Below are 57,671 nucleotides of genomic sequence, written 5' to 3'. Positions count from 1 at the left end.
CTCGGCGTAAGCATCACAGACGCTTTCCGCCTGGCTGGCGAGAATACCTGAAAGCCCCAGCAGACCGCCCTCAACGGGCAGTACGCTGATTAACGGGGCCAGTTCGCGTAATGGGCCTGCCAGGATGTTAGCGACGACCACGTCGGCTTTCATGGCTTCTGGCTGGTCTTGCGGCAGGTACAGCTCCAGCCGGTCAGACACGCCGTTGCGTTCGGCATTATCGCGGCTGGCCTGAATAGCTTGCGGATCGATATCAATACCCATCGCCTTTGCCGCTCCCAGCTTCAGCGCGGCAATCGCCAGAATGCCTGAACCGCAGCCAAAGTCGATCACGGTTTTACCGTTGAGATCGAGCCCGTCCAGCCATTGCAGACATAAAGAGGTGGTGGGGTGCGTACCCGTACCGAACGCCAGTCCCGGGTCGAGCATCACGTTGACGGCATTCTCGTCCGGAATGTCACGCCAGCTGGGACAAATCCACAGACGCTCGCCAAAACGCATCGGATGGAAATTATCCATCCATTCGCGTTCCCAGTCTTTATCTTCCAGTTGTTCGATTTTATGGGCAAATCCGGCACCCAGCAGCGGATGTTGCTCCAGAATCGCGACAACGTCTTTCATGTCGGTTTCGGCGTCGAACAGACCGATCACATCGGTATCGCCCCACAGACGGGTTTCGCCCGGCAACGGCTCAAAAACCGGCGTATCGTGCGTATCCTGAAAGGTAATGGAAACGGCACCCGCTTCCATCAGCGCATCACTCAGCTCTTCAGCATTCGCGCCGGTGGTATTCAGTTTCAATTGGATCCATGGCATGGCAAAACTCTTTATTTATCAGTAGACAATACGGTGGCTTGCGAAGCGGAAGAGCCGAATCGGTTTCCGATCAGAAAAGCCAATAAACTTAACAGTAACGCGGGCACAATCGGATGAAAGCCCAGGTACTGAATATTAAATGTGGCAAGCAGGGCATATAGCACGCCGCCCACGATCATGGCGCTTAACGCGCCTGCCGCGTTTGCCCGCTCCCAGTAAAGGCCCAGTACCAGCGGCCATAAGAACACCGCTTCCAGGCCGCCAAACGCCAGCAGGTTGAGCCAAATGATCATCTCTGGCGGTTTCCATGCTGCCAGCAGCAACAGCGCGCCTAGCAGTAATGTAATCGCTGCCGACATACGCTTCAGCCGGATCTCATTTTGCATCTGATCGGGGCGCAGGTTGAGATAGAGATCTTTAATGATCGTCGCGGAACTTTGCAGCAGTTGGGCGTTAATTGTTGACATGATCGCCGCCATTGGCGCAGCAAGGAAGATCCCGGCGGCAAACGGCGGCAAAACTTTCACCATTAGCGTTGGGATCACCAGATCCGGCACCGTCAGATCCGGAAGCACCGCGCGACCCAGCGCGCCGGCAAGGTGCATCCCGAACATTAAAATCGCCACGACAATCGTACCGATAATAATGCCCCGGTGTACCGCTTTACTGTCTTTATAGGAGATGCAGCGCACCGCCGTATGCGGCAGGCCAATCACGCCAAAACAGACCAGTACCCAAAAAGAGGTCATAAAGGCGGGAGAAAGTATGTCATCGGCGCCCTGTGGCGTTACCAGTTTGGGGTCGAGAGCGTGCAGCGTGTCAACGGCCTGACTTAGACCGCCCGCCGCATGGACCACGCCCACCAGCAGCACTATCGTGCCGACCAGCATCACCAGGCCCTGTAGCGTATCGTTAAGTACGCTGGCGCGAAAGCCGCCGAACGCCGTATAGAGTGCGATACTGACGCCAAATATTAGCAGGCCGGTTTCGTAGGGAATCCCCGCCGCGGTCTCCAGCAGTCGCGCGCCGCCGATAAATTGTACGGTCATTGCGCCAATAAACGCGACCAATAAACTCAGGCTTGCCAACCACACCAGCAGGCGGCTTTGGTAACGAGCGAATAGCATATCGTTAAGCGTGACGGCATTATAGCGACGCGCCAGGATAGCGAATTTTTTACCCAGAATACCCAGTGAAAGCCAGACGGCGGGAAGCTGGATCATCGCCAGCAAGACCCAGCCCAGACCGTATTTATAAGCCGCGCCGGGACCGCCGATAAATGAACTGGCGCTAATATAGGTGGCGGTAAGCGTCATCGCGAGCACGATCCCGCCCATCGAACGGCTGCCAAGAAAATATTCGTTTAAAAAGGTGCCGGCGGTACGCTTGCGCATAGCGTAAATCGAGACCCCGAAGACCACGACCAGATAGGCTACCAGCGGTAGAATGACCTCAAGCTGCATCGTCATCCTCCAGCGAAATATCGCGATAAATGAATTTCACCATCGCCCAGCACAGCAAAATAAAGACCAGCGGCGTCAATAAGCAGGCCATCTCGAACCAGTGCGGCAGACCGGTAATTCCCGGCGAGTCTCCAGGTAAGTAAGCAGCCACTAACCATGCCGCCAGATAGCAAAGGGTCAGCCACAGCGCCCAGCGCGCCTCTTTATGGGCCTGAACAAAACGAGCGTCCATTTTTTGTCCCTTATGGGTAAAGAAAGCGGGAATTGTACATGATGGGGCATCGCTATCCCCAGAAATAAAAAAGGCCGGATTCACCGGCCTTTTGAGATTAACGTGCGATTACTTTTCCTGAAGACCGAGTTTTTTCTCCAGATAGTGGATGTTGGTTCCACCGTGCTGGAAGTGCTCGTCATTCATGATGCGGGTCTGCAGATCGATATTGGTTTTGATACCATCGATAATCAGTTCCTGCAGGGCATTTTTCATACGGGCAATTGCCACGTCGCGGTTTTCACCGTAGCAGATGAGTTTGCCGATCATGGAATCATAGTACGGCGGTACCGTGTAGCCCGCGTAGATATGGGATTCCCAGCGAACGCCAAAGCCGCCAGGCGCATGGAAGCGCGTGATTTTGCCAGGGCTTGGCAGGAAGGTGTTCGGATCTTCAGCATTGATACGGCATTCTACCGCATGGCCTCGAACGACAACTTCGTCCTGTGTGATCGACAGCGGCTGACCCGCCGCGATGCGCAACTGCTCTTTGATCAAATCGACGCCGGTAATCATTTCAGTCACCGGGTGTTCAACCTGAATACGGGTGTTCATTTCGATGAAATAGAACTCGCCGTTTTCGAACAGGAATTCGAACGTCCCTGCGCCGCGATAGCCGATGTCTACGCACGCTTTCGCGCAGCGTTCGCCGATATAGCGACGCAGTTCCGGCGTAATGCCTGGCGCCGGGGCCTCTTCAACCACTTTCTGGTGGCGACGCTGCATGGAACAGTCGCGTTCCGCCAGATAGATAGCGTTGCCCTGGCCGTCCGCCAGCACCTGAATTTCGATGTGGCGTGGATTTTCCAGGTATTTTTCCATGTATACCATGTCGTTGCTGAAAGCCGCTTTCGCTTCCGCTTTGGTCATGGAGATGGACTGCGCCAGTTCAGCATCGCTACGAACCACGCGCATACCGCGGCCGCCGCCGCCGCCGGACGCTTTGATGATCACCGGATAGCCAATACGTTTGGCATGAGCGCGGTTCGCATTCATATCGTCGCCCAGCGGGCCGTCAGATCCTGGTACGGTCGGCACGCCCGCTTTTTTCATCGCGGTAATCGCGGACACTTTATCGCCCATCAGGCGGATGGTGTCCGCTTTCGGGCCGATAAAGATAAAGCCGGAGCGTTCAACCTGCTCGGCAAAATTGGCGTTCTCAGAAAGGAAGCCGTAACCCGGGTGGATTGCCACCGCGCCGGTGATTTCAGCGGCGCTAATGATAGCCGGGATGTTCAGATAACTTTTTACGGACGGTGCCGGGCCAATACAGACCGTCTCATCCGCCAGCAATACGTGTTTTAAATCGCGATCCGCGCTTGAGTGCACAGCGACGGTCTTGATGCCGAGTTCTTTACAGGCTCGAAGAATACGTAGTGCGATCTCGCCGCGGTTGGCGATGACAATTTTATCCAACATGTTCGCCTCGTTACTCGATGACGACCAGTGGCTCGTCAAATTCTACCGGTTGACCACTTTCGACCAGAATCGCTTTCACAGTACCTGCTTTGTCAGCTTCGATCTGGTTCATCATTTTCATGGCTTCAACGATGCACAGGGTATCGCCCACGTTCACTTTCTGGCCCACTTCGATGAACGCTTTCGCGTCCGGGCTTGGGGTGCGGTAGAAAGTACCAACCATTGGGGAGCGTACGATGTGACCACTGATTTCCGCTGCGGCAGGCGCTTCCATTGCTGGAGTAGCCGCTGGCGCGACAGCGTTAGACAGAGCGGGTTGCTGCATCATCGGCGCCGCATAAGCCTGCTGCATCACCGGAAAACCGGCGTTTGCCGTTGTGCGGCTGATGCGAACAGATTCTTCGCCTTCAGAAATTTCCAGTTCGGAGATACCTGATTCTTCAACCAGCTCGATCAGTTTTTTAATCTTACGAATATCCATGAGTGGGTTCCGTACTCTTTGTTTAGTGTGATTGTGACAGGCGTTTTAGCGCCGTCTGTAAAGCATGTGAATGACTGCCGCGGGTAAAATACCGCGCATCTTTGATTTGCCTGTTATGCCGTAGCACCCGAAGGTGAAATTCATGATTTGCCAGTCATTGTGTGGCTATCTTCTGCCATTTTCGGGCAAAAAACAAAATATACCTTCATTGCACGATTGTCACCCTTTCTGCGAACGAAAATCGCCGTTGGGCAATGTAAAGTCGCACATTATAACTATTTCGTCGCAATTGGCAGCTAAATACTGGTCTTATCAGGGAAGATAATCAACCCGAAACATAAAAAGGACATTACCTGTTTTGCGTTTTGCAATCGACCGCACAGTTCACCAAACTAGCGCCACCACTGGCGAAACTTCCGGTAACGCAACGCTAAAAGGGCTAACGCTAATGCCGCGTAGATGACCGGTTGCGGTGATAAAATCTTTACCGACCACAGGTAATGTATGGGAGCCAGGATCGCGACAAGATAGACGACGTTATGCAGTGTTTGCCAGCGTTTGCCCAATTTACGCTGCGCAAATTGCGTTGAGGTCAACGTCAGCGCCAATAACACCAGCCAGCTAATGATCCCAAGCGTCAAATAAGGGCGTGAAATCAACTCGCTTCCTAACAACGCCAGGTTATGTATCCCCAGTTCCAGTAAGGCATAGCTGGTTAAATGCAGCGTAGCCCAAACGAAACACCATAATCCTAACAGGCGGCGTGTGCGTATCAATAATGGCTGTTTAGCGTAGCGCGCCAGCGGTGAAACCAGCAAGGTGGCGAGCAAAAATTTAAGCGCGGTTCTGCCGGTAAAGTGTTGGATATCCTTTACCGGGTCTGCGCTGAGTCCACCGTGATTTATCGCCCAAAAGAGCCACAGAAGCGGCAAAAAACCGGCAAGATGCAGACAAACTTTTAGCCAGGTTATCTGTTTTGCTGTCAGACGCACTTAAAAATTCTCCCGCAAATTGAGACCGCGATACAGCGAAGCGACTTCATTGGCGTAGCCGTTAAACAGCAGCGTCGGCTGCCTTTGCACATCAAGGATACCGCCTGAACCAATAAAGCGTTCGGTAGCCTGAGACCAGCGTGGATGATCCACATGCGGGTTCACATTGGCATAAAAACCATATTCGTTGGGAGCCGACAAATTCCAGGTGGTTGGCGGACGTTCGCGGGTGAGTTTAATGCTGACAATAGATTTAATACCTTTAAAACCATACTTCCATGGAACGATGAGTCGAATAGGCGCGCCGTTTTGCGGGGGTAACGCCTTACCATAGACGCCAACGGTCATCAGAGTCAGCGGATGCATGGCTTCGTCCAGACGTAGCCCTTCGACATAAGGGTATTTCAGTCCGCCGCCAATAAAGCGATCTTTCTGTCCTGGCATATCATCCGGCGCGTATAGCGTTTCGAATGCCACATATTTAGCGTGGCTGGTGGGCTGTGCCTGCGCGAGTAGCTTATATAAAGGGAAACCAATCCACGGCACGACCATGGACCACGCTTCGACGCAGCGCATTCGATAGATACGCTCTTCTAATGGGAAACGATGTGTTAAATCGTCGTAATCCAGCGTAAATGGCTTCGCGACTTCCCCGCTGATTTTCAACGTCCACGGTTCGGTTTTCAGACTTCCGGCATTGGCCGCCGGGTCGGCTTTATCAAGGCCAAACTCATAGAAATTGTTGTAGCCCGTCACCTTATCTTCCGGCGTTAACGCTAAATCGCTTCGCCAGGCGGCAGGCTGACTAAACTCAAGCGGTTTACCGGCAGGCGCTTTCGGACGATCGTTGCCTTTAAACCAACTGAAGAGATCGGCCTGCGCCGTTGAGGGGAAGGATAAGGCGGCCGCGCTGATGCCTAATGCTTTTAGCACCTGTCGGCGCTGCATAAAAAAAGCCGATTCCGCAGTCACATCGGCTTCTGTTAATGGACGTATCTTTTTCATCACAGACTCCCGGTCTACCCACCACAACATGGCGTGTAGTGAATATGACAGGGAGTGTGTCAATGTGTAAAAATAAATAGTTAATTAAGTGTAAATTTTTTTATACGTGACGTTATTTTATCTTCACCAGCGTACGGCCCTGAACCTGATTATTGATGATGGCATCGGCGAACTTCGGCGCATCCGCCAGCGTAATCTCTGTGGCGGCCTGAGCATAGAACGATTCTGGCAGATCCTTAACCAAACGCGCCCAGGCTTCTGCGCGACGTGCCGGTGGGGTCATCACCGAGTCCACCCCTTGCAAACGCACATTACGCAGAATGAATGGCATAACGGTGGTCGGCAGCGCGAAGCCGCCCGCCAGGCCGCAGGCGGCCACGCAACCGCCATAGTTCATCTGTGCCAGGACTTTCGCCAGCACTTTATCGCCAACGGTATCAATTGCACCGGCCCACAGCTGTTTTTCCAACGGGCGAGATTCAGCAAACTCATCGCGGCTGAGAATACGGTTAGCTCCCAGGCTCTTAAGATAGCCGTGGGTGCTTTCACGTCCTGATACTGCTGCAACCTGATAGCCCAGCTTATGCAGTAATGCAACGGCAGTGCTGCCCACGCCGCCGCTGGCGCCGGTGACGACAATCTCACCGTCTTGCGGGCGAATACCTGCATCTTCAAGCGCCATGACGCACAGCATGGCGGTAAAACCGGCTGTGCCGATGATCATGGCGTTACGGCTGCTCAGTCCCGCAGGCAGCGCGACCAGCCAGTCGCCTTTAACGCGTGCGCGTTCGGCCAGGCCGCCCCAGTGGTTTTCGCCCACGCCCCAGCCAGTCAGTAGTACTTCCTGGCCTGCATGAAAGCGAGGATCTTCGCTTGCGTGAACGGTGCCGGCGAAATCAATACCAGGAATCATCGGAAAATGACGGATAATTTTCCCTTTTCCGGTGATAGCCAGAGCATCTTTATAATTCAGGCTGGACCAGTGGACATCCACCGTCACATCACCTGCCGGCAGTTGACTCTCTTCGAGATGTTGCACGGATGCGAGGGTTTTACCGTCCTGCTGTTCTAAGATCAACGCCTGCATAACCTGTCCTCACTTTACATGGTAGATTGGAAAAATAGCTACGAAGACTATACTCGCTAATTAAAACGTGGTGCCGATGCAACGCAATAAATTGCCAGATAGATCCATTTTGGTAGTATGCCTGCTTCATTGCGCGCCGTGGCGAATTCCGCCTTCAGATTCGCTTTTTCATACTGTTTATAACCGTCGGAGTTAACTCAAGGATGCGATTAACGACGAAGTTCTCAGCTTTTATCACGCTGCTCACGGGGTTAACGATCTTCGTGACGCTGATAGGTTGCTCGCTAAGCTTTTATAACGCCGTACAGTATAAGTATGTCAGCCGTGTGCAGGCGACGGCGACAGCCATTGATACGCACCTGGTGACCCATGATATTGTCTCGCTGACGCCGCAAATCGACGAACTTATGATCGCTTCCGATATTGTGCGTGTCGATCTGCTGCAGGGGGAGCGCAGCGTCTACAGCCATTCTCGCGCCAGAGGTTATCGGCCAGCCGGCACCAGCGACATGTATCGCGAGCTGGTCGTACCGCTGATAAAACATCCAGGAATGTCGCTACGTCTGGTTTATCAGGACCCGATGGGCAACTATTTTCACTCACTGATCACCACGGCGCCGCTGACGCTGGCGATCGGTTTTATCGTTCTGATTTTGTTTTTATCGGTGCGCTGGCTGCAGCGGCAGCTTTCCGGGCAAGAGCTTCTGGAAATTCGCTCAACGCGTATTCTGAACGGCGAACGCGGGGCGAATGTCCGCGGTTCTGTTTACGAATGGCCGGCGCGCACCAGTAGCGCGCTTGATGTATTGCTTTCCGAAATTCAGTTTGCTCACGAACAGCGTAGTCGCCTGGACACTCTCATTCGTTCCTACGCCGCGCAGGACACCAAAACCGGACTCGGTAACCGTCTGTTCTTTGATAACCAGCTGGCGACGCTGCTGGAAGATCAGGAAAAAGTGGGAGTGCATGGCGTGGTGATGATGATCCGCTTGCCAGATTTCAATCTTCTGCGCGACAGCTTGGGAGGCAATCAGGCGGAAGAGCAGATGTTTATGCTTATCAATCTGCTATCGACATTTATTATGCGTTACCCAGGCTCGCTGCTGGCGCGTTATCACCGCAGCGACTTTGCCGTGCTGCTACCACATCGAACGCTGAAAGAAGCGGAAAGTATTGCCGGACAGCTTTTAAAAGCTGTCGATGCGCTACCGGCTAACAAAATGCTCGATCGTGACGATATGGTACATATCGGCATTTGCGCCTGGCGCAGCGGACAGTCCACCGAGCAGGTGATGGAACATGCTGAAGCCGCGGCGCGGAACGCCGCCCTGCAGGGGGGAAATAGCTGGGCTATCTACGACGACACTCTGCCGGAAAAAGGGCGCGGCAATGTGCGCTGGCGCACATTGATTGAGCAGATGCTGAACCGGGGCGGACCGCGACTTTATCAAAAACCGGCGGTCACGCGAGAAGGTCGTGTGCATCATCGGGAATTGATGTGTCGCATCTATGACGGTAAAGAAGAGGTGAGCTCGGCGGAGTATATGCCGATGGTGTTGCAATTTGGTTTATCGGAAGAGTATGACAGATTACAAATTAGCCGCCTGATTACGTTGCTGGGCTACTGGCCGGATGAAAATCTGGCAATGCAGTTGACGGTTGAGTCGCTGATTCGTCCGCGTTTTCAGCGCTGGTTGCGCGATACGTTAATGCAGTGTGAAAAATCACAGCGAAATCGCATAATTATTGAACTTGCGGAGGCAGATGTTTGTCAACACATCAGCCGGTTACAACCCATCCTTCGCTTAGTCAATGCGCTTGGCGTTCGGGTGGCGGTGACACAGGCGGGTTTGACGCTGGTTAGCACGAGCTGGATTAAAGCGCTCAATGTGGAATTACTCAAGCTGCATCCGAGTCTGGTCAGAAACATTGAGAAGCGAACGGAAAACCAGCTTCTGGTTCAAAGTCTGGTAGAGGCCTGCGCGGGTACGCCTACGCAGGTTTACGCGACGGGCGTCCGTTCGCGCGGCGAGTGGCAGACGCTGACAAAACGCGGCGTGGCTGGCGGGCAGGGTGATTTTTTTGCCTCCTCCCAACTACTTGACACAAACGTGAAAAAATATTCGCAAAGATACTCGGTTTAACCTGCCGTTTAATTTGTTTTCACGTAGAATAACGCGCGCTGCGCCTCATGGGGGTGTGCTTGTCTGCTCGCCAGATTGTTGCAGCAAATATGCAGGTGAATGACCTTTGACAGGTTGCAAACGAAGGCGAGGATTGCTGCTGATTTTTTCAGCCCTGAGGGACTCAGGCCGAGATTTGTAACAAAGGAAACGAACTGCACTAATTTTCACCGTAGCAGATGATTTTTGCGCCTTGTCGCTGCTGCGTGTGGTTGGTAAAGTAAGCGGATTTTGTTTTCCGCCCCAGCTTTCAGGATTATCCCTTAGTATGTTGAAAAAATTTCGTGGCATGTTTTCCAATGACCTGTCCATTGACCTGGGTACCGCGAATACCCTCATTTATGTAAAAGGACAAGGCATCGTATTGAATGAGCCTTCCGTTGTGGCCATTCGTCAGGATCGTGCCGGTTCGCCGAAAAGCGTGGCTGCAGTCGGTCATGATGCAAAGCAGATGCTGGGCCGTACGCCGGGCAATATCGCTGCGATCCGTCCGATGAAAGACGGCGTTATCGCTGACTTCTTTGTGACCGAAAAAATGCTCCAGCACTTTATTAAACAAGTGCACAGCAACAGCTTCATGCGCCCAAGCCCGCGCGTACTGGTATGCGTGCCGGTCGGCGCGACTCAGGTAGAACGTCGCGCGATTCGTGAATCCGCTCAGGGCGCAGGCGCCCGTGAAGTCTTTTTGATCGAAGAGCCGATGGCGGCCGCGATCGGCGCAGGTCTGCCAGTTTCTGAAGCAACCGGTTCAATGGTTGTGGATATCGGTGGTGGTACCACTGAAGTTGCCGTGATCTCCCTGAACGGCGTGGTTTACTCTTCTTCTGTCCGTATTGGTGGTGACCGCTTCGACGAAGCCATCATTAATTACGTTCGTCGTAACTACGGTTCTCTGATTGGTGAAGCCACCGCAGAACGTATTAAACACGAAATCGGTTCCGCTTATCCGGGCGACGAAGTCCGTGAGATCGAAGTGCGTGGCCGTAACCTGGCGGAAGGCGTTCCACGCGGCTTTACTCTGAACTCAAACGAGATTCTGGAAGCGTTGCAGGAACCGTTGACCGGTATCGTCAGCGCGGTAATGGTGGCGCTGGAACAGTGTCCGCCGGAGCTGGCGTCAGACATCTCCGAGCGTGGTATGGTGCTCACCGGCGGCGGCGCGCTGCTGCGTAACCTTGACCGTCTGTTAATGGAAGAGACGGGTATTCCTGTCGTGGTTGCTGAAGATCCGCTGACCTGTGTGGCGCGCGGCGGCGGCAAGGCGCTGGAAATGATCGATATGCACGGCGGCGACCTGTTCAGCGAAGAGTAGTTGGATACAGGCAGGATTATCCCTGGATTGTCCTGCCTCTCCGACGCGAGAATACGCATAGCCTATGAAGCCAATTTTTAGCCGTGGCCCGTCGCTACAGATTCGCCTTATTCTGGCGGTGCTGGTGGCGCTCGGCGTTATCATTGCCGACAGCCGCCTGGGGACGTTCAGTCAAATCCGAACGTACATGGACACTGCCGTCAGTCCTTTCTATTTTATTTCAAACGGCCCTCGTGAACTGCTCGACAGCGTGTCGCAAACGCTGGCTTCTCGCGACCAGCTTGAGCTGGAAAACCGGGCGCTGCGCCAGGAATTACTGCTAAAAAACAGCGACCTGCTGATGCTGGGGCAGTACAAACAGGAGAACGCGCGGTTGCGCGAGCTGCTGGGGTCGCCGCTGCGTCAGGACGAGCAGAAAATGGTAACGCAGGTTATTTCAACGGTTAACGATCCTTACAGCGATCAGGTCGTTATCGATAAAGGCAGCGTTAATGGCGTATATGAAGGTCAACCGGTCATTAGCGACAAAGGCGTCGTAGGGCAGGTTGTCGCCGTGGCGAAACTGACCAGCCGCGTGTTGCTGATTTGCGATGCGACTCATGCGCTGCCGATTCAGGTACTGCGCAATGACATCCGCGTGATTGCCGCCGGTAACGGCTGTACTGACGATCTTCAGCTTGAACATCTGCCCGCCAATACCGATATTCGCGTCGGCGATGTGCTGGTAACGTCCGGACTTGGTGGGCGTTTCCCGGAAGGGTATCCGGTGGCGGTGGTCTCCTCCGTCAAGCTGGACACTCAGCGCGCCTATACCGTCATTCAGGCACGTCCAACCGCGGGTTTGCAGCGTTTACGCTATCTGCTGCTGTTGTGGGGAGCCGATCGTAACGGCGCCAATCCGATGACGCCGGAAGAGGTTCACCGCGTTGCCAATGAGCGCCTGATGCAGATGATGCCGCAGGTGTTGCCTTCTCCGGATGCGATGGGGCCGCCGGCGCCAGTGCCGGACCCGGCGACGGGGATTACTCAGCCATCTGCGGGCCAGACGGCGCCGGTATCAACGCAACCATCGCCTTCGGGCGCGACCACGCCGCCTGCGCGTGCGCCGGGAGGGTAATGGTGGCGAGTTATCGTAGCCAGGGGCGCTGGGTTATCTGGCTCTCGTTTCTTATTGCGCTGTTGCTGCAAATCATGCCCTGGCCGGACGACATCATTGTTTTCCGGCCAAACTGGGTTTTGCTCATCTTACTGTACTGGATTCTGGCCCTGCCGCACCGCGTAAATGTGGGGACGGGATTTGTGATGGGTGCCATACTTGATCTCATCAGCGGTTCCACACTTGGCGTGCGCGCTCTGTCGATGAGTATTGTCGCCTATCTGGTCGCTCTGAAATTCCAGCTCTTCCGTAACCTGGCGCTCTGGCAGCAGGCGCTGGTGGTAATGTTGCTTTCACTGGCCGTGGACATTATTGTTTTCTGGGCTGAGTTTTTAGTGATCAACGTCTCTTTCAGACCGGAAGTGTTCTGGAGTAGTGTAGTCAATGGCGTGCTGTGGCCCTGGCTCTTTTTGCTGATGCGTAAAGTACGCCAGCAGTTTGCTGTGCAATAAAGGTCGATATGACAACTTTGTATCTTGCTTCCGGTTCCCCGCGTCGCCAGGAATTATTGACTCAACTTGGATTTTCATTCGAGCAGGTCGTGCCTGGTATTGAAGAGCAACGGCGTGCTCAGGAAAGCGCGCAGCAGTATGTTGTTCGGCTGGCGCGCGAAAAGGCGCAGGCTGGCGTTGCGCTGGTTCCCCGTGATCTGCCGGTGTTGGGCGCGGATACGATAGTCGTGTTAAACGGCGAGGTGCTGGAAAAGCCGCGCGACGCCGCTCATGCCGCAGAAATGCTGCGTTTGCTTTCCGGAAATACGCATCAGGTGATGACTGCTGTTGCGCTTGCGGACTCGCAGCAGACGCTGGATTGTCTGGTGGTAACGGAGGTGACTTTCCGCACGCTTTCTGCGCAGGATATTACTGGCTATGTCGCCAGCGGCGAGCCTTTAGATAAAGCAGGTGCATACGGTATTCAGGGGCGGGGTGGCTGTTTTGTCAGGAAGATAAATGGCAGCTATCACGCCGTGGTCGGCTTACCGCTGGTTGAAACGTATGAGTTGTTGAGTCATTTTAACGCACTGCGTGATAAAAGGGATAAACATGACGGCTGAATTGTTGGTAAACGTAACGCCATCGGAAACGCGCGTGGCGTACATTGATGGCGGTATTCTTCAGGAAATCCATATTGAGCGCGAAGCGCGACGCGGAATCGTAGGCAATATCTACAAAGGTCGTGTAAGTCGTGTACTTCCAGGTATGCAGGCGGCTTTTGTAGATATTGGGCTGGATAAAGCCGCATTTCTTCACGCTTCCGATATTATGCCGCATACCGAATGCGTGGCGGGCGACGAGCAAAAACAGTTTACGGTGCGCGATATCTCCGAACTGGTGCGTCAGGGACAGGATCTGATGGTGCAGGTAGTGAAAGATCCGCTCGGCACGAAAGGCGCGCGTTTGACCACGGACATCACGTTGCCCTCCCGTTACCTTGTTTTTATGCCCGGCGCGTCACACGTTGGCGTTTCCCAGCGCATCGAAAGCGAAAGTGAACGCGAGCGCCTGAAAAAGGTGGTGGCGGAATACTGCGACGAACAGGGCGGGTTTATTATCCGTACCGCGGCGGAAGGCGTGTGTGAAGAGGATCTCGCGTCTGATGCCGCCTATCTCAAGCGCGTCTGGACGAAAGTCATGGAGCGCAAAAAGCGTCCGCAAACGCGCTACCAGATGTATGGCGAACTGGCGCTGGCGCAGCGCGTGCTGCGCGATTTCGCCGATGCGCAGTTGGACCGAATTCGCGTCGACTCACGTCTGACCTATGAGTCGCTGCTGGAGTTTACCGCAGAATACATCCCGGAAATGACCAGTAAACTGGAGCATTACAGTGGCCATCAGCCGATCTTCGATCTTTATGACGTGGAAAATGAAATCCAGCGCGCGCTGGAGCGCAAGGTTGAACTCAAGTCCGGCGGTTATCTGATTATCGACCAAACCGAAGCGATGACGACGGTAGATATCAATACCGGTGCGTTTGTTGGACACCGTAATCTCGACGACACCATTTTTAATACCAATATTGAAGCGACTCAGGCTATTGCCCGTCAGCTACGCCTGCGTAATCTGGGCGGCATTATCATTATCGATTTTATCGACATGAATAATGAAGATCATCGCCGCCGGGTGCTGCATTCGCTGGAACAGGCGTTAAGTAAGGATCGCGTGAAAACCAGTATTAACGGTTTTTCGCCGCTGGGACTGGTGGAAATGACCCGTAAACGGACTCGTGAAAGCGTGGAACATGTGCTTTGTAACGAGTGTCCAACCTGTCATGGCCGCGGGACGGTAAAAACGGTGGAAACCGTCTGCTATGAGATCATGCGTGAAATTGTACGTGTTCATCACGCTTATGACTCCGATCGCTTCCTGGTTTATGCTTCTCCTGCGGTGGCGGAAGCGCTGAAAGGCGAAGAATCACACGCGCTGGCGGAAGTCGAAATCTTTGTCGGCAAACAGGTTAAAGTTCAGGTCGAACCGCTTTATAACCAGGAGCAGTTTGACGTCGTAATGATGTAAAAGACCGCGACCCGTACGAGCATTTGCAGGCCGGATAAGGCGTTCACGCCGCCGTCCGGCAAAGCAAGGGTGTGAGTCGTATTTTTTGGCAGACAAGGAGAGACGCGTGAGGCGATTGCCGGGGATTTTATTGCTCACTGGAGCCGCGCTCATCGTCATTGCAGCGCTGCTGGTTAGCGGGCTGCGCCTGGCGTTGCCTCATCTTGACGCCTGGCGTCCAGCTATCCTGAATAAAATTGAGTCTGTGACCGGCGTGCCGGTGGCCGCCAGCCAACTCTCCGCAAGCTGGCAAAATTTTGGCCCTACGCTGGAAGCGCATAATATTCATGCCGCCCTGAAAGATGGCGGCGAACTGTCGATAAAACGCGTTACGCTGGCGCTGGACGTCTGGCAAAGCCTGTTGCATATGCGCTGGCAGTTTCGCGACCTGACCTTCTGGCAACTCAATTTCCGCACCAATACGCCTCTTCAAAGCAGCGACGGCGAAGGCATCGAAACCAGCCGTTTAAGCGATCTTTTCCTGCGGCAGTTCGATCATTTCGATCTGCGCGATAGCCAAATCAGTTTTCTGACGCTTTCCGGACAACGCGCGGAGCTGGCGATCCCACAGCTTACCTGGCTAAACGGCAAAGAGCGGCACCGCGCCGAAGGCGAGGTCAGCCTCTCCAGCCTGACCGGGCAGCACGGCGTGATGCAGGTGCGGATGGATTTACGCGATGACGACGGTTTGCTGAATAACGGCAGAGTCTGGTTACAGGCCGACGATATTGACGTCAAGCCGTGGCTGGGCAAATGGATGCAGGATAATGTGGCGCTCCAGACGGCGCGTTTCAGTCTGGAAGGCTGGATGACGCTCAGTAAAGGCGAAATCGCCGGAGGAGACGTCTGGCTGAAACAGGGCGGCGCAAGCTGGCTGGGCGATAACACGACGCACACGCTGTCTGTCGATAACCTGACGGCGCAGATTAGCCGCGAGCAGCCGGGCTGGCAGTTTTATATTCCGGACACACGGATTACGCTTGATGGTAAACCCTGGCCGAGCGGAGCCTTAACCGTGGCCTGGCTCCCGCAGCAGGACGTCGGCGGCGAGAATCACACACGTAGCGATGAACTACGCATTCGCGCCAGTAATCTTGAACTGGCGGGGCTGGAAGCATTACGTCCGCTGGCGGCTAAACTGTCGCCTGTGCTGGGCGAAATATGGCAGGCTACGCAGCCGAGCGGAAAGATCGCCACACTGGCGCTGGATATTCCGCTACAGGCGACCGAAAAAACGCGTTTTCAGGCATCGTGGGAAAATCTTGCCTGGAAACAGTGGAAGCTGTTGCCCGGCGCGGAACATTTTTCCGGTACGCTGGCGGGAAGCGTAGAAGACGGGCAGATGAAGGTTGCGATGCAGCAGGCTAAAATGCCCTATGAAACCGTTTTTCGCGCGCCGCTGGAAATTGAAAACGGCGTCGCGACGCTTAGCTGGTTGAAGAATGAGAACGGCTTTCAGCTTGATGGCCGCGACATTGACGTCAAAGCAAAGGCGGTACATGCGCGCGGCGGGTTCCGCTATCTGCAACCGACGGGCGACGAACCGTGGCTGGGCATTCTGGCCGGAATCAGTACCGACGATGGATCTCAGGCGTGGCGCTATTTTCCGGAAAACCTGATGGGCAAAGCGCTGGTCGATTACCTTAGCGGCGCGATTCAGGGCGGCGAGGCGGATAACGCCACGTTGGTTTACGGTGGTAACCCGCACCTCTTTCCCTATAAGCATAACGAAGGTCAGTTTGAAGTGCTGGTGCCGCTACGCAATGCGACGTTTGCCTTTCAACCCGACTGGCCGGCGCTAAAAAATCTCAATATTGAACTGGATTTCCTGAACGACGGCCTGTGGATGCGTTCGGATAGCGTCGATTTGGGCGGGGTGAAGGCCAGCAAACTCGCGGCGGCGATTCCGGATTATTCCAAAGAGAAACTGCTCATTGATGCCGATATTAACGGGCCGGGAAAAGCCGTTGGGCCTTATTTCGACGAGACGCCACTAAAAGACTCGCTTGGCTCGACGCTGACGGAGCTCCAGTTAGATGGCGATGTGAATGCTCGCTTACATCTTGATATTCCGCTGGATGGTGAACAGGTTACCGCCGAGGGCGATGTCTCGTTGCGTAATAACAGTCTGTTTATTAAGCCGCTAAACAGCACGCTCAAAAATCTGAACGGTAAATTCAGCTTTGTGAATGGCGCGCTAAAAAGCGGGCCGCTGACGGCAAACTGGTTTAATCAGCCGCTTAACCTGGATTTCAGTACGACGGAAGGGGCAAAAGCCTATCAGGTCGCCGTCAACCTGAACGGTAACTGGCAGCCAACGCGTATGGGCGTCTTACCGCCGCAACTGAATGACGCCCTGAGCGGCAGCGTGACGTGGAAGGGTAAAGTCGGCATCGATCTTCCGTATCACGCTGACACCACTTATCACATCGAGCTGAACGGCGATCTGAGAAATGTGAGCAGTCACTTACCTTCTCCGCTAAATAAACCCGCAGGCGAAGCCATTCCGGTGAACATTCAGGCTGACGGCAACCTGAAAAGTTTTGCGCTAACGGGGAGCGCAGGGAGTAAAAATCACTTTAACAGCCGCTGGTTATTAAATCAGAAGCTGACGTTGGATCGGGCTATCTGGACGACGGACAGCCGGACGATTCCGCCATTACCTGCTCAACAAGGCGTTGAACTCAATCTGCCGGCGCTGGATGGTGCGCAATGGCTGGCGTTATTCCAGAAAGGCGCGGCGGATAACGTGAGCAGTTCGGCCGAGTTTCCTCAACGCGTCACGTTGCGTACTCCCGCGCTATCGCTGGGCGGCCAGCAGTGGAACAATTTGAGCGTCGTTTCAGCCCCCTCGCTGAACGGAACAAAAATTGAAGCGCAGGGGCGTGAGGTGAACGCCACGCTGCTCATGCGCAACCATGCGCCGTGGCTGGCGAACATTAAGTACCTGTACTACAACCCTGGCGTCGCAAAAACGCACGCCTCGTCACCAACGCCGACATCGCCGTTGGCTCCGGCGAACACGATTAGCTTCCGCGGCTGGCCGGACTTACAGCTTCGCTGCGAAGAGTGCTGGCTGTGGGGGCAAAAATATGGGCGTATTGATGGCGATTTCGCCATCAAAGGCAATACGCTGACTCTGGCGAATGGCCTGATCGATACCGGATTCGCCCGTTTGAAAGCGAACGGCGAGTGGGTGAATGCGCCGGGTAATGAACGAACCTCGCTGAAAGGTAGTCTGCATGGTAGTAACCTCGACACGGCTGCCGGGTTCTTCGGTATCTCGACGCCAATCCAGAACGCGTCTTTTAACGTAGATTACGATCTGCACTGGCGAAACCCGCCCTGGCAACCTGAGGAAGCCACGCTCAACGGGATTTTACGTACGCGTCTGGGTAAAGGCGAGTTTACTGATCTCAGTAGCGGTCATGCCGGACAGCTACTGCGGCTGCTCAGTTTTGATGCGTTGCTGCGTAAGCTGCGGTTTGACTTCAGAGATACCTTTAGCGAAGGTTTCTATTTCGACTCTATTCATAGTACCGCGTGGATTAAAGATGGCGTCCTGCATACTGACGATACGCTGGTGGATGGGCTGGAAGCGGATATTGCAATGAAAGGTTCTGTTGATCTGGTGCGTCGTCGTCTTGATATGGAGGCAGTCGTCGCGCCGGAAATTTCCGCCACAGTGGGCGTCGCCGCCGCGTTTGCCGTTAACCCGATTGTCGGCGCGGCGGTATTTGCCGCCAGTAAAGTGTTGGGGCCGCTATGGAGCAAGGTCTCCATTCTGCGTTATCGCATTACCGGTCCGGTCGATGCGCCGCAGATCAACGAAGTTCTGCGCCAACCGATAAAAGAAAGCCAGCAATGATTTGACGGGGGCGAGGAATTGCCCCACTCTCAGTAAATAGTCATGCCGGACGGCGCTGCGTTTATCCGGTTTGTACAATCTAACAACGTAGTCCGGATAAGGCGTGAACCGCCATCCGGCAGAAATCAACGAGTAGCAAAAACGATGAGTCTGAACCTGGTAAGTGAACAATTGCTAGCGGCGAATGGCCTGAACCATCAGGATCTGTTCGCTATTTTGGGCCAACTGGCCGAACGCCGTCTTGATTATGGCGACCTCTATTTTCAGTCGAGCTATCACGAATCCTGGGTTTTAGAAGACCGCATCATTAAAGATGGTTCATATAATATCGACCAGGGCGTTGGCGTTCGCGCCATTAGCGGCGAAAAAACCGGTTTTGCTTATGCTGACCAGATAAGCCTCCTGGCGCTGGAGCAGAGTGCGCAGGCAGCGCGAACCATTGTACGCGAGAACGGCGAAGGCAAGGTAAAAACGCTCGCCGCCGTAGCGCATCAGCCGCTCTACACCACCCTTGATCCGCTGCAAAGTATGAGCCGCGAAGAGAAGCTGGATATCCTCAGACGCGTTGACAAAGCGGCGCGAGAAGCCGATAAACGCGTGCAGGAAGTGAACGCCAGCCTGACTGGCGTATATGAATTAATCCTCGTGGCGGCGACCGACGGGACGCTGGCGGCGGATGTCCGTCCACTGGTGCGGTTGTCCGTTAGCGTGCAGGTGGAAGAAGACGGTAAACGCGAGCGCGGCGCCAGCGGCGGCGGCGGTCGCTTTGGTTATGAATATTTTCTTGCCGATCTCGACGGCGAGGTTCGCGCCGACGCGTGGGCGAAAGAAGCGGTACGCATGGCGCTGGTTAATCTCTCCGCGGTCGCTGCGCCAGCGGGGACGTTACCGGTGGTTCTGGGCGCCGGGTGGCCGGGCGTATTGCTGCACGAAGCGGTCGGTCACGGGCTGGAAGGTGATTTTAACCGTCGTGGGACGTCTGTGTTTAGCGGTCAGATCGGCGAGCAGGTTGCCTCCGCGCTTTGCACCGTAGTGGATGACGGCACAATGATGAACCGTCGCGGCTCCGTTGCTATCGATGATGAAGGTACGCCAGGCCAGTACAACGTATTGATTGAAAATGGCGTGCTGAAAGGATACATGCAGGACAAGCTGAACGCGCGCCTGATGGGCGCTGCGCCGACCGGTAACGGGCGTCGCGAATCTTATGCGCATCTGCCGATGCCGCGTATGACGAATACCTATATGTTGGCGGGGCAGTCAACGCCGCAGGAAATTATCGAATCCGTTGAATACGGCATCTATGCGCCTAACTTTGGCGGCGGTCAGGTGGACATCACCTCCGGCAAGTTTGTGTTCTCTACCTCGGAAGCGTATCTGATTGAAAACGGCAAAGTCACGACGCCGGTGAAGGGCGCGACGTTGGTTGGATCAGGCATTGAAACGATGCAACAGATCTCCATGGTCGGCAACGACCTTAAGCTGGATAACGGGGTGGGGGTCTGCGGTAAAGAGGGTCAAAGTCTGCCGGTAGGCGTAGGCCAGCCGACGCTGAAAGTCGATAACCTGACGGTTGGCGGCACCGCATAACTGTCCGCCTTATCAGGCCTGTGGTGTGTGTCGCCCAGGCCTGATAAGCGCAGCGCCACCAGGCAATGTCTGCGTCGGGTGGCATCTGGCCTACAATCGTCTTCAGCAATTACCCGGTGTTTTTATTTTTCTTTCCCTCGCCCGTGCATCCCCTGAAACAGGTGTGCGACATCGACAAAATAGTCAGTTAACGCGTTAATCACTACCTGCACTTTAAGCGGCAGCTTATCCTTTTCGGTGTACAGCGCGTACACCGGACGGGGATCGGACTGATAGCGAGGCAGCAGGATCTCCAGATCGCCACGATTGATCTCATCGATCACCCACATCAGCGGCACATAGGCGATTCCGGTTCCGGCGGTCAGCCAGCGTACCAGCGTCATCGGATCGTTAGTGACGAACCGCCCCTGTGGAATCAGTCGGGTAGAAATTCCTTCCGGCGCGATAAGTTCAAACTCATTATCCGGGCGCACGCTATATTCCAGCCAGGAATGGCTACTGAGATCGGCGGGTTTTTCCGGGACGCCGTACTGAGCGAGGTAGGGCTTGGCGGCGCACACAACCATCGGCATCGCGCCGAGTCGACGGGAAAACAGGCTGGAGTCTTGCAGCGCGCCTACGCGGATCACCACGTCCAGCCCGTCGGCAATTAAATCCGGAGCCGGAATTCCTGTCACCAGATTGACCGCCAGACCGGGATATTCTTTTAATAATTTTGCGGTAAGCCCAGCCAGCACATTTTGCGCCATGGTTGAAGAACAGCCGATACGCAATGTACCGATAGGCGTGTTATTAAAAGCGTAAAGCTGCTCGTGAACATCCTGCACTTCATGCAGCATACGACGACAGCCCTGATAATAGATTTTTCCAGCTTCGGTGAGCCCAATGCTGCGTGTGCTGCGGTTGAGCAATTTAACCTGAAGCTCATCTTCCAGTTTCGCCACAGTCTGGCTGATGGACGATACGCTCATTTGCAGCTGTCTGGCTGCGGCGGTAAAAGAGCCAAACTCGACAACTTTGGCGAATACCGACATTCGTTTTAATCGTTCCATTATTCACTCTGGCTTAAAAGTGATTTAGATCACATAATATAGATAACAGCATAACAATTACGTTAATATACTATTATTCGAATAAGAGCTATGTCGCTCTCGCCTGGCGTCTCTTGCCCTTCTCTGCGGCGATGTAGCTTAACAATCTATCGCCTGCTCTCTCTCTCAGAAATCAAGGTCAACATGAGTCTGTTTCCCGTTATCGTGGTGTTTGGTCTTTCCTTCCCACCGATATTTTTCGAATTGCTTTTGTCACTGGCTATTTTTTGGCTGGTGCGTCGGATGCTAGTGCCGACGGGCATCTATGATTTTGTCTGGCATCCGGCTCTGTTCAATACTGCGCTGTATTGTTGTCTGTTTTATTTAATATCGCGCCTGTTCGTTTGAGGTTGAAGTGAAAACACTAACAAGAAAACTCTCCCGTACGGCCATTACCCTCGTACTGGTTATTCTGGCCTTTATCGCCATTTTCCGCGCCTGGGTGTATTACACCGAATCTCCCTGGACGCGCGACGCGCGTTTTAGCGCCGATGTCGTCGCTATTGCCCCGGATGTCGCGGGCCTGATTACCCATGTAAACGTGCATGATAACCAACTGGTGAAAAAGGATCAGGTCCTGTTTACCATCGATCAGCCACGCTATCAAAAAGCGCTGGCGGAAGCGGAAGCTGATGTAGCCTATTATCAGGTACTGGCGAAGGAAAAACGCCAGGAAGCCGGTCGCCGTAATCGCCTCGGCGTACAGGCGATGTCCAGGGAAGAGATCGATCAGGCGAACAATGTCTTGCAGACGGTACTGCATCAACTGGCTAAAGCCCAGGCGACGCGCGATCTGGCTAAACTCGATCTGGAGCGCACCGTCATTCGCGCGCCTGCCGATGGCTGGGTGACTAACCTCAATGTTTATGCCGGTGAATTTATTACCCGCGGTTCCACAGCCGTCGCCCTGGTGAAAAAGAACTCTTTTTACGTGCAGGCCTATATGGAAGAGACCAAGCTGGAAGGCGTGCGTCCGGGATATCGTGCCGAAATCACGCCGCTCGGCAGCAACCGGGTATTAAAAGGGACCGTCGATAGCGTGGCGGCAGGGGTAACGAATGCCAGCAGTACCAGCGATGCGAAAGGGATGGCGACGATAGACTCTAACCTCGAATGGGTGCGTCTGGCCCAGCGTGTTCCGGTGCGCATCCGGCTTGACGAGCAGCAGGGGAATTTGTGGCCTGCCGGTACGACGGCAACCGTCGTGATCACCGGTAAGCAGGATCGTGACGCAAGCCAGGACTCCTTCTTCCGTAAACTGGCGCACCGGCTGCGCGAATTCGGTTAATCGTCATGGGCATTTTCTCCATTGCCAACCAGCACATTCGCTTTGCGGTAAAGCTGGCGTGCGCCATTGTGCTGGCATTATTTATCGGCTTCCATTTTCAACTGGAGACGCCGCGTTGGGCGGTGCTGACCGCCGCGATCGTGGCGGCAGGCCCGGCATTTGCCGCCGGCGGAGAACCCTATTCCGGCGCTATCCGTTATCGCGGAATGTTGCGTATTATCGGGACGTTTATTGGCTGTATCGCCGCGCTTATCATCATTATCGCTATGATCCGCGCGCCGCTATTGATGATTCTGGTGTGCTGTGTCTGGGCCGGTTTTTGTACCTGGATCTCCTCTTTAGTACGGATCGAAAACTCTTATGCGTGGGGACTGTCAGGTTATACTGCGCTGATCATTGTGATTACCATTCAGACGGAGCCGCTGCTCACGCCGCAATTTGCGCTTGAGCGTTGTAGCGAAATCGTCATCGGCATTGGCTGCGCTATTTTAGCAGATCTGCTTTTTTCGCCGCGATCGATAAAGCAGGAGGTTGATCGCGAACTGGACAGTTTACTGGTAGCGCAATATCAGCTAATGCAACTTTGTATTAAGCATGGCGACAGCGAAGAAGTCGACAACGCCTGGGGCGATCTGGTGCGACGCACGGCGGCGCTGGAGGGGATGCGAAGTAATCTGAATATGGAATCTTCGCGCTGGGTACGCGCTAACCGCCGCCTGAAAGCGTTGAATACGCTTTCGCTCACGCTGATTACGCAATCCTGTGAAACTTATCTTATTCAAAACACGCGGCCGGAACTGATTACCGATACATTCCGGGAACTGTTCGAGACGCCGGTTGAAACGGTACAGGACGTCCACAGGCAGTTAAAACGGATGCGGCGTGTTATTGTCTGGACCGGCGAGCGCGAAACGCCCGTCACGCTTTATAGCTGGGTAGGCGCTGCGACGCGCTATCTGCTGCTTAAACGCGGCGTGATCAGCAACACCAAAATCAGCGCGACGGAAGAAGAGATCCTGCAAGGCGAACCCGTGGTTAAAGTGGAATCCGCTGAACGCCACCATGCGATGGTGAACTTCTGGCGCACCACGCTTTCCTGCATTCTGGGGACATTATTCTGGCTATGGACCGGCTGGACATCGGGTAATGGCGCGATGGTGATGATTGCCGTGGTGACCTCGCTGGCGATGCGTTTACCCAATCCGCGCATGGTCTGCATTGATTTTATTTATGGCACTCTGGCGGCGTTGCCGCTGGGATTGCTCTATTTCCTGGTGATTATTCCCAATACGCAGCAAAGTATGCTGTTGTTATGTTTGAGCCTGGCGGTATTGGGGTTCTTTATCGGCATTGAGGTCCAGAAACGGCGTCTGGGGTCGATGGGGGCGCTGGCCAGTACGATTAACATTATTGTGTTGGATAATCCGATGACGTTCCATTTCAGCCAGTTCCTCGACAGCGCGTTGGGGCAAATTGTCGGCTGTATGCTGGCGTTTATCGTCATCCTGCTGGTGCGTGATAAATCCAAAGATCGAACCGGTCGCGTGCTGCTTAATCAGTTTGTTTCCGCTGCGGTCTCGGCAATGACGACCAACGTGGTACGTCGTAAAGAAAACCGTCTGCCTGCGTTATATCAGCAACTCTTTTTGCTGATGAATAAATTCCCTGGCGATTTGCCGAAGTTTCGCCTGGCGCTAACGATGATCATTGCTCATCAACGTCTGCGCGACGCGCCGATACCGGTTAATGAAGATCTGTCAGTGTTCCACCGCCAGCTTCGTCGTACCGCAGACCATGTTATTTCCGCCGGAAGCGATGATAAACGGCGACGCTACTTTGGTCAGTTGCTGGATGAGCTGGATATCTATCAGGAGAAATTACGTATCTGGGAGGCGCCGCCGCAGGTGACGGAACCGGTTAAACGCCTGACGGGCATGTTACATAAATACCAGAACGCGCTTACCGATAGCTAACCCACAAGAACCGATGCCAAAAGCGTCGGTTTTTTTATGACTATACTTATTTGAGATACAAAAACAGCGCAAGAGTGCTCCGGGGCTAAAAGCGTTTCTGGAAGTGAAACCTCTGCATAATGATGCTTAGTAGTAAAACAGACAATTGTCTGTCGGGGATGGTGGCTGGCTATGAATGTCTATACTTTTGATTTTAATGATATTAAAAACCAAAGCGATTTTTATCGCGAGTTTACGCAGACGTTTGGTCTTGCCAGTGAGAAAGTAAGCGATCTTGATACATTATGGGATGCGGTAATGAGCGATATCTTACCCCTACCGCTAGAGATTGAGTTCGTTCACCTGCCTGATAAACTGCGCAGGCGCTACGGGGCGCTGATTTTACTCTTTGATGAAGCGGAAGAAGAGCTGGAGGGGCGGCTACGATTTAATGTCCGGCATTGAAAAAGTATAAAAAAGCCCCCGACAGGCGGGGGCAAGTCGTCGGGTTAGACGACGAGGGTTTACTTATACAACTCGGCGGTGGCGTGCCAGTTATCACCTTCTTTTAATTCGATGATGCGATAGCTATTAGCGCCTGCTTTTTCAGCTTTAGCGACGATCTCCTGGCGCATATCCATTGGCGTACTGCCAATCTGCGAGACGGAAATGGTGCCCATCGGTTGCAGATTCTGCGCCTGTTCCGTGTTGACCTGGTGTACTGCGGCATTTGCGCCGAAAGAGAGCAGAGTGGCCAGGCCGAGTGATGCGATAATGTATTTCGTTTTCATGGTCTTTTATTCCTTTATAGGGTCAACCTCGCGGATTAATGGGCTTTTCTTATGCGATATCTCCGCGAAGTAACGACACGTTATATGCGATGGCAGGTGAATTTTATTTGTACAGTTCGGCAGTGGCGTGCCAGTTGCTGCCGCTACGCGCTTCGGTAATGTGGTAGGCCGTAGCGCCTTGTTCATCCGCTTTTTTGCTCAGCATGGCGTTCATATCCATAGGCGATGAGCCGATAGCGCTGACTGAAACCGATCCGATTGCTTCACGATTTTGCGCTTGCTCTGCGCTGATAGGTTCTGCGGCGAAAGCGCCAAAAGAGAGAACGGACAGAATACTTAATGTTGCAACAGTGGTTTTGATTTTCATGATTTTTACCTCGTCGAATTCCTTTACTGGGGTCTTTGTTTCGTGACCCTCATCACAAAATTAAGTATACACTAATCACGCGATTAATTAATACCACGCTAATTGTTTCTGCTTTTTAAAAATATTAAAAATTTTATTTTTTATAACGTTATGGAATTAAAATTGCTGTTTTTCGCCGCTGTCGTTTGAAAAATAAAAGAAAATCAATTGGTTAAAAAATTTGACATTTTGTGCGTTTTTTTGATTTGTCATTCATTTGGTGAATGTTTAAGGGCATGATTTGCCAAATGATAGCCGTACAGGAAAGCGGCGAGGGGAGGGGACAAAAAGGTGCCTCCGCCGTACGACGACGGAGGAAGTGGGACTAAAGCTCTTGTTCAAAAAGTTCCAGAATGGCTTCGTACAGATCTCTTACGGAAAAGCCGCTGGCAGGCGTAGTGAAGATAGTATCGTCGCCGGCAATCGTGCCGAGAATACCTTCTGCTTTCCCCAGTGAATCCAGCAGGCGCGCAATGAGTTGTGCCGCGCCGGGGCTGGTATGAATCACCACGACAGCGTCGTTATAGTCGATATCCAGCACCAGATTTTTCAACGGGCTGGATGTTGTTGGGACGCCCAGTTCAGCCGGAAGACAGTACACCATTTCCATTTTTGCGTTACGTGTACGCACTGCGCCGAACTTAGTCAACATGCGCGAGACCTTGGACTGATTGATATTTTCAAAGCCCTGATCCTGCAACGCGAGGACGATTTCGCCCTGTGAGCTGAATTTTTCTTCTTTGAGGAGCGCTTTAAACGCTCTTACTAGTTCTTCTTGTTTAGCCGAGCTTCGCATAAGTCACCCGTAATATGGCAGTAGAAACAACATTATTGTGCATACAGATGAATTTTTATGCAAACAGTCTGCCTTGTTTAAGGCTGAAATAATGTTATGAAAGAGCGGAATTTTATCAAATTTCGTTATCAAGAAACATGCCTGTGTCACGCCTCGCAAATAAGATTAAAAGTAAATTAATTGTTATCAAAATGATGTTGTTTTGAGAGGATAGTAGGGTATATTGTCACCACCTGTAGGAACGTTGCTCTCTGGTTGCAGTCGATCCGGATTACGCAAATTAAATGCATAAAAGCCAAAATTGCGCGACTCCGCATTCTTGATGAGTGAGGATTGTAATCATTGAATTTGTGAATTAAGGTCGCCGCCGCGGAGCAATAGACACTTAGTTAATCATATAATAAGGAGTTTAGGATGAAAGTCGCAGTCCTCGGCGCTGCTGGTGGTATCGGTCAGGCGCTGGCATTACTTTTAAAAAACCAACTGCCTTCAGGTTCAGAACTCTCCCTGTACGACATCGCTCCAGTGACTCCCGGTGTGGCCGTTGATTTGAGCCACATCCCCACCGCTGTAAAAATCAAAGGTTTCTCCGGTGAAGACGCAACCCCGGCGCTTGAAGGCGCTGACGTAGTACTGATTTCTGCGGGTGTGGCGCGTAAGCCGGGTATGGACCGTTCCGACCTGTTTAACGTTAACGCCGGCATCGTGAAAAACCTGGTGCAGCAGATCGCTAAAACCTGCCCGAAAGCGTGCGTGGGCATTATCACCAACCCGGTGAACACCACCGTTGCGATTGCGGCGGAAGTGCTGAAAAAAGCAGGCGTATACGACAAAAACAAACTGTTTGGCGTTACCACGCTGGATATCATCCGCTCTAATACCTTTGTTGCAGAGCTGAAAGGTAAGCTGCCAACGGAAGTTGAAGTTCCGGTGATTGGCGGACACTCCGGCGTGACGATTCTGCCGCTGCTGTCGCAGATTCCAGGCGTAAGTTTTACCGAACAAGAAGCGGCCGAGCTGACTAAACGTATTCAGAACGCCGGTACTGAAGTCGTCGAGGCGAAAGCCGGCGGCGGATCGGCAACCCTCTCTATGGGTCAGGCTGCCGCTCGTTTCGGTCTTTCACTGGTTCGCGCTCTGCAGGGCGAAAAAGGCGTGGTGGAATGCGCCTATGTGGAAGGCGACGGTCAGTATGCCCGTTTCTTCTCTCAGCCGCTGCTGCTGGGTAAAAACGGTGTAGAAGAGCGTAAATCCATCGGCACACTGAGCGCTTTCGAGCAACATTCGCTGGACGCTATGCTGGATACGCTGAAAAAAGATATTCAGTTGGGTGAAGATTTTATTAATAAATAAGCTGTTCCTGCCCGATGCCGGGGCTTTTGCTCCGGCTTCTTTGACTGTAAACAAGCCACGAAATCAAGCACTAAATCTGCTAAACTCCTCACGTCTTATCGGTTATTAACGAGAACGTCGTGAAAAAGATCCAAAGAACGCAAACCCGCGATCACATTACGCAAATGCTTCGCTATGAAATTCTTTCCGGCAATATAAAAGCGGGAGAAGAACTCGCGCAGGAAAGTATTGCGGAGCAGCTCGGTCTTTCACGAATGCCGGTTCGAGAAGCGCTACAGTCACTCGAACAGGAAGGTTTTTTAATCCGACTGCCCAACAGGCACATGCAGGTCGCGCATCTTGAGGCCGATCGCGTGAGTCATATTTTTCGCGTGATTGCCGCGATGGCCGCCGAAATGTTTTCGCTGATACCCAGCGAAGTAGGCGATGCCCTCCTGATACGTGCGCAAGCGCTGGCTGTCGCAGAAGACAAATCCTGCGAACTGGAGTGTCATGCGATGCTGATTTCTTATGTGAATAACCGCTATCTGGAAAAGGTGTATCAGCAGTTCCTGGACGGTTATGTCTCTTATGTTATTTTGCATCTGAAAAAAGATAATCAGGAGTCGGCGCAGCTTTTCGCTGAACTGGCTGACGTCATACGCCAGGGGCGGCGTGATGAGATTGGGCAAGTTATGCAGCGTTATTTCCTCTCTTTAGCAGAAATAATGCGTCAACATATGAAGGATTGGGAAAGTGCAGAAGCCTAAGTTAGGGAAGATTAAGCTTCTTTCAGCGAAAGAACAGGTCGCGGCGGTGCTGCGTAAAGCGATTCTTTCGAGGGAGTTAGTGGAAGGGCAGGAGATTACGTTAGAAGGCATTGCCGGAATGGTCGGCGTGTCCAGTATGCCAGTGCGCGAGGCGTTTCAGATTCTGGCGGCGGATGGGCTGATAAAAGTGCGCCCTAATAAAGGGGCGGTGGTGTTGGGCATCAATGAACAAACGATCCGTGAACACTATGAAATTCGCGCGCTGTTAGAAAGTGAGGCGGTGGCTAAAGCTTCTCGTCCTGGCACCGATATCTCGCGGATAGCCCAGGTGCATTATGCTGCTGAAAAGGCTCTCGCGGAAAATAACTCGGCGGAATACTCCGACCTGAATCAGGCATTTCATATGGAAATATGGAATGTTGCTGGCAACGAAAAAATGAAAATGTTGCTCTGTAATATGTGGAATGGTCTGTCGATGGGGCATAAGGTCACCGAAGAAGAGTATGCCGTGATTTCCATTCAGGAACATAAAAGTATTCTGCAAGCTCTTGAACTTCATGACGAAACATTGGCACGCCAGCGTATGCGCGAACACATTATTCGCTCGATGGAGAATATGCTGACCCGCTATGTTGGTGACCCTTCTGCCTGATCTTTTCGCCTGCGTGAGCATCGCAGGCGCTTCAACCAATTCTTCAATTCTATTAATCACGTCCAGTAACGATCCAACTACGATCTTGATGTAGATCTCACTCCTGCATCTTTCCTGAGAAACGATTTGACTTAGTTTTTGTATGGGAATAATTTCTCCTCGTCAACATTGGATACAATATCATATATCATTGATTGGATAATTATAAATATGGAACCCATTACCCTTACCCTATGTTTATTGGTGTTCGCTATCGTCATGTTTGTATGGGAAAAAGTGCCGCTGGCCGTCACTTCCATGATTGTCTGCGTGGCCTTAGTTATCACCGGCGTTCTGAATATCAAACAGGCCTTTGCTGGCTTTATCGACACTAACGTCATCCTCTTTGTCGCGATGTTCATCGTGGGCGGTGCGTTGTTCGAGACCGGTATGGCGAACAAAGTGGGAGGCGTCATCACGCGCTTCGCGAAAACAGAAAAACAGCTGATCTTCACCATTATGGTGGTGGTGGGTTTGATGTCTGGCGTCCTCTCTAACACCGGTACCGCTGCGGTTTTGATTCCGGTGGTGATCGGCGTGGCGGCAAAATCGGGCTTCTCGCGTTCTCGTCTACTGATGCCGCTGGTTTTTGCGGCGGCGCTTGGCGGTAACCTGTCGTTAATTGGCGCGCCGGGAAATCTTATCGCGCAGTCTGCGCTACAGAATATTGGCGGCGGCTTTGGCTTTTTTGAATACGCAAAAATCGGTCTCCCGATGCTCATCTGCGGCATTCTCTACTTCCTGACTATTGGCTATCGCTTTCTGCCGAATAATGCGACCGGCGGTGAGGTGGGGAGCGTCGGGGAGCAACGTGACTACAGCCATGTTCCACAGTGGAAACAGCTGCTGTCGCTAGTGGTACTGGTCGTCACCATCCTCGGCATGATTTTCGAGAAAAAGATTGGCATTAGCCTCGCCGTGATCGGCTGCATCGGTGCGCTGGTACTGGTCGTGAGTGGTGTACTCACGGAAAAACAGGCCTATAAAGCCATTGATTCACAGACTATTTTTATCTTTGGCGGCACCCTGGCGCTGGCAAAAGCGCTGGAAATGACCGGGGCAGGCAAGCTGGTTGCGGACTATGTGATCGGCATGCTGGGGCAAAACTCCTCACCGTTCATGTTGCTGATCGCCGTTTTCGCCTTATCCGTTGTGATGACCAACTTTATGTCCAATACCGCAACGACAGCGCTGTTGGTGCCGGTGAGTTTGTCCATTGCCGCAGGTATGGGGGCCGACCCTCGTGCGGTTCTGATGGCGACGGTCATTGGCGGTTCCTGCGCCTACGCAACCCCTATCGGTATGCCTGCCAACATGATGGTGCTCTCCGCGGGCGGCTATAAGTTTGTCGACTACGCTAAGGCCGGTATCCCCCTGATTATCGTTTCAACCATTGTCAGCTTGATCCTGCTGCCAATCCTTTTCCCTTTTCATCCGTAATTAACGGAAGCTGTTCTGACTAAGGAGCATTTATGAGCAAAAGTGAACAGATATCCCATATGACCGACGTTATGGCCAAGTTTGTGGGATATACCGGCAAAGTTTTGCCTGATGATGTCACTGCAAAACTGGAAGATTTGCATAAGAAAGAGACCAGTAAACTGGCCGACGTCATCTTTACTACCATGATTGAGAACCAGCGTCTGGCGAAAGAGCTGGATCGACCTTCCTGCCAGGACACCGGTGTCATTCAGTTTCTGGTGGAGTGCGGGACGAACTTTCCGCTGATTGGCGAGCTGGAAGCGTTGTTGCGTGAGGCGGTGATCAAAGCAACTGTAGATTCTCCGCTGCGCCACAACAGCGTAGAAACTTTTGATGAATACAACACCGGTAAAAACGTGGGTAAAGGTACGCCGACGGTCTTCTGGGAGATCGTTCCCAATTCCGATCAGTGCAGCATTTATACCTATATGGCGGGCGGTGGTTGTTCTCTGCCGGGGAAAGCGATGGTGCTGATGCCGGGTGCAGGCTATGAAGGTGTGACCCGCTTTGTACTGGATGTGATGACCAGCTACGGCCTCAACGCTTGTCCGCCGCTGCTGGTTGGCGTGGGCGTAGCGACCTCTGTTGAAACGGCGGCACTGCTATCGAAAAAAGCGCTGATGCGTCCGATCGGTTCGCATAACGAGAATGAGCGTGCAGCCTCGCTGGAAAAAATGCTGGAAGACGGCATTAACAAAATTGGCCTGGGGCCGCAGGGGATGTCCGGTAATACCTCCGTTATGGGCGTGAACATTGAAAACACCGCGCGTCATCCTTCTACCATCGGCGTGGCGGTAAACGTCGGCTGCTGGTCGCACCGTAAAGGGCACATCGTTTTCGATAAAGATTTGAATTACACCATTACGTCTCACAGCGGAGTGAATTTCTGATGACTAAAAAAATCCTGACTACGCCAATTAAAGATGAAGATTTAGCGGATATTAAGGCTGGCGATATTATTTATCTCAACGGTCATATTGTTACCTGCCGTGACGTAGCCCATCGCCGTTTAATTGAAGGTGGTCGCGAACTTCCGGTAGATGTTCGCGGCGGCGCTATTTTACACGCTGGCCCCATTGTCCGCCCAATTAAAGACGAAGATGATAAGTTTGAAATGGTCTCCGTTGGACCAACCACCAGTATGCGAATGGAGAAATTCGAAAAAGAATTTATTGCGCAGACCGGCGTGAAATTAATTGTGGGTAAAGGCGGTATGGGTAAAGGTACCGAAGAGGGCTGTGCTGAACACAAAGCGCTGCACTGCGTATTCCCTGCCGGTTGTGCGGTTGTAGCCGCCGTGTGCGTGGAAGAAATTGAAGATGCCCAATGGCGCGATCTGGGGATGCCGGAAACGCTGTGGGTTTGTCGGGTTAAAGAGTTTGGCCCGCTGATTGTTTCTATTGATACCCATGGGAATAATCTGTTTGAACAGAACAAAATTATTTTTAATCAGCGTAAAGAGATCGTCGCTGATGAAATATGCCAGAACGTAAGTTTCATCAAATAAACCTGATTACGTAAATTGCACGATAATGGCGGTAATACGTTATGACGATAATAATAACCAAGGGCTCTGGCCGGGGGCGGCTCAGGGAAATCCACCCTTATTATTTCATCGTCATAAATAGCCCCATTATCGTGCCTCCTGCCTGAAGGCTATTTTATGACTAATGCAGCTCTGCTATTAGGTGAAGGCTTCACCCTGATGTTTCTCGGCATGGGGTTCGTGCTGGCGTTTCTGTTCCTGCTGATTTTCGCCATCCGCGGCATGTCCGCCGTGATTACTCGCTTCTTCCCGGAACCCGTCGCCGCGCCCGCACCGCGCGCCGTTCCCGTCGTGGACGACTTCACCCGCTTAAAGCCGGTGATTGCCGCCGCCATTCACCATCACCGCCACCACGTTTAATTTCCCGGAGGGATCCATGACCATTGCCATTACCGACGTCGTCCTGCGTGACGCCCACCAGTCCCTGTTCGCTACCCGCCTGCGTCTTGACGATATGCTGCCGATTGCCGCTCAGCTCGACGACGTGGGCTACGGGTCGCTGGAGTGCTGGGGCGGTGCCACCTTTGACGCCTGCATCCGCTTCCTCGGCGAAGACCCGTGGGTTCGCCTGCGTGAACTCAAAAAAGCCATGCCCAAAACCCCGCTGCAGATGCTGCTGCGCGGCCAGAACCTGCTCGGTTATCGCCACTACGCCGATGACGTGGTGGAGCGTTTTGTCGAACGCGCGGTGAAAAACGGCATGGACGTGTTCCGCGTCTTCGATGCCATGAACGACCCGCGCAATATGAAAGCCGCCCTGCAGGCGGTGCGCAGCCACGGCGCACACGCCCAGGGCACGCTCTCTTACACCACCAGCCCGGCACACACGCTGCAGACCTGGCTGGACCTGACCGAACAGCTGCTGGAAACCGGCGTTGATTCCATCGCGATTAAGGACATGTCCGGCATTCTCACGCCGATGGCGGCGTATGAGCTGGTCAGCGAAATCAAAAAACGTTTTGAGGTGCGCCTGCACCTGCACTGTCATGCCACCACCGGCATGGCGGAGATGGCGCTGCTGAAGGCTATCGAGGCGGGTGTTGACGGCGTGGACACGGCGATTTCCTCCATGAGCGCCACCTACGGCCACCCGGCCACCGAAGCGCTGGTGGCGACGTTGGCAGGTACTGAGCATGACACCGGTCTGGATATCCTGAAGCTGGAGAGCATCGCCGCGTACTTCCGCGAGGTGCGCAAAAAGTATCACGCCTTTGAAGGCCAGCTGAAAGGCTACGACAGCCGCATCCTTGTGGCGCAGGTGCCGGGCGGAATGCTCACTAACCTCGAAAGCCAGCTGAAGCAGCAGAACGCGGCGGACAAACTCGACCAGGTGCTGGCGGAAATCCCCCGCGTGCGCGAGGACCTCGGCTTTATCCCGCTGGTGACCCCCACCTCGCAGATTGTCGGCACCCAGGCGGTGCTCAACGTCCTGACCGGCGAACGCTACAAAACCATTGCCAAAGAAACGGCGGGCATTCTGAAAGGCGAATACGGCCACACGCCGGTGCCGGTGAACGCCGCGCTACAGGCCCGCGTGCTGGAAGGTGCTGCCCCGGTGACCTGCCGCCCGGCGGATTTACTCAAACCGGAACTGGCTGAACTGGAAGCGGACGTCAGGCGCCAGGCGCAGGAGAAGGGCATTACTCTGGCGGGAAACGCCATCGACGACGTGCTCACCGTGGCGCTGTTCCCGCAAATCGGCCTGAAGTTCCTTGAGAACCGCCACAACCCGGCGGCGTTTGAGCCGGTGCCGCAGGCGGAAGCCGCGCAGCCGGTGGCAAAAGCAGAGAAGCCTGCCGCTTCCGGTATCTACACCGTGGAAGTGGAAGGCAAAGCCTTTGTGGTCAAAGTCAGCGACGGCGGCGATATCAGCCAGCTCACTACTGCCACCCCGTCTTCCGCACCGGTTCAGGCTGCCGCTCCGGCAGGCGCCGGCACCCCGGTAGCCGCCCCGCTGGCGGGCAACATCTGGAAGGTGATTGCCACCGAGGGCCAGACGGTGGCCGAAGGCGACGTGCTGCTGATTCTGGAAGCCATGAAGATGGAAACCGAAATCCGCGCCGCGCAGGCCGGGACGGTACGCGGTATCGCGGTGAAGTCCGGGGACGCGGTTTCCGTCGGCGACACCCTGATGACGCTGGCGTAAGGACGAGGAGCGGAAATGGAAAGTCTGAACGCCCTGCTTCAGGGCATGGGGCTGATGCACCTTGGCGCAGGCCAGGCCATCATGCTGCTGCTGTGGCTGGCGATAGCGAAGAAGTTCGAACCGTTACTGCTGCTGCCGATTGGCTTCGGCGGCCTGCTCTCCAATATCCCGGAAGCGGGCATGGCGCTGACCGCGCTGGAAAGCCTGCTGGCGCACCACGACGCCGGGCAGCTGGCGGTGATTGCCGCGAAGCTCAACTGCGCGCCGGACGTGCACGCCATTAAAGAGGCATTAGCGCTGGCGCTGCCGTCGGTGCAGGGACAGATGGAGAACCTGGCGGTGGACATGGGCTACACGCCGGGGGTGCTGGCGCTGTTCTATAAAGTGGCGATTGGCTCCGGCGTCGCGCCGCTGGTTATCTTTATGGGCGTGGGCGCGATGACCGACTTCGGCCCGCTGCTGGCCAACCCGCGCACCCTGCTGCTGGGGGCGGCGGCGCAGTTCGGCATCTTCGCCACCGTGCTGGGGGCGCTGACGCTGAACTACTTCGGCCTGATTTCCTTCACCCTGCCGCAGGCGGCGGCCATCGGCATTATCGGCGGCGCGGACGGCCCGACGGCCATTTACCTGTCGGGCAAGCTGGCGCCGGAGCTGCTGGGAGCCATCGCGGTGGCGGCGTACTCGTATATGGCGCTGGTGCCGTTAATCCAGCCGCCGATTATGAAGGCGCTGACCACGGAGAAGGAGCGGAAAATCCGCATGGTGCAGCTGCGCACGGTGAGCAAGCGGGAGAAGATTCTGTTCCCTGCGGTGCTGTTGCTGCTGGTGGCGCTGCTGCTGCCGGACGCGGCCCCGCTGCTGGGGATGTTCTGCTTCGGCAACCTGATGCGCGAGAGCGGGGTGGTGGAGCGTCTGAGCGACACGGTACAGAACGGGCTGATTAATATCGTGACCATCTTCCTCGGGCTGTCGGTGGGCGCAAAGCTGGTGGCGGACAAGTTCCTGCAGCCGCAGACGCTGGGCATTCTGCTGCTGGGTGTGATTGCGTTCGGGATTGGGACGGCGGCCGGGGTGCTGATGGCGAAGCTGCTGAACCTGTGCAGTAAGAACAAAATCAACCCGCTTATCGGTTCGGCGGGGGTGTCGGCGGTGCCGATGGCAGCCAGGGTGTCGAACAAAGTGGGGCTGGAATCAGACCCGCAGAACTTCCTGCTGATGCACGCGATGGGGCCGAACGTGGCGGGTGTGATTGGCTCGGCGATAGCCGCCGGGGTGATGCTGAAGTACGTGCTGGCGATGTAATCCAATCTAATCGGGAGCAGTGATTCTGCTCCCGCAAAATGAGGACACAGTAATGAGTGAAATGGTTGCGTTTCGGCAAGGTACATCCATGCCATCCAGAGAAACCATCTTGCATTATGTTGTTGAGACGGTGAATCAGATAACTGAGCTTGAGCCAGCGCTGCATTTGCTGCCGTGGTCTGGCGTCAACTCAGCAATATATGAGCAACGTTTTGCACAGTGTTACGACGAGGGGCTTTGTGCCGCACAGACGTCGGCACCGAATGTTCCGCAGGGGATTCTGCCATCAACCGATTGGGCTCAGGGTATCGGGTTACTCTGTTTTGCCGCAGGGTATATGAGCGCAGGCGAGCGGCCATTAACACACAATCAGTTATGCGATTTCGTCAAACAGGCGGCTGTTGGTTTATCGCCGATTGAAGAGGAAGCGGCGAGCGGTTTCTCGACGGTACGTAGTATTGCATTACCCGTATTCAGGCGATTACAACGCGATGGTCACGCGTCTCGGATCCTGCTGTTACAAACGTTGCTGCATCTGGTCGCCTGGAAAAGCGCATCGCAGTATGCGCGTCAACAGGCGCAACGACTGCTCTGGATGGGCGGCATTTTGGGGGAAGGGGGGGAGCATAGCCTGCTTGCACTGGATAAGGCGCTGCGTGAAGAAGCCGTCGGGGAGAAAAGTCTCCCCGCTCTGCTGATCTTCACGAGTTTCCTGGCACATTTTCCGGCAGGGCCAGTCTTTATTGACTAGCCGTCGAACGACGCGGGCAAAAGCCGCGTCGTTTTAGTTCGACGCCGGGTATTCCTGCACCGTCACCTGGAACGTGAGCTGCTTATCATCCCGCATTACCACGACCGGAATGACAGAGCCCGGGCGAATTTCCGCCACCTGATCCATCGTCTCCAGCGCGGACACGGCGGGTTTATTATTGACCGAAATAATCAAATCATTAACCTGAATACCGGCAAGCGCGGCGGGGCCGTTTGGCGTCACTTCATTAACGACAATGCCCTGAATCGGGTCCATGCCGCTACCCTGCTGCGCGTGCAGCGGCGCGATTTCTCGTCCGCCAATACCGATATAGCCGCGAATCACGCGACCATCGCGGATAAGCTTATCCATAATTTTCGTGGCTAGCTGGAAGGGGATCGCAAAACCAATACCTTCCGGCGTTTCGCCATCATTACTCTTATCGAAAGAGAGGGTGTTGATCCCCATCAGTTCGCCTAACGAGTTGACCAGCGCGCCGCCGGAATTACCGTGGTTAATCGAGGCGTCGGTCTGGAGAAAATTCTGTCGCCCCGTCGGGTTCAGGCCAATACGTCCCGTTGCGCTGATGATCCCCTGGGTGATGGTCTGTCCCAGATTATATGGGTTGCCGATAGCCAGTACGACGTCGCCAATATGCGGTGTACGCTTTGTATTAATCGGGATGGTAGGCAGCCCGCCAGTGGCGTTGATCTTCAGCACCGCCAGATCGGTAAGCGAATCGGAGCCAACCAGTAGCGCTTCAAAGACGCGGCCATCCTGTAGCGCGACGATAATCTGATCGGCATCGTTAATCACGTGCTTGTTGGTAATAATATAACCGCGTTGATCCATGATCACGCCGGAACCCAGCGTGCGGATCTCCAGTTGATTATGCGCGGTACTGTTCATACTGCGGTTATAGACATTGACGACGGCAGGCGCGGCGCGGCGAACCGCAAAATTATAACTGGCTGGCGTCTCATCGGTACTGTCGAATTGCGGGACGGCGATAGGATTAATTTTGCGCAAAGAAGGCATGACGGCCAACAGAATAGCGCCGACAATTAAACCTATTGCGACCGAACGTAAGAGCTTCACAAACATGATGGAGGCGTCGTTAAAAAAGGGAACGGCAGCAGCATACCATGAGTTAACCGGACATCACATCGCAGGCTGATGCCCGGTTTAAGACAGGATTAGCGCAGCAATAGATAAATGTTCTCGTTGCCGCGTACTACCTGAAGAGCAATGATGGACGGTTTTGCCGCCATCACTTTGCGCATTTCGGCGATAGAACTGATGCGATCGCGGTTAACGCCGATGATAACATCATCTTTTTGCAAACCGGCCTGCGCGGCAGGACTGCTTTTTTCGACGCTATCAATCTTAACGCCTTTCGCCCCGCCTTTCAGTTGGCCGTCGCTCAACGTCGCGCCTTGCAACGCCGGGGCGATCATTTCGGCGCTGGCGGAAGAGGAGGTATTGGAATCCAGCGTGACTTCCACCTCCAGCGGCTTACCATCGCGCAGCAGGCCCAGCTTCACTTTCGTGCCCGGTTCGGTGGTGGCGATACGCGAACGCAGTTCGGCAAAGCTATTCAGCGGCTTACCGTTAAGACTGATAATCACGTCTCCGGATTTCACTCCGGCCTTCGCCGAACCTGAATTGGGTAAAACCTCGCTGACAAAAGCGCCACGCTGAACGTTCAGTTTGAATGCCTTAGCGATATCAGCGGTCATTTCAGTGCCTTTAATTCCCAGCAATCCGCGTTTGATTTCGCCGAACTGAATCAACTGCTGCGCCAGCGTCTGCGCCATATTGGAAGGAATAGCAAAGCCAATGCCGATGCTCCCGCCCCCTGGCGCGAGGATTGCGGTATTAATCCCGATCAGCTCGCCGTTCAGGTTAAGCAGCGCGCCGCCGGAGTTGCCGCGGTTAATAGAGGCATCGGTTTGAATAAAGTTCTCAAGCCCTTCCAGATTAAGCCCGCTGCGTCCCAGCGCTGAAATAATTCCGGAGGTGGCGGTTTGCCCAAGGCCAAACGGATTACCGACCGCCACGGCGAAATCGCCGACGCGGAGTTTGTCGGAATCGGCGATGGCAATTTGCGTTAACTGGCTGGGATTCTGAATTTGTAACAGGGCGATATCGCTCTGGTCGTCGCCGCCGATCAGCTTCGCGTCGAATTCGCGTCCGTCATTCAGTTGAATGCTGATCTTCTGTGCCTGATTAATCACATGATTATTGGTTAATACATAGCCTTTTGCGGCATCGATAATCACCCCCGAACCGAGTCCTTCAAACGGCTGGGACGGCTGGTCTGGCAGATCCTCGCCAAAGAATTTTTTAAACTCCTCCGGCACTTTTTGGCTCTGGGCGGCGGTTCCCTCGACTTTTACGCTGACGACAGCAGGCAGCACTTTCTCCAGCATAGGGGCAAGGCTTGGCAGCGCCGCCTGGCCTGGCACCTGGCCTGGTATCGATGCAAGGGCTGGAAACGGCGCCGAAAGAGTTAACCCGACACTTAACGCTAATGCACTTAACAGCTGGGTGTGTTTTTTCATGGATGCTGCTCTCGTACCTTGAATGAACGGATAGACAATTCAAAACAGATTGATGTTATTGAATTTTCAGCCTGGTAACAATGATAATAGCTGGGACAGGAAAGATAGAGAGAGGGCGCAAGCGATGCGCCCGATAAATTTCTTAACGGCGTGCGATTAATCGCGCTTTGCGCCGCTACGTAACAGGCCAGACGCGCCTTCAGAATAATCACGTGGCATTTGTACTGGCGCCTGATCGTTGCTCGCCTCAGACTCCGCCAGACGGTTACGGAACGGATTCGACTCCGCAGACATTTCCGGCAGCAGGCTGCTGGAGCTTTTCGCCATATGCTGATACAGCTGGCGGTAATCATGCGCCATGGTATCCAGCAGTTCCGCGCTGCGAGCAAAGTGGCTAACCAGCTCTTCACGGTACTCTTCCAGCTCAGCTTTGTTTTTTTCCAGTTCGTACTGCAATGCCTGCTGTTGACGTAACTTACGATTACCAAAACGCATGGCCACGGCACCAATGATGATACCGACGACTAATCCAATTAGCGCATATTCCCAGGTCATGAACATCTCCCGTTGTCTTATGTTTCCGTAGGGTGTTGGCTCCAGGCTCCATGCCCGCGCCTGATTATGCCACTATAACCGCTAATTTCGTAGAAGTGGAATCCCGACAGCATATCGCGTAGTGTAGAACGGCCTTTTTTTCGTCAGCCGTGAACGACGGCACATCGATTTTCAAGGAATAACAATAACATTATGCAAAGCCTTTCCCCTACATCGCGTTATCTCCAGGCACTCAACGAAGGCACCCATCAGCCTGACGACGTACAGAAAGAGGCGGTCGACCGTCTGGAAACCCTTTATCAAGCGCTCACCGCGAAAAAATCGTCGGCTACGCCACCCGGCGGTCTGATAGCGCGACTGGGGAAATTATTAGGCAAAAACGAACCGGACGCGCAAATACCGGTTCGCGGGCTGTATATGTGGGGGGGCGTGGGGCGCGGCAAAACCTGGCTCATGGATCTCTTCTACCACAGCCTGCCGGGCAAGCGAAAACTACGCCTGCATTTTCATCGGTTTATGCTGCGCGTGCATGAAGAGCTTACCGCGTTACAGGGACAGATCGATCCGTTAGACATTATTGCCGATCGGTTTAAAACCGAGACGGACGTACTGTGTTTCGATGAGTTTTTCGTCACCGATATTACCGACGCCATGCTGCTGGGCGGTTTAATGAAAGCGCTGTTTGCACGCGGCATTACGCTGGTCGCGACCTCCAATATTCCGCCGGATGAACTCTACCGCAACGGTTTGCAACGCGCCCGCTTCCTGCCGGCTATCGATGCCATTAAACAGCACTGCGACATTATGAATGTGGACGCCGGCGTCGATTACCGACTGCGGACGCTGACGCAGGCCCATTTATGGCTAACGCCGCTTAATGATGAAACCCGGCGGCAAATGGATAAACTGTGGCTGGCGTTAGCGGGGGCCGCGCGCGAGCACGCTCCGACGCTGGAAATCAATCATCGCCCTTTATCCACCCTGGGCGTTGAAAACCAAACGTTAGCGGTCTCTTTCGCTACGCTGTGCGTCGAGGCCCGCAGCCAGCATGATTACATTGCGCTCTCAAGGTTATTTCACACGGTTCTGCTGTTTGACGTGCCGGTCATGACGCCGCTGATGGAGAACGAAGCGCGCCGCTTTATTGCACTGGTGGATGAGTTTTACGAGCGCCACGTTAAGCTGGTGGTCAGCGCCGCCGCGCCGTTATATGAAATTTATCAGGGGGAGCGGCTCAAGTTTGAATTTCAGCGCTGTCTGTCACGCCTGCAAGAGATGCAGAGTGCGGAGTACCTCAAGCGGGAGCATATGCCGTAAGCCGGACAAGCGCAGCGCCCCGGCATTATGCGGTATTATATCTGTGCAACCTCCGCGACCGAGGGTGAACCAGGCCTGAACAAAACCCGCGGCAAATCGCAAAAAGGGGTCGATCTTTGACCTGGACTTCTCTATAATCCTGCGACCCCACGTTACAAGAGAGTTTTTTCCCAAACTTTCTCTGTGCCGGCCAAACATATCCGAGGGGGTAGGTTTACCGGACTTTGTCGTGTGAACCTCAACTATTTAAAACGTTTGGGTGTTCACCAACGTGTAACTTATTTATTTGGGTAAGCTTTTAATGAAAACTTTTACAGCTAAACCAGAAACCGTAAAACGCGACTGGTATGTTGTTGACGCGACCGGTAAAACTCTGGGCCGTCTGGCTACTGAACTGGCTCGTCGCCTGCGCGGTAAGCACAAAGCGGAATACACTCCGCACGTAGATACCGGTGATTACATCATCGTTCTGAACGCTGACAAAGTTGCTGTAACCGGCAACAAGCGTACTGACAAAGTGTACTATCACCACACCGGCCACATCGGTGGTATCAAACAAGCGACCTTTGAAGAGATGATTGCCCGCCGTCCTGAGCGTGTGATTGAAATCGCGGTTAAAGGCATGCTGCCAAAAGGCCCGCTGGGTCGTGCTATGTTCCGTAAACTGAAAGTTTACGCGGGCAACGAGCACAACCACGCGGCACAGCAACCGCAAGTTCTTGACATCTAATCGGGATTATAGGCAATGGCTGAAAATCAATACTACGGCACTGGTCGCCGCAAAAGTTCCGCAGCTCGCGTGTTCATCAAACCGGGCAACGGTAAAATCGTTATCAACCAACGTTCTCTGGAACAGTACTTCGGTCGTGAAACTGCCCGCATGGTAGTTCGTCAGCCGCTGGAACTGGTCGACATGGTTGAGAAACTGGATCTGTACATCACTGTTAAAGGTGGTGGTATCTCTGGTCAGGCTGGTGCGATCCGTCACGGTATCACCCGCGCTCTGATGGAGTACGACGAGTCCCTGCGTGGCGAACTGCGTAAAGCTGGCTTCGTTACTCGTGACGCTCGTCAGGTTGAACGTAAGAAAGTCGGCCTGCGTAAAGCACGTCGTCGTCCGCAGTTCTCCAAACGTTAATGGGTTTCTGCTTCGGCAGACAACTGTTAGCGAAAAACCCGCTTCGGCGGGTTTTTTTATGGCTAAAGTCCGAATCCAGTCTCTTTTCCTCCCTATCTTTAGCATTATTCTCATCTTATTCATTTTTCATGCACGCTCAGAGAAAAGGAAGTCACAGTGGGATTTTTTAACTCATTGTTTACTAAGAAAGAGTCGTTAATGCTGTCGAATAAATGGGAATTCTTTATAACAACGGTGGATGACCATGTTACGGGTATACGTGTGGATATCGGCGCCATTCAGGATGAAAAATTTGATCGCCTTATCCATACCGGGTTCTTACGTGTTCATTACACCAACTGTTATGAAAATGGTTTACCGCAGCCCGATGAAACACAGAGTTTAAATCGTATAGAGGACTGGCTTGATGAAAAGGGGAAGACGTTTCCGATCTGGCTGGTGGGTGTGGTTACCCAACAAGGCTGGCGCGATTTTGTGTTCATGTCGGAAGAGGATCTTAACTGGGAAAAGACGCTGGATAAATTGCTCGCTGGTGGCCCGGAAATCTCTTTTAGTTATAGAGAGAGTCACAATGATAAAGGAAACTTTTACCGCCAGTTCTTGTATCCAACCCGATACGACTGGAACTGGATACACGATTCCCGTGTGTGCCGGGGATTACAGGAACAAGGTGATGATCTGACGCTTCCGCGCGCTATTGATTATTATGCGACATTGCCTACAGAGGTCGCAGCGCGCGACCTGGCGCAAGATATTGCTGCATTACCGTATGGCATAACGCTGGTCAGTATTCGAATGAATGACCCGCAACAGGGGTTTATGGCGTCTTTTATCAGCACCGATGCTCCGCAACAATGGCATATGACAGAAATCACTTGCCAGCTTACCGATCTGGCTGAAAAACATGGCGGCAGTTTTGATGGCTGGGGCGCACCGGTAGTACAGGCATAACAGGCGAAAGACAATATCTCAGGTGGGGCGAGCATTTCAGACCAGGAATATCTCTTTTTCCCCAATTCCAGAATCGACTCACCACAAAGGTCACAAAATCTGGTAAACTATCATCCAATTTTCTGCCCAAATAGCGGGGAATGTTCATTTTTTGTCTCGTTTCTGAGCAATGATGGCTTTTTTCGCCCTGGGTGACATAACATCTGGCTGGTCACATTGTGGCTGGTAGCAGTAAAAATTCTGAATATACCTGGAGGTTTTCATGGCTGTCGCTGCCAACAAACGTTCGGTAATGACGCTGTTTTCTGGTCCTACTGACATCTATAGCCATCAGGTCCGCATTGTGTTGGCTGAAAAGGGTGTTAGTTTTGAGATCGAACATGTGGAAAAGGACAATCCACCTCAGGATCTGATTGACCTCAACCCGAATCAAAGCGTTCCGACACTGGTGGATCGTGAGCTGACCCTGTGGGAATCTCGCATCATTATGGAATATCTGGATGAGCGTTTCCCTCATCCGCCGCTGATGCCGGTTTATCCGGTCGCGCGCGGTGAAAGCCGTCTGTATATGCACCGTATTGAAAAAGACTGGTATACGCTGATGAACGTCATCGTAAACGGGTCTGCTTCCGAGGCCGACTCTGCGCGTAAACAACTGCGTGAAGAGCTGCTGGCGATTGCGCCGGTATTTGGTCAGAAACCGTATTTCCTGAGCGACGAATTCAGCCTGGTTGATTGCTACCTGGCGCCTCTCCTGTGGCGTTTACCGCAGTTGGGTATCGAATTCAGCGGCGCAGGGGCGAAAGAGCTGAAAGGCTATATGACCCGCGTCTTTGAACGTGATTCTTTCCTGGCTTCTTTAACCGAAGCTGAACGTGAAATGCGCCTCGGTCGGGGTTAACCTGTATGGATTTGTCACAGTTGACGCCGCGTCGTCCTTACCTGTTGCGTGCTTTCTACGAGTGGTTGCTGGATAACCAGTTGACCCCGCATCTGGTGGTGGATGTGATGCTGCCTGGCGTGCATGTCCCTATGGAATATGCGCGCGATGGGCAAATCGTCCTTAATATTGCGCCACGGGCGGTAGGTAATCTGGAGCTGTCTAATGATGAAGTGCGTTTTAATGCGCGCTTCGGCGGCGTTCCCCGTCAGGTTTCTGTGCCTTTGGCTGCGGTGCTGGCGATTTACGCCCGTGAAAACGGCGCAGGCACCATGTTTGAGCCTGAAGCCGCCTATGATGAAGACGTTGTCAGCTTAAATGATGATGACAATACCGCAGGCGCGGAAAGCGAGACCGTGATGTCCGTCATTGATGGCGATAAGCCCGACCACGATGACGACAGTAGTCCTGATGACGAGCCGCCTCCGCCGCGTGGCGGACGTCCGGCGCTGCGCGTAGTAAAATAATCAACAGGCCCTGAAGGGCCTGTTTTGTTTGGTCTCCTCGCGGGTTCACCCTGCTTTTGAAGCTGTGTTACGATAAGTTTGCTATTATTTGCCACCGACCACTCATGAATGGACGTTATGAACGCATTTGATTCGCAAGCAGAAGATTCTCCGACATCCCTCGGGCGTAGTTTGCGCCGCCGTCCGCTGGCGCGTAAAAAACTGTCTGAAATGGTTGAGGAGGAGCTGGAGCAGATGATCCGCCGTCATGAGTTTGGCGAGGGAGAACAGCTACCGTCTGAACGTGAATTAATGGCCTTCTTCAATGTGGGACGTCCCTCCGTGCGTGAAGCGTTAGCTGCGCTGAAGCGTAAAGGTCTGGTGCAAATCAATAACGGCGAACGCGCCCGCGTCTCGCGCCCCTCTGCTGATACCATCATCAGCGAACTGTCGGGTATGGCGAAAGATTTTCTTACTCATCCTGGCGGCATCGCTCACTTTGAACAGCTACGGCTTTTCTTTGAATCCAGCCTGGTGCGCTATGCGGCGGAACATGCCACCGACGAGCAGATCGCGTTGTTAACGAAAGCGCTGGAAATTAATAGCCAGTCGCTGGATGACAACGCGCTGTTTATTCGTTCGGATGTCGAGTTTCACCGGGTGCTGGCTGAAATTCCCGGCAATCCGATCTTTATGGCTATTCATGTTGCTCTGCTGGACTGGCTAATCGCCGCTCGCCCAAGCGTTCCCGATCGTGAGCTGCATGAACATAATAACGTGAGTTATCAACAGCATATTGTGATTGTTGATGCTATTCGCCAGCGAGATCCCGATAAAGCGGATCGCGCTCTGCAAACCCACCTCAATAGCGTTTCCGCTACCTGGCACGCGCTCGGTAAAAAAAGTCAAAAAATGCGGTAGCGATCGCGCCTCCGATCCCAGTTTAGTGAAGCAGATCGCACTATAAGCGTTCTGTATTATTTGCTGCTTATTTGATCTGGTATAACAGGTATAAAGGTAGGTAGTTAATATATTCATCATCCGTAGAGGTAGGTATGGCAAAAGCATTGCAAGGCGTAATGGCGGCGTTGTTGACCCCATTTGATCGTCAGCAGCAACTGGATAGCGAAAGCCTGCGCCGTCTGGTGCGTTTTAACATCGGGCAGGGTATCGACGGGCTGTACGTTGGCGGTTCCACCGGGGAAGCATTCGTACAGAACCTTGCTGAAAGAGAGCAAGTACTGGAGATTGTCGCCGAAGAGGCGAAGGGAAAAATCACGCTGATCGCCCATGTCGGGACGGTAAGCACCGCAGAAAGCCAGCAGCTTGCCAGCGCCGCAAAGCGTTACGGTTTTGATGCGGTCTCTGCGGTGACGCCTTTTTATTACCCTTTCAGTTTTGAAGAGCACTGTGACCATTATCGGGCAATCATTGATTCCGCAGATGGATTGCCGATGGTGGTATACAACATTCCGGCGTTAAGCGGCGTAAAACTTACCCTCGATCAGATCAATACGCTGGTGACATTACCGGGCGTGAGCGCGCTGAAGCAAACCTCCGGCGATCTCTTCCAGATGGAGCAGATCCGCCGCGCGCATCCGGATCTGGTGCTGTACAACGGTTATGACGAAATCTTCGCTTCCGGCCTGCTGGCGGGCGCGGACGGCGGTATCGGCAGCACATACAACATTATGGGCTGGCGTTATCAGGGGATTGTGCAGGCATTACGTGAGGGCGATGTGGCGAAAGCGCAGCGTCTGCAAACCGAGTGCAATAAGGTTATTGATTTACTGATTAAAACCGGCGTATTCCGCGGCCTGAAAACGGTCCTGCATTATATGGACGTGGTATCGGTGCCGCTGTGTCGTAAACCGTTCGCGCCTGTTGATGAAAAATACTTGCCGGAGCTCAAGGCGCTGGCTCAACAACTGATGGAAGAAAAGGCGTAACAGCATAATGCCGGGGGCGCTACGCTTGCCCGGCCTACAACAGTGCGAACAGTAGGCCGGATAAGGCGGAGCCGCCATTCGGCATAACGACAACAAAAATCGTCGGGAGAGTAAAATGAGTACTTCTACCCAGAACATCCCGTGGTATCGCCATCTCAACCGGGCGCAGTGGCGGGCATTTTCCGCTGCCTGGCTGGGATATCTGCTTGATGGTTTTGATTTTGTGTTGATTGCTCTTGTACTGACTGAGGTACAAAGCGAATTTGGGCTGACGACGGTACAGGCGGCAAGCCTGATTTCTGCGGCTTTTATCTCTCGCTGGTTCGGCGGGTTATTACTGGGCGCGATGGGCGATCGCTATGGGCGTCGTCTGGCGATGGTCAGCAGCATCATTCTGTTTTCGGTGGGAACCCTGGCCTGCGGGTTTGCGCCCGGTTACACCACCATGTTCATCGCCCGACTGGTGATTGGTATGGGCATGGCGGGCGAATATGGTTCCAGCGCGACCTATGTGATTGAAAGCTGGCCAAAACATTTACGCAATAAAGCCAGCGGTTTTTTGATTTCCGGCTTCTCCGTCGGCGCGGTCGTTGCCGCGCAGGTGTACAGCCTGGTGGTGCCTGTCTGGGGCTGGCGCGCGCTGTTTTTCATTGGCATCTTGCCAATTATCTTCGCCCTCTGGCTGCGGAAAAACATTCCGGAAGCGGAAGACTGGAAAGAGAAACACGCGGGTAAAGCGCCGGTACGCACGATGGTCGACATTCTTTATCGGGGCGAACATCGCATCATCAACATTTTAATGACCTTCGCCGCCGCCGCTGCGCTGTGGTTCTGCTTTGCCGGTAACCTACAAAATGCTGCGATTGTGGCGGGGCTGGGACTACTGTGCGCGGTTATCTTTATCAGTTTTATGGTGCAGAGCAGCGGTAAACGCTGGCCCACTGGCGTCATGCTGATGCTGGTGGTACTGTTTGCTTTCCTCTATTCCTGGCCGATTCAGGCGCTATTACCTACTTATCTGAAAACCGAGCTGGCCTACGATCCGCATACGGTGGCGAATGTCCTGTTCTTTAGCGGATTTGGCGCGGCGGTTGGTTGCTGCGTAGGCGGTTTTCTTGGCGACTGGTTGGGAACCCGTAAAGCCTATGTCTGTAGCCTGCTGGCCTCGCAAATCCTCATTATTCCGGTCTTTGCGATTGGCGGCACAAACGTCTGGGTTCTGGGTCTGCTACTGTTTTTCCAACAGATGTTGGGGCAGGGGATTGCCGGGATTCTGCCGAAACTGATCGGCGGTTACTTCGATACCGATCAGCGCGCGGCGGGGCTGGGCTTTACTTATAACGTCGGCGCGCTCGGCGGCGCGCTGGCGCCGATCCTGGGAGCGCTGATCGCTCAACGTCTGGATTTGGGCACTGCGTTGGCATCGCTCTCTTTCAGCCTGACGTTTGTCGTGATCCTGCTTATTGGGCTTGATATGCCGTCTCGCGTACAGCGTTGGCTACGTCCGGAAGCGTTACGCACCCACGATGCTATCGACGACAAACCGTTCAGCGGAGCCGTACCGCTTGGCAGTGGTAAAGGTGCCTTTGTAAAAACGAAAAGTTAATCCGCTTGCCCGGTTTTAAACCGGGCAATATTTGTAAGGGAGTAGTATGTCGTTACTTGAACAACTGGATAAAAATATTGCCGCTTCTGGCGGCCTGATTGTCTCCTGCCAGCCCGTTCCGGGCAGTCCGCTGGATAAGCCGGAGATTGTAGCGGCAATGGCGTGGGCGGCGGAACAGGCGGGCGCGGTTGCGGTGCGTATTGAAGGCATAGACAACCTGCGTGTGGCCCGCTCGCTCGTTTCGGTACCCATTATCGGCATTATCAAACGCGATCTGGATGAGTCTCCAGTGCGCATTACCCCTTTTCTCGACGATGTAGATGCGCTGGCGCAGGCCGGCGCAAATATTATCGCCGTTGATGGAACCGCTCGGCAACGGCCGGTAGCCGTTGAGGCGTTGTTGGCGCGCATTCATCACCACCATCTACTGGCGATGGCCGACTGCTCATCCGTGGACGATGGTCTTGCCTGCCAACGGATAGGCGCGGACATTATCGGCACGACAATGTCCGGCTACACCACCTCCGATACGCCGGAGGACCCCGATCTGCCCTTAGTCAAAGCGTTGCATGACGCCGGATGCCGGGTGATAGCTGAAGGGCGCTATAACTCGCCAGCACTGGCGGCGGAGGCGATCCGTTATGGCGCATGGGCGGTGACGGTGGGGTCCGCCATTACCCGTCTGGAACATATCTGTGGATGGTATAACGACGCATTAAAAAAGGTGGCGTCATGACTACGTTAGCAATCGATATTGGCGGTACTAAACTTGCCGCCGCGCTCATCGACAACAACTTGCGCATTAGCCAGCGTCGCGAGCTGCCGACCCCCGCGAGCAAAACGCCGGACGCGTTACGTGAAGCATTAAAGGCGCTGGTTGAACCGCTACGGGCAGAGGCGCGTCAGGTAGCGATAGCTTCTACCGGGATCATTCAGGAAGGGATGTTGCTGGCGCTAAACCCCCATAATCTGGGCGGCTTGCTACACTTTCCGTTAGTACAAACACTGGAAACGATCGCAGGTCTGCCGACGCTGGCGGTGAACGACGCGCAGGCGGCGGCCTGGGCGGAGTATCACGCGCTCCCTGATGATATCCGCGATATGGTATTTATCACCGTTTCAACAGGCGTTGGCGGCGGCGTTGTCTGCGACGGCAAGCTCCTTACCGGAAAAGGCGGTCTGGCCGGGCACCTGGGACACACCCTGGCGGACCCACACGGGCCCGTATGCGGCTGTGGACGCGTTGGCTGTGTAGAGGCCATCGCCTCCGGACGAGGGATGGCCGCGGCGGCGCGGGACGATCTGGCGGGATGCGACGCCAAAACCCTGTTTATTCGCGCTGGCGAAGGTCATCGGCAGGCGCGACATCTGGTAAGCCAATCCGCGCAGGTAATAGCGCGGATGATCGCCGATGTGAAAGCGATTACCGGCTGCCAGTGTGTGGTTATTGGCGGCAGCGTAGGGTTAGCTGAGGGATACCTGGAGCAGGTTCGCGCGTTTTTGATGCAAGAGCCTGCGCCTTATCACGTGGCACTGAGCGCCGCTCACTATCGGCATGACGCAGGATTATTAGGCGCTGCTTTGTTAGCTCAAGGAGACACATTATGATGATGGGGGAAGTACAGTCGTTGCCTTCTTGCGGGTTGCATCCGCGACTGCTGGATGCCTTGACTCTCGCGCTGGCGGCAAGGCCGCAGGAGAAAGCGCCGGGGCGCTATGAATTGCAGGGCGACAATATCTTTATGAATGTAATGCAGTTAACGACGCAAATGCCGGCAGAGAAGAAAGCGGAATTGCATGAACAATACATTGATATTCAGCTACTACTAACCGGCGTCGAGCGTATTGCGTTTGGGATGTCCGGTGCCGCTCGCCAGTGCGAGGAGATGCATGTTGACGAGGATTACCAGCTTTGTAGTCAAATTGCCGACGAGCAGACTATTACGCTGCAAGCGGGGATGTTTGCTGTGTTTATGCCGGGAGAACCGCATAAACCGGGATGTGCAGTGGGTGAGCCGGATGACATCAAGAAAGTGGTAGTGAAAGTACGCGCCAGTCTGCTGGTGGCCTGAATCTCTTGCCGGAACAGTCTTCCGAACGCAGCCCCTTACGGGCTGCGTGGCGAATGTGCCGGAGAGCGCGGGTATGACGGGTTAACGCTTAAACGTCACGGCTTCCGGCTGGGTCAGGTGCAGCGTCGTCTGGCTCGGCACCGTCTCGGCAATTACCCGCCCGTGGCGAATCGAGTAACGGGCAGGCGTCTGGCGACGTACCGCATCGAATCCATTCTCAGCGGGTAAGATAACCAGATTCGCGGCATTGCCGACACTCAGACCGTAGTCCTGTAAATGCAGGGTTTTTGCGCTGTGGGTAGTGATCAGATTTAACCCATCGTTGATTTGCCCATACCCCATCAACTGGCAAACGTGTAACCCCATATGCAGCACCTGCAGCATATTTGCCGTGCCTAATGGATACCACGGGTCGAAGACGTCATCATGGCCAAAGCAGACGTTGATCCCCGCTTCCAGCATCTCTTTCACTCGCGTGACGCCACGACGTTTCGGGTAAGTGTCAAACCGTCCTTGCAGATGAATATTCACCAGCGGGTTGGCGACGAAGTTAATCCCCGACATTTTCAACAGGCGGAACAGGCGTGACGCATACGCGCCGTTGTACGAGTGCATAGCCGTGGTGTGGCTGGCGGTCACGCGCGCCCCCATGCCATCGCGATGCGCCAGCGCCGCGACCGTTTCGACAAAGCGAGACTGCTCGTCATCAATTTCGTCGCAGTGCACATCGATCAAGCGATCGTATTTCTGCGCCAGGGCGAAGATTTTGTGCAGCGATTCAACGCCATATTCCCGCGTGAACTCAAAGTGCGGAATGGCGCCAATAACGTCAGCGCCCAAACGCACGGCTTCCTCTAACAGCGCTTCACCGTTGGGATAAGACAGAATGCCTTCTTGCGGAAAGGCGACAATTTGCAGGTCTACCCACGGCGCAACCTCTTGCTTCACTTCCAGCATGGCTTTCAGCGCGGTGAGCGTAGGATCTGAAACGTCAACGTGAGTACGAACGTACTGGATGCCGTTAGCCATCTGCCATTTCAGGGTCTGCATCGTGCGCGCTTTCACATCTTCATGCGTGAGCATTGCTTTACGTTCTGCCCAGCGCTCAATCCCTTCAAACAGTGTGCCGGACTGGTTCCAGCTCGGTTCACCCGCCGTTTGCGTGGTATCCAGGTGGATATGTGGCTCAACAAACGGTGGAATAGCCAGACCGCCTTCGGCATCAAGCACTTCGCCCTGCGGTAACGATGCGGCTTCCTGAGGCTCAATTCGGCTAAAGCGCCCGTTTTCAATCGTAATCTGCCATAATCCTTCGTGTCCCTGCAGACGCGCCTGACGAATGGTGATGTTATTGTTCTGCATGGCTGACCTCTGGTGATTTAGCAAGGCTGCGGTTGAAAAGTGGATTCAGCAGGATATAGCTGAAGACGCCGCCGAGTACGGCGTTGACGGGCACAATACCAGGAACATAATGTCCGGCGGCGATGCCCAGCGCGACGGAAAGAATAGCAATCCAGTTAACGGGAATAAAGCGCACGGTGTTGAAGTCGGCATAGCGGCGGCGGTTCAACAGATAGTCGGCAATAATCACTCCGCCAATCGGTGGGATGGCCGATGACAGGAACGTCAGCCAGCCGACAAAATTATTGTAAAGCCACAGCGCGCACACGGTACCGATAATCCCGTTCACCACCGACAGCGTGCGGCTGGAAAGACCGGTAATATTGGCGAAGCCCAGACCCGATGCGTACAGCGCGTTATCGTTGGTGGTCCAGATATTCAGGCCGAGCACCACAATCGCGGGCAGCAGCAGCCCCTGCGCTATCATCACGTCAGAGATATCCGCCTGACCGACAGCGGCAGCGCCTGCCGCGCCGAAGATAAACATCAGCGAGTTGCCGAGGAAAAAAGCGACCATCGCAATCAGTACGGCGCTTTTGGCATGACGTCCGAAGCGGACGAAGTCGGCGGTCAATGTACCGGCGCTGACAAACGAGCCCACCACCAGCGCCAGCGCGCTGGAAAAATCCAGCGGCGTCTGCGGCACTATCGTTTTTAAATGCTCCAGCCCACCCACGCCGCTGACCGCCAGCCAGACGGAGTAGCTGCCCAGAATAACGATCGCGGGTACGGCAATGATAGACAAAATGGTCAACGCCGAGATGCCGAAAAAAATGGTCAGGGTCATCAGTAGACCCGAAACGGCAATCAGAATATTGGCATCAATGCCCGTCGCTTTACTGACCGGAATAGCGAACATCGCTACGCCAACGCCAAACCAGCCTACCTGTGTGCCGCCTAGCAGCAGCGAGGGAAGCCATGATCCTTTAACGCCAAAGGAGTAACGTGCAAGGAGGTGGGTGGAGAGTCCGGTTTTTGCGCCGATGTAGCCAAGAAATGCAGTGTAGATACCGAGGAGGAGATTACCGAAGAGAACTGCGAGGAAGAAATCGTGATAGGTAAGACCGGTGCCGAGTGTCCCTCCGGTCCACATACTGGCGGAAAAAAACGTTAAACCCAACATGACAAACGTCAGTGGAATCACGCCCTTCCGCGCCGCCAGAGGGACGGGGCCCTGGCTATAATTGTTGTCCTGCGACACAACGCCTCCATGAATTTTGCCCAAAAAATCCGCCGCATAATATACAGTTCTCAGAATAAAGCAAACGTTTTCGTGTGATATTTTTTTGATAATCATTCATGGCATTAATGGTTCGTTAGTTTTTCTCCGTTGTCAGTGAACCACCGCGTGTGAGTTGAGTTTCCAGCATGGTTTGCGAACGAATAAGTTCGTCTGTGAGTAATTTTTCGTCGGGCAACTGCACTTTGTACTCGCTCGCCATGATGGTGTTTGGCAGGCCAGTCAGCGCGTAATGCGCTTCCCCCGCGCCTTTCCCTGCGCACAAAACCAGGCCGACTGGCGGGTTTTCTCCGGGCATTGTCCAGTGTTCTTTGGCATAGTTCAGGTACATATTCATCTGCCCGGCATCCGCATAACCGAATTTGCCTACCTTCAGGTCAACGAGCAACAGGCAGCGCAAGCGACGATGGAAGAACAGCAGATCGACGCGGAACCAGCTATCGTCTATGCGTAGTCGGCGTTGGCGGCCAACAAAAGCAAAATCGTCACCAAGCTCCAGCATAAAGTCCATCAGGTGGCTGAGCAGCGCGTCTTCGAGATCTGATTCGGAATACTCGTCCTTCAGGTTAAGAAATTCCAGAATGAACGGGTCGCGTATGGCTTGCTCCGGCAAAACGTTTGGCTCGGCGGGTGCAGGCTGCTGCAACATGGCGGATTTGTCGTGGGACAGTAGCGTTCGTTCGTAAAATTGAGTGGCGATTTGCCGATCGAGCTGCCTAACTGACCAGCCGTTACGTAGCGTCTCTTTCTCGTAAAAAGTGCGGGCATCGGGATTTTTTACCGACAAGAGGCGGACATACGCTGACCAGGGAAGAGGGAATGTTTTGGCGAGCGGTATGAGATTTGAAAATTCCGCAGACAGTGTCTGCGGAATTTCAATGTGTTGAAAACAAAGATAAAATGTACGAATTTGCCATAGGTTTCTGGTGGAAAAACCGCGCTTATAGCGCTGACTTAAATCTACCGATAATCGTTCGATAAGCTGGGTGCCATAGGCCGCTCGCGCTTCTCCTCCCTGTTCAAATTCGACAATGCGTCGGCCAATTTCCCAGTAGGTGGCAGTCATAATGGCATTGATGCTGCGCACGGTCTCGGTACGTGCCGTATCGACCAGACGAATAATACCGTCATGAATTTGCTGATATTCATCAGACTGTGGCACTAAAGTTGGATTCGTCATGTCATCCCTTACGTGATAGTTTTATTGTGAAATTAGAACGCTATCAATACGCTTCAGGCGTAAACGGATCAATCCATGAACGGATTTTACATGGCATTACATCTCGATTTACGAGCGGGTTTCCAGAATCGGCAGGAGAGATATTGAGGAGAGGAATATCGGCTCCCCAGCCATCAGCACAAGGCATCAACCAGGGGAGCCGGAAGGGTTACACTTCGAGGTAGTTCATAATCCCGTCAGCCGCTTTACGGCCTTCCGCAATCGCCGTCACCACCAGATCGGAACCGCGCACGATGTCGCCACCGGCGAAGATTTTCGGGTTGCTGGTCTGGAAAGCATTATCGCTGCGTTCCGGCGCGATAATTCGTCCCTGCGAGTCCAGCTCCACGCTGTGTTTCGCCAGCCATTCCATGCTGTGTGGACGAAAACCAAATGCCATCACCACCGCATCAGCCGGAACCACATGCTCGGAACCGGCGACGATCTCCGCCCGCCGACGGCCTTTGGCATCCGGTTCGCCCATTTCAGTGCGCACCATTTTTACGCCGCTCACTTTGCCGTTGGCATTGACTTCAATGCCCAGCGGTTGAACGTTAAACTGAAACTCGACACCTTCCTCGCGCGCGTTTTTTACTTCGCGTCTGGAACCCGGCATGTTCTCTTCATCACGACGATAAGCACAGGTTACGTGCGTTGCGCCCTGGCGTATGGAAGTGCGTACGCAGTCCATTGCGGTATCGCCGCCGCCCAGCACCACCACGCGTTTGCCTTCCATGCTGACATATGGTTCGTCGCTGGTTTCGCCAAACCCCATGATCTGCTTCGTATTGGCGATCAGGAACGGCAGAGCGTCGAAAACCCCGTCCGCATCTTCATTTTCCAGCCCGCCGCGCATCGACTGATAGGTGCCGACGCCAAGGAATACCGCATCGTAATCTTTCAGCAGATCTTCAAGCTGTACATCACGACCCACTTCGGTATTAAGTTTGAACTCAATACCCATGCCGGTGAAGATCTCGCGACGGCGGGTCATCACCTCTTTTTCCAGTTTGAAAGCTGGAATACCGAAGGTCAGCAGGCCGCCGATTTCCGGATGGCGATCAAAGACCACCGCCTTCACGCCGTTGCGGGTCAGCACGTCGGCGCACGCCAGCCCTGCCGGACCTGCGCCGATAATCGCTACCCGTTTGTCCGTCTGGCGCACGCCGGTCATATCCGGGCGCCAGCCCATCTCAAACGCTTTATCGTTGATATAGCGCTCAATGTTACCGATGGTCACTGCGCCGAACTCATCGTGCAGCGTACAGGAGCCTTCGCACAGGCGGTCCTGCGGGCAGACGCGGCCACACACTTCCGGCAGGGTGTTGGTCTGGTGCGATAGCTCAGCCGCCTCAAAAATACGCCCTTCGTTAGCCAGTTTCAGCCAGTTCGGGATGTAGTTATGTACCGGACATTTCCACTCGCAGTAGGGGTTACCGCAGGACAAACAGCGATCCGCCTGGGCTTTCGCCTGACCTTCAGAAAACGGTTCGTAGATTTCAACAAACTCGATCTTACGGATCTTCAGCGGTTTCTTCGGCGGATCAACGCGCTGCAGGTCGATAAATTGATAAACATTCTGGCTCATTTCAATTCCTTACTGCGCCTGCACGCGCAATTCTGCCGCACTACGACTACGGTGGCCCAACAGGGCTTTGACATCGCTGGACTTGGGCTTAACTAACGCGAATTGGGTTGAGAAGCTTGACCACCTGGACAGGATCTCTTCGCCGCGTTGCGAACCAGTATGCTGCACGTGCTCGGTGATCAGGCCGCGCAGATGCTCTTCGTGGATAGCCAGCGAATCAACGTCCAGTACTTCTACCAGTTCCGGGTTCACGCGTTTACGGAATTCGCCATCTTCGTCCAGTACATAGGCGAAGCCGCCGGTCATGCCCGCGCCGAAGTTAACGCCGGTTTTACCCAGCACGCAGACGATGCCGCCGGTCATGTATTCACAGCCGTTGTCGCCGATGCCCTCTACTACGGTAATCGCCCCGGAGTTACGCACGCCGAAACGTTCGCCCGCGCGGCCCGCCGCGTACAGACGGCCACCGGTGGCTCCATACAGGCAGGTGTTGCCGATAATGCTGGCTTTATGACTGAGGAAGGCGGAACCTACCGGTGGTCTGATGGCGATCAAACCGCCTGCCATACCTTTACCGACATAGTCGTTGGCATCGCCAGTCAGATATAACTCTACGCCGCCCGCGTTCCACACGCCAAAGCTCTGGCCTGCGGTACCGCTGAAGTGCGCTTTAATCGGATCGGAAGCCAGCCCCTGATCGCCGTGGGTCTGTGCGATGTAGCCGGAAAGCGACGCGCCGACGGAACGATCGGTGTTGCGGATGTCGAACCAGAAGGTTTTGCTCTGGCGCGCATCGACAAACGGCTTCGCCTGCTGCAACAGTTGCGCATTCAGCACGCCGTTATCAAACGGCGGGTTATTCTCGGTGCAGTACAGCGCTTTACCCGGATGAGGTTCAGCGGTTTCCAGTAGACGAGACAGCGCCAGCTTCTGCTGTTTAGCGGTGAAGCCCTCCAGCTCTTTCAGCAGGTCGGTGCGGCCAATCAAATCCACCAGGCGGGTCACGCCAAGCGAAGCCATCAGCTCGCGCACTTCGCGGGCGATAAATTCAAAGTAGTTGGTCACTTTGAACGGCAGGCCGTGATAGTGGTTCTTACGCAGTTTTTCATCCTGCGTCGCCACGCCGGTTGCGCAGTTGTTCAGATGGCAAATGCGCAGGTATTTACAGCCCAGCGCCACCATCGGGCCGGTGCCGAAGCCGAAACTTTCCGCACCGAGAATCGCCGCTTTAATGATATCGACGCCGGTTTTCAGACCGCCGTCCACCTGCAGACGAATCTTGTGACGCAGACCGTTGGCGACCAGCGCCTGCTGGGTTTCGACCAGACCCAGTTCCCACGGACAGCCAGCATATTTCACCGAAGAGAGCGGGCTGGCGCCGGTACCGCCGTCGTAGCCAGCGATGGTGATGAGGTCTGCATAGGCTTTTGCCACGCCGGTCGCGATGGTGCCAACGCCCGGTTCGGACACCAGCTTCACGGAGATCATCGCCTTCGGGTTGACCTGCTTGAGGTCGAAAATGAGCTGCGCTAAGTCCTCGATAGAGTAGATATCGTGGTGCGGCGGCGGGGAGATCAGCGTCACGCCCGGCACTGAATAACGCAGTTTAGCAATGTACGGGGTAACTTTATCCCCCGGCAACTGACCGCCTTCGCCCGGTTTCGCGCCCTGCGCGACTTTAATCTGGATCACATCGGCATTGACCAGGTACGCCGGCGTCACGCCAAAGCGACCGGAGGCCACCTGTTTGATACGCGACACTTTATTGGTGCCATAGCGCGCCGGGTCTTCACCGCCTTCGCCGGAGTTGGAGTTGCCGCCGAGGCTGTTCATCGCTTCCGCCAGCGCTTCGTGCGCTTCCGGACTTAATGCGCCGATAGACATGGCTGCGGTATCAAAGCGTTTAAACAGCTCACTGGCGGGTTCAACCTCGTCAATAGTCACCGCCTCGCCGTCTGGATGTATCGCCAGCAGATCGCGCAGCGTTGCCGCCGGACGCTCATTGACCAGTTTGGCGTATTCCTGATAATCGCTGTACTCGCCGCTCTGTACCGCCTGTTGCAGGGTACGCACGACATCCGGGTTATAGGCGTGATATTCGCCGCCGTGGACGTACTTCAACAGGCCGCCAGGGCTAATGGGTTTG

54 protein-coding genes (2 of these 54 running past the window's edge) are annotated in these 57,671 nt (G+C 54.0%); 34 read left to right on the top strand and 20 right to left on the bottom strand.

Annotated elements, in window-relative coordinates:
• The 8 genes from prmA to ACLD4K_RS03170 form a co-directional block, all read right to left on the bottom strand.
• Positions 1–816, bottom strand: partial view of a 50S ribosomal protein L11 methyltransferase gene (prmA, locus tag ACLD4K_RS03205; RefSeq protein WP_411011375.1) — the 5' portion only. 66 nt of this gene lie to the left of the window's left edge; 816 of the gene's 882 nt are visible here — the first part of the coding sequence; its start codon is at positions 814–816; its stop codon lies beyond the left edge, outside the window.
• An 11-nt stretch (positions 817–827) separates the two neighbouring features.
• A complete protein-coding gene (panF, locus tag ACLD4K_RS03200) occupies positions 828–2,279 on the bottom strand; it encodes a sodium/pantothenate symporter (RefSeq protein ID WP_001175748.1) in 1,452 nt (483 codons plus the stop codon).
• On the bottom strand, positions 2,269–2,511 hold the full coding sequence (locus ACLD4K_RS03195; protein ID WP_000340018.1) for a YhdT family protein: 243 nt from the start codon (positions 2,509–2,511) through the stop codon (positions 2,269–2,271). The genes panF and ACLD4K_RS03195 overlap by 11 nt, the downstream gene beginning before the upstream one ends.
• A 108-nt stretch (positions 2,512–2,619) precedes the next feature.
• The gene (accC, locus tag ACLD4K_RS03190; RefSeq protein WP_000884627.1) at positions 2,620–3,969 is read right to left on the bottom strand and encodes an acetyl-CoA carboxylase biotin carboxylase subunit; all 1,350 of its coding nucleotides are present in this window, start codon (positions 3,967–3,969) and stop codon (positions 2,620–2,622) included.
• 10 nt (positions 3,970–3,979) lie between these two features.
• Complete coding sequence (gene accB / locus ACLD4K_RS03185) at positions 3,980–4,450, bottom strand: acetyl-CoA carboxylase biotin carboxyl carrier protein (RefSeq protein WP_000354626.1); 471 nt, start codon at positions 4,448–4,450, stop codon at positions 3,980–3,982.
• 392 nt (positions 4,451–4,842) lie between these two features.
• Positions 4,843–5,442 (bottom strand): protein-methionine-sulfoxide reductase heme-binding subunit MsrQ, encoded by a 600-nt coding sequence (msrQ, locus tag ACLD4K_RS03180; RefSeq protein ID WP_001240053.1) that lies wholly within the window; start codon positions 5,440–5,442, stop codon positions 4,843–4,845.
• Positions 5,443–6,447: a protein-methionine-sulfoxide reductase catalytic subunit MsrP gene (gene msrP, locus ACLD4K_RS03175; RefSeq protein ID WP_411011374.1), complete on the bottom strand. Its 1,005-nt coding sequence runs from the start codon at positions 6,445–6,447 to the stop codon at positions 5,443–5,445.
• A 112-nt stretch (positions 6,448–6,559) separates the two neighbouring features.
• Positions 6,560–7,534: an MDR family oxidoreductase gene (locus ACLD4K_RS03170; RefSeq protein WP_001148240.1), complete on the bottom strand. Its 975-nt coding sequence runs from the start codon at positions 7,532–7,534 to the stop codon at positions 6,560–6,562.
• 203 nt (positions 7,535–7,737) lie between these two features.
• Between ACLD4K_RS03170 and csrD the strand changes: the two genes are divergently transcribed.
• The 8 genes from csrD (at position 7,738) to tldD (ending at position 20,195) form a co-directional block, all read left to right on the top strand.
• Positions 7,738–9,678, top strand: coding sequence for an RNase E specificity factor CsrD (gene csrD, locus ACLD4K_RS03165; RefSeq protein ID WP_001241381.1), 1,941 nt, complete (start codon positions 7,738–7,740; stop codon positions 9,676–9,678).
• Between the two features lie 307 nt (positions 9,679–9,985).
• Positions 9,986–11,029, top strand: coding sequence for a rod shape-determining protein MreB (gene mreB, locus ACLD4K_RS03160; RefSeq protein ID WP_000913396.1), 1,044 nt, complete (start codon positions 9,986–9,988; stop codon positions 11,027–11,029).
• 64 nt (positions 11,030–11,093) lie between these two features.
• Positions 11,094–12,146 (top strand): rod shape-determining protein MreC, encoded by a 1,053-nt coding sequence (gene mreC / locus ACLD4K_RS03155; RefSeq protein ID WP_000802538.1) that lies wholly within the window; start codon positions 11,094–11,096, stop codon positions 12,144–12,146.
• A 2-nt stretch (positions 12,147–12,148) separates the two neighbouring features.
• Complete coding sequence (gene mreD, locus ACLD4K_RS03150) at positions 12,149–12,637, top strand: rod shape-determining protein MreD (protein ID WP_000179403.1); 489 nt, start codon at positions 12,149–12,151, stop codon at positions 12,635–12,637.
• A gap of 8 nt (positions 12,638–12,645) precedes the next feature.
• The gene (locus ACLD4K_RS03145) at positions 12,646–13,239 is read left to right on the top strand and encodes a Maf family protein (RefSeq protein ID WP_000210306.1); all 594 of its coding nucleotides are present in this window, start codon (positions 12,646–12,648) and stop codon (positions 13,237–13,239) included.
• A complete protein-coding gene (gene rng, locus ACLD4K_RS03140) occupies positions 13,229–14,698 on the top strand; it encodes a ribonuclease G (protein ID WP_000123188.1) in 1,470 nt (489 codons plus the stop codon). The genes ACLD4K_RS03145 and rng overlap by 11 nt, the downstream gene beginning before the upstream one ends.
• Before the next feature lie 106 nt (positions 14,699–14,804).
• A complete protein-coding gene (gene yhdP / locus ACLD4K_RS03135; RefSeq protein WP_411011373.1) occupies positions 14,805–18,605 on the top strand; it encodes an AsmA2 domain-containing protein YhdP in 3,801 nt (1,266 codons plus the stop codon).
• A 144-nt stretch (positions 18,606–18,749) separates the two neighbouring features.
• The gene (gene tldD / locus ACLD4K_RS03130; RefSeq protein WP_183059342.1) at positions 18,750–20,195 is read left to right on the top strand and encodes a metalloprotease TldD; all 1,446 of its coding nucleotides are present in this window, start codon (positions 18,750–18,752) and stop codon (positions 20,193–20,195) included.
• 122 nt (positions 20,196–20,317) lie between these two features.
• Here the strand turns inward: tldD and aaeR are convergent, their stop codons facing one another.
• Positions 20,318–21,247 carry an HTH-type transcriptional activator AaeR gene (gene aaeR / locus ACLD4K_RS03125; protein WP_000440300.1) on the bottom strand — a complete coding sequence of 310 codons (930 nt, stop codon included), beginning with the start codon at positions 21,245–21,247 and terminating at the stop codon, positions 20,318–20,320.
• 183 nt (positions 21,248–21,430) lie between these two features.
• On the opposite strand from aaeR, the gene aaeX reads away from it, so the two are divergent.
• The 4 genes from aaeX to ACLD4K_RS03105 all read left to right on the top strand — a co-directional run bounded on the left by aaeX (position 21,431) and on the right by ACLD4K_RS03105 (position 24,991).
• Positions 21,431–21,634 (top strand): p-hydroxybenzoic acid efflux pump operon protein AaeX, encoded by a 204-nt coding sequence (gene aaeX, locus ACLD4K_RS03120; RefSeq protein ID WP_000051840.1) that lies wholly within the window; start codon positions 21,431–21,433, stop codon positions 21,632–21,634.
• A 7-nt stretch (positions 21,635–21,641) separates the two neighbouring features.
• Positions 21,642–22,574 carry a p-hydroxybenzoic acid efflux pump subunit AaeA gene (aaeA, locus tag ACLD4K_RS03115; protein WP_183059343.1) on the top strand — a complete coding sequence of 311 codons (933 nt, stop codon included), beginning with the start codon at positions 21,642–21,644 and terminating at the stop codon, positions 22,572–22,574.
• A gap of 5 nt (positions 22,575–22,579) precedes the next feature.
• Entirely contained in the window at positions 22,580–24,547 is a 1,968-nt protein-coding gene (gene aaeB, locus ACLD4K_RS03110; protein WP_411011372.1) for a p-hydroxybenzoic acid efflux pump subunit AaeB, read from the top strand.
• Between the two features lie 171 nt (positions 24,548–24,718).
• A complete protein-coding gene (locus ACLD4K_RS03105) occupies positions 24,719–24,991 on the top strand; it encodes a hypothetical protein (protein ID WP_001103887.1) in 273 nt (90 codons plus the stop codon).
• Between the two features lie 59 nt (positions 24,992–25,050).
• On the opposite strand, the gene yhcN-B is transcribed toward ACLD4K_RS03105, so the two are convergent.
• The 3 genes from yhcN-B to argR all read right to left on the bottom strand — a co-directional run bounded on the left by yhcN-B (position 25,051) and on the right by argR (position 26,519).
• On the bottom strand, positions 25,051–25,317 hold the full coding sequence (gene yhcN-B, locus ACLD4K_RS03100) for a DUF1471 family stress response protein YhcN-B (RefSeq protein ID WP_023201753.1): 267 nt from the start codon (positions 25,315–25,317) through the stop codon (positions 25,051–25,053).
• 103 nt (positions 25,318–25,420) lie between these two features.
• Positions 25,421–25,684 (bottom strand): peroxide/acid stress response protein YhcN, encoded by a 264-nt coding sequence (gene yhcN, locus ACLD4K_RS03095; RefSeq protein WP_000695693.1) that lies wholly within the window; start codon positions 25,682–25,684, stop codon positions 25,421–25,423.
• Positions 25,685–26,048: 364 nt separating this feature from the next.
• The gene (argR, locus tag ACLD4K_RS03090) at positions 26,049–26,519 is read right to left on the bottom strand and encodes a transcriptional regulator ArgR (protein WP_001257852.1); all 471 of its coding nucleotides are present in this window, start codon (positions 26,517–26,519) and stop codon (positions 26,049–26,051) included.
• Between the two features lie 414 nt (positions 26,520–26,933).
• On the opposite strand from argR, the gene mdh reads away from it, so the two are divergent.
• The 10 genes from mdh to ACLD4K_RS03040 all read left to right on the top strand — a co-directional run bounded on the left by mdh (position 26,934) and on the right by ACLD4K_RS03040 (position 36,539).
• Positions 26,934–27,872, top strand: a complete 939-nt coding sequence (gene mdh, locus ACLD4K_RS03085) for a malate dehydrogenase (RefSeq protein WP_000861586.1) — start codon at positions 26,934–26,936, stop codon at positions 27,870–27,872.
• A 119-nt stretch (positions 27,873–27,991) separates the two neighbouring features.
• Complete coding sequence (locus tag ACLD4K_RS03080; protein ID WP_000723776.1) at positions 27,992–28,621, top strand: GntR family transcriptional regulator; 630 nt, start codon at positions 27,992–27,994, stop codon at positions 28,619–28,621.
• Complete coding sequence (locus ACLD4K_RS03075) at positions 28,608–29,273, top strand: GntR family transcriptional regulator (protein ID WP_001171581.1); 666 nt, start codon at positions 28,608–28,610, stop codon at positions 29,271–29,273. Before ACLD4K_RS03080 ends, ACLD4K_RS03075 begins: the two co-directional genes overlap by 14 nt.
• A 210-nt stretch (positions 29,274–29,483) precedes the next feature.
• Entirely contained in the window at positions 29,484–30,752 is a 1,269-nt protein-coding gene (locus tag ACLD4K_RS03070; protein WP_183059347.1) for an SLC13 family permease, read from the top strand.
• Between the two features lie 32 nt (positions 30,753–30,784).
• The gene (gene ttdA, locus ACLD4K_RS03065) at positions 30,785–31,684 is read left to right on the top strand and encodes a L(+)-tartrate dehydratase subunit alpha (protein ID WP_000045349.1); all 900 of its coding nucleotides are present in this window, start codon (positions 30,785–30,787) and stop codon (positions 31,682–31,684) included.
• Positions 31,684–32,301 (top strand): L(+)-tartrate dehydratase subunit beta, encoded by a 618-nt coding sequence (gene ttdB, locus ACLD4K_RS03060; protein WP_411011371.1) that lies wholly within the window; start codon positions 31,684–31,686, stop codon positions 32,299–32,301. Before ttdA ends, ttdB begins: the two co-directional genes overlap by 1 nt.
• A 156-nt stretch (positions 32,302–32,457) precedes the next feature.
• The gene (locus ACLD4K_RS03055) at positions 32,458–32,700 is read left to right on the top strand and encodes an oxaloacetate decarboxylase subunit gamma (RefSeq protein WP_000180122.1); all 243 of its coding nucleotides are present in this window, start codon (positions 32,458–32,460) and stop codon (positions 32,698–32,700) included.
• Between the two features lie 16 nt (positions 32,701–32,716).
• Positions 32,717–34,486: a sodium-extruding oxaloacetate decarboxylase subunit alpha gene (oadA, locus tag ACLD4K_RS03050; RefSeq protein WP_076031688.1), complete on the top strand. Its 1,770-nt coding sequence runs from the start codon at positions 32,717–32,719 to the stop codon at positions 34,484–34,486.
• 15 nt (positions 34,487–34,501) lie between these two features.
• A complete protein-coding gene (locus tag ACLD4K_RS03045; RefSeq protein WP_411011370.1) occupies positions 34,502–35,788 on the top strand; it encodes an oxalacetate decarboxylase subunit beta in 1,287 nt (428 codons plus the stop codon).
• Positions 35,789–35,807: 19 nt separating this feature from the next.
• Entirely contained in the window at positions 35,808–36,539 is a 732-nt protein-coding gene (locus ACLD4K_RS03040) for a triphosphoribosyl-dephospho-CoA synthase (RefSeq protein ID WP_168999284.1), read from the top strand.
• Between the two features lie 33 nt (positions 36,540–36,572).
• Here ACLD4K_RS03040 and degS read toward each other — a convergent pair whose 3' ends face one another.
• The 3 genes from degS to zapG form a co-directional block, all read right to left on the bottom strand.
• Positions 36,573–37,643, bottom strand: coding sequence for an outer membrane-stress sensor serine endopeptidase DegS (gene degS / locus ACLD4K_RS03035; RefSeq protein WP_080108110.1), 1,071 nt, complete (start codon positions 37,641–37,643; stop codon positions 36,573–36,575).
• A gap of 92 nt (positions 37,644–37,735) precedes the next feature.
• The gene (gene degQ / locus ACLD4K_RS03030; protein WP_411011369.1) at positions 37,736–39,103 is read right to left on the bottom strand and encodes a serine endoprotease DegQ; all 1,368 of its coding nucleotides are present in this window, start codon (positions 39,101–39,103) and stop codon (positions 37,736–37,738) included.
• Positions 39,104–39,259: 156 nt separating this feature from the next.
• Positions 39,260–39,658 carry a Z-ring associated protein ZapG gene (gene zapG / locus ACLD4K_RS03025; RefSeq protein ID WP_001519074.1) on the bottom strand — a complete coding sequence of 133 codons (399 nt, stop codon included), beginning with the start codon at positions 39,656–39,658 and terminating at the stop codon, positions 39,260–39,262.
• A 192-nt stretch (positions 39,659–39,850) separates the two neighbouring features.
• Between zapG and zapE the strand changes: the two genes are divergently transcribed.
• The 12 genes from zapE to nanQ all read left to right on the top strand — a co-directional run bounded on the left by zapE (position 39,851) and on the right by nanQ (position 50,077).
• Positions 39,851–40,975: a cell division protein ZapE gene (gene zapE, locus ACLD4K_RS03020; protein WP_411011368.1), complete on the top strand. Its 1,125-nt coding sequence runs from the start codon at positions 39,851–39,853 to the stop codon at positions 40,973–40,975.
• 301 nt (positions 40,976–41,276) lie between these two features.
• Positions 41,277–41,705 carry a 50S ribosomal protein L13 gene (gene rplM / locus ACLD4K_RS03015; protein WP_000847559.1) on the top strand — a complete coding sequence of 143 codons (429 nt, stop codon included), beginning with the start codon at positions 41,277–41,279 and terminating at the stop codon, positions 41,703–41,705.
• A gap of 15 nt (positions 41,706–41,720) precedes the next feature.
• On the top strand, positions 41,721–42,113 hold the full coding sequence (gene rpsI, locus ACLD4K_RS03010; RefSeq protein WP_000829815.1) for a 30S ribosomal protein S9: 393 nt from the start codon (positions 41,721–41,723) through the stop codon (positions 42,111–42,113).
• A gap of 198 nt (positions 42,114–42,311) precedes the next feature.
• A complete protein-coding gene (locus ACLD4K_RS03005; protein ID WP_001739021.1) occupies positions 42,312–43,064 on the top strand; it encodes a DUF695 domain-containing protein in 753 nt (250 codons plus the stop codon).
• Positions 43,065–43,326: 262 nt separating this feature from the next.
• Positions 43,327–43,965 (top strand): stringent starvation protein SspA, encoded by a 639-nt coding sequence (sspA, locus tag ACLD4K_RS03000; protein WP_000257298.1) that lies wholly within the window; start codon positions 43,327–43,329, stop codon positions 43,963–43,965.
• Between the two features lie 5 nt (positions 43,966–43,970).
• Positions 43,971–44,471 carry a ClpXP protease specificity-enhancing factor gene (gene sspB / locus ACLD4K_RS02995; protein ID WP_000366112.1) on the top strand — a complete coding sequence of 167 codons (501 nt, stop codon included), beginning with the start codon at positions 43,971–43,973 and terminating at the stop codon, positions 44,469–44,471.
• A 108-nt stretch (positions 44,472–44,579) separates the two neighbouring features.
• On the top strand, positions 44,580–45,371 hold the full coding sequence (gene nanR, locus ACLD4K_RS02990; protein ID WP_000382926.1) for a transcriptional regulator NanR: 792 nt from the start codon (positions 44,580–44,582) through the stop codon (positions 45,369–45,371).
• Between the two features lie 134 nt (positions 45,372–45,505).
• Positions 45,506–46,399, top strand: coding sequence for an N-acetylneuraminate lyase (nanA, locus tag ACLD4K_RS02985; RefSeq protein WP_411011367.1), 894 nt, complete (start codon positions 45,506–45,508; stop codon positions 46,397–46,399).
• Positions 46,400–46,514: 115 nt separating this feature from the next.
• Complete coding sequence (gene nanT / locus ACLD4K_RS02980) at positions 46,515–48,005, top strand: sialic acid transporter NanT (protein ID WP_000108071.1); 1,491 nt, start codon at positions 46,515–46,517, stop codon at positions 48,003–48,005.
• 46 nt (positions 48,006–48,051) lie between these two features.
• Positions 48,052–48,741: an N-acetylmannosamine-6-phosphate 2-epimerase gene (locus tag ACLD4K_RS02975; RefSeq protein ID WP_411011366.1), complete on the top strand. Its 690-nt coding sequence runs from the start codon at positions 48,052–48,054 to the stop codon at positions 48,739–48,741.
• Positions 48,738–49,613, top strand: a complete 876-nt coding sequence (gene nanK, locus ACLD4K_RS02970; RefSeq protein ID WP_183059353.1) for an N-acetylmannosamine kinase — start codon at positions 48,738–48,740, stop codon at positions 49,611–49,613. The genes ACLD4K_RS02975 and nanK overlap by 4 nt, the downstream gene beginning before the upstream one ends.
• On the top strand, positions 49,610–50,077 hold the full coding sequence (gene nanQ / locus ACLD4K_RS02965) for an N-acetylneuraminate anomerase (RefSeq protein WP_183059354.1): 468 nt from the start codon (positions 49,610–49,612) through the stop codon (positions 50,075–50,077). Before nanK ends, nanQ begins: the two co-directional genes overlap by 4 nt.
• Before the next feature lie 81 nt (positions 50,078–50,158).
• Here the strand turns inward: nanQ and ACLD4K_RS02960 are convergent, their stop codons facing one another.
• From ACLD4K_RS02960 to gltB, 5 genes are all read right to left on the bottom strand, one after another.
• Positions 50,159–51,439: a cytosine deaminase gene (locus ACLD4K_RS02960; RefSeq protein WP_411011365.1), complete on the bottom strand. Its 1,281-nt coding sequence runs from the start codon at positions 51,437–51,439 to the stop codon at positions 50,159–50,161.
• Positions 51,426–52,679 carry a cytosine permease gene (codB, locus tag ACLD4K_RS02955; RefSeq protein WP_001542969.1) on the bottom strand — a complete coding sequence of 418 codons (1,254 nt, stop codon included), beginning with the start codon at positions 52,677–52,679 and terminating at the stop codon, positions 51,426–51,428. Before codB ends, ACLD4K_RS02960 begins: the two co-directional genes overlap by 14 nt.
• A 115-nt stretch (positions 52,680–52,794) precedes the next feature.
• Positions 52,795–53,898, bottom strand: coding sequence for a YhcG family protein (locus ACLD4K_RS02950; protein WP_000184321.1), 1,104 nt, complete (start codon positions 53,896–53,898; stop codon positions 52,795–52,797).
• A 208-nt stretch (positions 53,899–54,106) separates the two neighbouring features.
• Complete coding sequence (gene gltD, locus ACLD4K_RS02945; protein ID WP_000081635.1) at positions 54,107–55,525, bottom strand: glutamate synthase subunit GltD; 1,419 nt, start codon at positions 55,523–55,525, stop codon at positions 54,107–54,109.
• A gap of 9 nt (positions 55,526–55,534) precedes the next feature.
• On the bottom strand, positions 55,535–57,671 hold the final stretch of the coding sequence (gene gltB / locus ACLD4K_RS02940) for a glutamate synthase large subunit (protein ID WP_411011364.1). 2,324 nt of this gene lie beyond the right edge of the window; the window shows 2,137 of its 4,461 coding nt (coding positions 2,325–4,461); the start codon falls outside the window, past its right edge; it ends in the stop codon at positions 55,535–55,537.

The organism is Salmonella sp. 741265055_HSA (assembly GCF_046569525.1).
Classification (GTDB): Bacteria; Pseudomonadota; Gammaproteobacteria; order Enterobacterales; family Enterobacteriaceae; genus Salmonella; species Salmonella enterica.
Note: the sequence above shows the minus strand (reverse complement) of the source record. Positions and strands in the feature narration are given on the sequence as shown.

Coding starts and splice junctions, on each gene's coding strand:
- nanQ (WP_183059354.1), top strand. CDS start 49,610: ATGATGATGGGGGAAGTACAGTCGTTGCCTTCTTGCGGGTTGCATCCG.
- ACLD4K_RS03195 (WP_000340018.1), bottom strand. CDS start 2,511: ATGGACGCTCGTTTTGTTCAGGCCCATAAAGAGGCGCGCTGGGCGCTG.
- mdh (WP_000861586.1), top strand. CDS start 26,934: ATGAAAGTCGCAGTCCTCGGCGCTGCTGGTGGTATCGGTCAGGCGCTG.
- ACLD4K_RS03105 (WP_001103887.1), top strand. CDS start 24,719: ATGAATGTCTATACTTTTGATTTTAATGATATTAAAAACCAAAGCGAT.
- panF (WP_001175748.1), bottom strand. CDS start 2,279: ATGCAGCTTGAGGTCATTCTACCGCTGGTAGCCTATCTGGTCGTGGTC.
- degQ (WP_411011369.1), bottom strand. CDS start 39,103: ATGAAAAAACACACCCAGCTGTTAAGTGCATTAGCGTTAAGTGTCGGG.
- ACLD4K_RS03145 (WP_000210306.1), top strand. CDS start 12,646: ATGACAACTTTGTATCTTGCTTCCGGTTCCCCGCGTCGCCAGGAATTA.
- ACLD4K_RS03170 (WP_001148240.1), bottom strand. CDS start 7,534: ATGCAGGCGTTGATCTTAGAACAGCAGGACGGTAAAACCCTCGCATCC.
- oadA (WP_076031688.1), top strand. CDS start 32,717: ATGACCATTGCCATTACCGACGTCGTCCTGCGTGACGCCCACCAGTCC.
- csrD (WP_001241381.1), top strand. CDS start 7,738: ATGCGATTAACGACGAAGTTCTCAGCTTTTATCACGCTGCTCACGGGG.
- rng (WP_000123188.1), top strand. CDS start 13,229: ATGACGGCTGAATTGTTGGTAAACGTAACGCCATCGGAAACGCGCGTG.
- sspA (WP_000257298.1), top strand. CDS start 43,327: ATGGCTGTCGCTGCCAACAAACGTTCGGTAATGACGCTGTTTTCTGGT.
- zapE (WP_411011368.1), top strand. CDS start 39,851: ATGCAAAGCCTTTCCCCTACATCGCGTTATCTCCAGGCACTCAACGAA.
- ACLD4K_RS03070 (WP_183059347.1), top strand. CDS start 29,484: ATGGAACCCATTACCCTTACCCTATGTTTATTGGTGTTCGCTATCGTC.
- ACLD4K_RS03055 (WP_000180122.1), top strand. CDS start 32,458: ATGACTAATGCAGCTCTGCTATTAGGTGAAGGCTTCACCCTGATGTTT.
- accC (WP_000884627.1), bottom strand. CDS start 3,969: ATGTTGGATAAAATTGTCATCGCCAACCGCGGCGAGATCGCACTACGT.
- ACLD4K_RS02975 (WP_411011366.1), top strand. CDS start 48,052: ATGTCGTTACTTGAACAACTGGATAAAAATATTGCCGCTTCTGGCGGC.
- msrP (WP_411011374.1), bottom strand. CDS start 6,447: ATGAAAAAGATACGTCCATTAACAGAAGCCGATGTGACTGCGGAATCG.
- ACLD4K_RS02960 (WP_411011365.1), bottom strand. CDS start 51,439: ATGCAGAACAATAACATCACCATTCGTCAGGCGCGTCTGCAGGGACAC.
- ACLD4K_RS02950 (WP_000184321.1), bottom strand. CDS start 53,898: ATGACGAATCCAACTTTAGTGCCACAGTCTGATGAATATCAGCAAATT.
- nanK (WP_183059353.1), top strand. CDS start 48,738: ATGACTACGTTAGCAATCGATATTGGCGGTACTAAACTTGCCGCCGCG.
- rpsI (WP_000829815.1), top strand. CDS start 41,721: ATGGCTGAAAATCAATACTACGGCACTGGTCGCCGCAAAAGTTCCGCA.
- aaeB (WP_411011372.1), top strand. CDS start 22,580: ATGGGCATTTTCTCCATTGCCAACCAGCACATTCGCTTTGCGGTAAAG.
- rplM (WP_000847559.1), top strand. CDS start 41,277: ATGAAAACTTTTACAGCTAAACCAGAAACCGTAAAACGCGACTGGTAT.
- zapG (WP_001519074.1), bottom strand. CDS start 39,658: ATGACCTGGGAATATGCGCTAATTGGATTAGTCGTCGGTATCATCATT.
- yhcN (WP_000695693.1), bottom strand. CDS start 25,684: ATGAAAATCAAAACCACTGTTGCAACATTAAGTATTCTGTCCGTTCTC.
- ttdA (WP_000045349.1), top strand. CDS start 30,785: ATGAGCAAAAGTGAACAGATATCCCATATGACCGACGTTATGGCCAAG.
- mreC (WP_000802538.1), top strand. CDS start 11,094: ATGAAGCCAATTTTTAGCCGTGGCCCGTCGCTACAGATTCGCCTTATT.
- degS (WP_080108110.1), bottom strand. CDS start 37,643: ATGTTTGTGAAGCTCTTACGTTCGGTCGCAATAGGTTTAATTGTCGGC.
- aaeR (WP_000440300.1), bottom strand. CDS start 21,247: ATGGAACGATTAAAACGAATGTCGGTATTCGCCAAAGTTGTCGAGTTT.
- mreB (WP_000913396.1), top strand. CDS start 9,986: ATGTTGAAAAAATTTCGTGGCATGTTTTCCAATGACCTGTCCATTGAC.
- aaeX (WP_000051840.1), top strand. CDS start 21,431: ATGAGTCTGTTTCCCGTTATCGTGGTGTTTGGTCTTTCCTTCCCACCG.
- argR (WP_001257852.1), bottom strand. CDS start 26,519: ATGCGAAGCTCGGCTAAACAAGAAGAACTAGTAAGAGCGTTTAAAGCG.
- nanA (WP_411011367.1), top strand. CDS start 45,506: ATGGCAAAAGCATTGCAAGGCGTAATGGCGGCGTTGTTGACCCCATTT.
- ACLD4K_RS03005 (WP_001739021.1), top strand. CDS start 42,312: ATGCTGTCGAATAAATGGGAATTCTTTATAACAACGGTGGATGACCAT.
- accB (WP_000354626.1), bottom strand. CDS start 4,450: ATGGATATTCGTAAGATTAAAAAACTGATCGAGCTGGTTGAAGAATCA.
- sspB (WP_000366112.1), top strand. CDS start 43,971: ATGGATTTGTCACAGTTGACGCCGCGTCGTCCTTACCTGTTGCGTGCT.
- tldD (WP_183059342.1), top strand. CDS start 18,750: ATGAGTCTGAACCTGGTAAGTGAACAATTGCTAGCGGCGAATGGCCTG.
- ACLD4K_RS03045 (WP_411011370.1), top strand. CDS start 34,502: ATGGAAAGTCTGAACGCCCTGCTTCAGGGCATGGGGCTGATGCACCTT.
- gltD (WP_000081635.1), bottom strand. CDS start 55,525: ATGAGCCAGAATGTTTATCAATTTATCGACCTGCAGCGCGTTGATCCG.
- nanR (WP_000382926.1), top strand. CDS start 44,580: ATGGACGTTATGAACGCATTTGATTCGCAAGCAGAAGATTCTCCGACA.
- nanT (WP_000108071.1), top strand. CDS start 46,515: ATGAGTACTTCTACCCAGAACATCCCGTGGTATCGCCATCTCAACCGG.
- yhcN-B (WP_023201753.1), bottom strand. CDS start 25,317: ATGAAAACGAAATACATTATCGCATCACTCGGCCTGGCCACTCTGCTC.
- ttdB (WP_411011371.1), top strand. CDS start 31,684: ATGACTAAAAAAATCCTGACTACGCCAATTAAAGATGAAGATTTAGCG.